Here is a 51,379-nt window from a genome sequence, read left to right on the forward strand (position 1 = left end):
CGTCGGCCAGCGGAACCGAAGACTCACGCATGTCGTGCGCGACCACGATCGACTCGGCCCCTGTCACTTCGACGAAGGCCGCTCCCACGGCCTCGGCGGCCGGCTCGTCGAGCTCGTCGGGCACCACTCCGCGAACGTCGTACGCTTTGAAGATCTTGGCGAGGTCGCCCACTCTCCAGCTCCGCCCTTGGGTCGCTTCTCCGGCGTAATCGAGCCTACCGGTCGCGGTGCTGCTGAGCCGACCTCAGAACGCGCAGGTGCCCCCTGCGACCGACCTCCACGCCCTGGCCCACCGGCTCGCCGCTGCCGGGCGGCGTGGGTCGGGCGGCCTCCCTGACCGCGTTGGCCAGCGCTTCGAGGTCGTCGGAACTCGGGGAGGCGCCGTCCGTCGGCAGCCGTACCACCTCCCAGCCTCGGGGAGCGGTAAGCCGCTCGGCGTGTTCGGCGCACAGGTCGTAACAGTGTGGCTCCGCGTACGTTGCCAGGGGGCCCAGAACAGCGGTCGAGTCGGCGTATACGTACGTGAGCGTGAAGACGGCAGGCTGACTGCAGGCGGTGCGGGAACAGCGGCGGACGGGGCTCACGGAGGGACCGTATCTGGTAAGTGTGCGAGGCGCCACTATCTGAGCGCTCTTAACGAGCGTGTCGCCACAATTCGGACACCTGTCGCAGCCTTTCCACCCACATGCCCCGAAGGCACCGGCCCTGCGGACCTTGGGGGATCACGCAGAGGTGGTGAGCGGTGACGCCGACTCAGAGCCTAAGGGGATCAACGCGCGGTGGGGAGCGGCAACGCCGGTCCTGAGCGCCCTCGGATCACCCGAACCGCCCCGTGACTCCGGACGCCCCTCGGGCCATCACCCAGAGGCGTGGAGAGGTGACTCCATTCCTCAGAATCGGCAGGCCCTCCCCGTACACTTGCTTGCGTGACACAGAAGCGCGGTCCCAGACGGCGCGATCGCCACGGTCGCGGCATGCGCGGCCCGCTCGCTCCCTCCCACGTCCCCATGGCCAAGTCCCGGAGCGAGCGTTTCGACGACCTCGTGCTGGACGCGGTCGACCGCCTCCGCCCCCGCTGGGAACGCCAGCTGTCGGCGGTGGAGTTCGCGGTGGAGGAGGTCCCGCCGCTGAGCGACCTGGGCGACGGGCCGAGCCTGGGCACCGACCCGATCCCCTTCGGCCGCGCCGACGCCGCGACCGGCCAGAGCCCGGCGTCGATCGTGGTCTACCGCCGCCCGCTGGAAGCCCGGGCCAGAGACCGCGACACCCTGGGCGCCATGGTCCACGACACGGTGGTCGAGCAGGTGGCCACCCTCCTGGGCCTCTCCCCCGAAACCGTCGACCCCGGCTACGACGACCGCCGCTGACCCGGCCCCTCGCGCTCCCCGGCCACTTCCACCATGGATGATCGTCGGCCAGGACCACTCCCGCCTGGTGTTGGCGTCCGGTCCCGGCCTGCCGGTGCTGGACGAGCCCGCGGCGGCGATGGGCCTGACGGGGCTCGTCCGCCGTGCGTCACTCCGTGATGGTCGCGTGCGCGCCCAGGAACGGCCGCACTTCGAGCCACTCGTGGATCGGCTTCCCACCCGCGCCCGGAGCCGCGGACAACTCGCCGGCCAGTTCGAGCGCCCGCTCGTAGGTCTCGACGTCGATCACCATCCAGCCGGCGATCAGGTCCTTGGTCTCCACGAACGGGCCGTCGGTGACCGGCGGGCGCCCCTCACCGTCGTAGCGGACGAACGTGCCCTCCGGGGAGAGCGCCTGGCTGTCGACGAACTCTCCGGTGCCCTCAAGCCGAGCGGCGAAATCACGCATGTACTGCACGTGGTCCGAAACCTCCTCCGGCGTCCACTGGTCCATCGGCACGTCGTTGACCGCCGCCGGCGCGCCCCGGTAGTGCTTGAGCAGCAGGTATTTGGCCATCTTGTTCTCCTAGATGCGGTGCGGCCCGTGGTGGCCGTGTTCACTCCGGGGACGAAGCCACGCGCGGGTTCTCGACATCCCGCCGCGACATTTTCTGGCGGATTTCAGAGACTTCACGCCTGCCGAGGCGCGATCCACCCAACCTGACGCGGGGCTCACGCGCGCTGACGCTCGATCCGCTGCTGGAGGAGTTCCTCGACCGCGCTCGGCAGGGTCGTCTCGAAGTCGATCAGCTTCGCCCACGTCGGGGTCACGACGATCCGGACCATGCCGTCGTGATAGAGCGAACGCACCTCCGCCTCCCACCCGACCCGTTGCTCGGGCGTCATCTCGTAGGTGCTGGTCTGCTGGAGATACTCGTCCGGGATGCCGTCGACGTAGTCCAGCTCGGCCCGGCCGCGGATGAGCAAGATCTTGGGCGGGTGCACCTCGGTGTCGATCGTCAGGGCGACCGCCGGGTTCTCGCGCAGGCCCGGGAGCTTCGGAGAGTTCTTCGCCGTGCACATGACGATCTCCGAGCCGTTCCAGGCAAAGATGATCGGGACATTGCGGGGTGTGCCGTCCTTGGCGACGTAGGCCAGGCGGGTCACGTCACGGGCCAGCAGTTCCTGGCTGATCGGTCGGTTCAGAACCTCGATGACCTCGTTCGATTCCACGGTTTCGCTCCCATTGTCGTTTTCCTGGTCCGCCCAGCGGACCCATCGGGGGTCCGGGCTCGTTGACGAGCGGCGGGTCTGCCGCGCGTGCCCGGATGACGCTCTGTGGACGCCTTTCGGCGGCCTTCAGCTGAGCTGCTCGGACAGTGCGACGACGGCGTCCTCGATGGCATCGACCGCGAACATGATGCGACGAATGCCCGGCGCGTTCACCGGTGCGCTTTCCGGTCCGGCGCTGACCGCCGTCGGCGTGTGGAACCTCATCGGCTCAAGCCGGCTGTGTCATGGCGATGCCGACCCGGACCCCGTCGAGCCCGACGACCCTGGCCGCCCGAGGTTCCTCGACCAGCCCCTCGCCTCCCCGGTTCGACCAAGTGCGCGGTGACGGCCTCAAGGTCTTCGACGACGATGCCGACGTTGCCCATCCTTTCGATCACGGTGGTTCTCCTTCTCCGTCGCGCGGCCCATCGTGGCCGCTGGTATCCCTGGGACGGAGCCGGGGCGACATTCTCGACACCCGGAATTCGTCTGGATCGTCCGTCTCCGTAGGTCACGGGGAAATCCGTGTTTGCCGGACGCGCAAGGGCCGGGGAGCGCGAGGGGCTGGAAGCCCTCACCGCCGAAGCCGGTGGAGCGCGGCAGGGAGATCAGGTTGCCGCGGCCGAACGCCTGGGCGAGCAGGTCGGCCGAGCCGTCCCTGCTGCTGTTGTCGACGCCGGCCACGCGGTCCGCTGGTTCACCAGGGCGCGCAGCGTCTCCCCCAGCCGGCGCGCGCCGTCGTGAGCGACGACGATCGCGGTGACGTAGGGACGTGACATGGGCGGATGCTCCTGAGGGGGGTTGAGCAGGCGCGCCCACCATACCTGTGAAAGGGGGACAGGAGATGCGAAAAGGGTCACGCGATCGACCGCGTGACCCTTCCGCCCATATACCTAAACGGCCTGGCGCTTGATCCGTCTGCGCTCCCGCTCGGACAGCCCACCCCAGATGCCGAACCGCTCATCGTGCTCGAGTGCGTATTCAAGACACTCGGCACGGACCTCGCACGATCGGCAGACCTTCTTGGCCTCTCTGGTGGAGCCGCCCTTCTCCGGGAAGAACGCCTCCGGATCCGTCTGCGCGCACAACGCGCGCTCCTGCCAGCCGAGTTCTTCAGCGTCAAGCTGATCCTGTGCGATGACCGGATCGGTCACTGCACACCTCCCTGCCGCCCGCCCGCAATGGAGCCCCCCATGGACGCCTTCCTTATTACCCACCCATCGGAAGGCGTAACAACATGGTTGTAATTACACGCGTGTGCTGTAGCTGACGTCAAGCGGCATGCAGCTATCCGGGGAAAGACCAGAGCTCGCCCCGGTGTGCTTGGCATGTGATGTTCACGCCCGGCCGACACCCTTTTGCACGCGGCGTCAGAAGGCTCGTTCAACCTGTCAGCGGTCCGAACCGTACCAGGGCGGGATAGACACCCGCCCAGGGCCCACCTTCTCTCTAGTCGTTCATTACCGGTCCGTTACCTGCGGGGCTCGTTGGGGGTGTATATGGCCGTCGGGTCGATGGGGTCGTCTCCCGGGCGGGCGCCGTAGCCGCTGCCGAAGGGAGCGGAGTCGAGCCTCATCGTCGCGTCGCCGACGGCCTCCGCCTGCTGGTGCGGCCAAGGCTGCTGCTGCTGTTGCGGCGCCTGGTGGGTCGGCCGGTACTGGCCCTGCTGAGGCTCGTATCCGCCCGGCTGCGGCTGCTGGGGCGCCTGGGGCTGCTGCGGGTGGCCGAACGGGTCGTCGTACGACCGGGACGGCTGGGACGGCTGGCCGGAGTAGTCGGGCACGCGCAGCTCGGGCTGGGTGCCGACGGTGGAGTGCTGAGCCGTGGAGTGCTGGGGCGCCGAGTGCTGGGCCGTGGAGTACGTCTCCGCCTGCTGGTAGGCGTCCATGAGCTGCTGGGACCGCGGGTCCACGGGCGGGTCCGGCTCCTGGTACGCGGCCGGGGTGGCGTACTCGCGGCCCGAGTAACCCGTGAACGGCTGGCCGCCCTGCTGGTCGAAGGCGCTCTGGCCGAAGTACGACTGCTGCTGCTGTTCGGGGGCCGGCGGATAGGGGACGCTCGGGGCGGTGTCGCCCGCCGGCGTCGGGAACGCCTGGTCGGCGAACGCGTTGGGCGCGGCCTCCTGGGGCGCGTACGGGTTCGGGCGGTCCGCGGGCGGGGCGTACGGACTGTGCTGCTGGTCCGCGGGCGGCGCGTACGGGCTGGGCTGGTCGGTCCCGGGCGGCGCGTAGGGGTTGGGGCTGGGCTGGCCGTAGAGGCTCGGCTGGCTGTCGGCGGGGACGTACGGGGCCGGCTGGTACTCGACGGCCGGCGGGGTGGAGTACTCCTGGCCCGAGGGGGCCGTGTCTGCGGGGGCGTAGGCCGACGGGGCGAAGCCCTGCGGGGAGTGGGCCTGGTCCGGCCGGCCCTGCTCCGGCGAGCCGAAGCTCTGGGGGGCGTAAGCCTGATCGGGCTGACCCTGGTCTCCCAAGCCGAAGCTCTGGGGAGCATAGGCCTGGTCCGGCCGGCCCTGGTCTCCCGAACCGAAGCTCTGCGGGGCATAAGCCTGGTCAGGCTGACTCTGCTCCGGCAGACCGAAGCTCTGCGGGGCGTAGGGCTGCTCCTGCTGGCCCTGGTCCCCTGACCCGAAGCTCTGGGGGACGTAAGCCTGGTCAGGCTGACCCTGGTCCGCCGAACCGAAGCTCTGCGGGGCATAAGCCTGGTCGGGCTGACCCTGGTCCGGCGAGCCGAAGCCCGGCGGGGTGTAGGGCTGGTCGGGCTGGCTCCGGTCCGAGGGGGCTGCGGGCAGGGCGCCTCTGATCACGGGCTGCTGGTATGTCTCGGGCTGCTGCTGCGCGGCGGCCTGGTAGTCCGGTTGCGCGGCCTGGGGCTCGGGCTGGCCGCCGAAGCTCGGGGGCTGCTGGCCGTACTGGCCCGAAGGGGGTTGCTGGCCGTACTGCCCGGAAGGAGGCTGCTGGCCGTAGCCGGGCTGCTGGCCGGACGGCGGCTGCTGGGCGTAGCCCGGTTGCGTGCCGGGCTGCGGGTCGTACGCGCCCGAGGGCGGCTGCTGGCCGTAAGGGGACTGGCCGAAGCCGGGAGCCTGCTCCTGCTGACCGAAACCGGAGCCCGCCTGCGACTGGTCAGGCTGGCCGAACTGCTGCGGCTGCTCGGGTTGCCCGAACTGCTGAGCCTGCTCAGGCTGGCCGAACTGCTGGGGCTGCTGCCAGGGCGCCTGCTGGCCGAACTGGGGCTGGTAGACCTGCGCGACGGGCCGCTCCGGCAGGATCTGCGGGAGCAGGTACACCAGCGCGACGGCGGTCAAGGCGATGGCGGGCACGCCGAGGAGCACCAGCCGTACCGTCGGCCAGCCCCCGAGCCCGGCGAGCAGGCCGAGGAGCAGCGACAGCATGCCGAACACCGTGGCCAGCACCAGCCCGACCGCCGACCCGTACATGATCGGCTTGGCCTTGGGCGACGGTTCGCCGACCTTGGTGACCAGCAGCACGGCTCCGAGCAGCAGCGCCGTCACGACGGGGTTCGTCAGGTCCAGGACGTTCGCCGCCGCGCGCCTGGTCAGGGACAGCGCGGGCGAGCCGACCAGGACGTCGCCGATCGTCAGCAGCACGGTCAGCAAGCCGAGGACGAGCATGATCCATGCGCCCGGCTCCTTCAGCCGGGCGACGTCAAATTTGCTCACAAGTACCCCCATCGGACCCTTTGGCCCGAAGGGAGTTTGCCACATGACCGACTCGGGTGGCGGGAGTCCCAGGAACCTCCTACGTCCCGATTCGGCCACTACCTGGCACTTCTCTCATAACAAGTGGGGTAAAACCACTCCCGAGATGGGGTTGTCAGGGCCCGGTGGAAGACTGGCGGCATGCACATCGTGTCACTCGCGGGCGGCATCGGCGGCGCCCGTTTCCTGCGCGGCCTGCGCACGGCCGCGCCAGACGCAACCATCACCGTCATCGGCAACACGGGTGACGACATCACCCTGTTCGGCCTGCGGGTCTGCCCCGACCTCGACACCGTGATGTACACCCTGGGCAACGGCATCGACGAGGAGCAGGGCTGGGGGCGCGCCAAGGAGTCCCACGTCGTCAAGGAGGAGCTGGCCGCGTACGGCGTGGAGCCGCAGTGGTTCGGGCTCGGCGACCGCGACTTCGCCACCCACATCGTGCGCTCGCAGATGCTGGAGGCCGGCTACCCGCTGTCCCAGATCACGCAGGCGCTGTGCGCGCGGTGGCAGCCCGGCGTGCGGCTGCTGCCGATGACCGACGACCGCTGCGAGACCCACGTGGTGATCGAGGACGAGAACGGCAAGCGCGCCATCCACTTCCAGGAGTGGTGGGTGCGCCTGCGCGCCTCGGTCCCGGCGCAGTCGTTCGCGCTGGTGGGGGCCGACACGGCCAAGCCCGCGCCGGGCGTGCTCGACGCGATCGAGCAGGCCGACGTGGTGATCCTGCCGCCGTCCAACCCGGTCGTCAGCATCGGCACGATCCTGCAGATCCCCGGCATCCGCGACGCCCTGCTGGCCAAGACGGTGGTCGGGGTCTCGCCCATCATCGGCGGCGCGCCCGTCAGGGGCATGGCCGACGCGTGCCTGACCGCCATCGGGGTGGAGACGACCGCGCAGGCCGTGCTGGAGCTGTACGGCCCGGAGCTGATCGACGGGTGGCTGGTGGCGGAGGAGGACGAAGGGGTCGTGCTCGACGGCGTGCGCGTGATCGCCCGGCCGATCCTCATGCACGACGCCGACGCCGCCGCCGGCATCGCCCGCACCGCGCTCGACCTGGCCCAGGAGCTCGCCCGATGACCGCCGCTCCGCCGCGCTTCGAGGTGATCGCCGTCGAGGGCATCGGCGAGGTGCGGTCCGGGGACGACGTCGCGGCGCTGCTCAAGCACGCGGACCTGCGCGACGGCGACATCGTGGTCGTCACGTCCAAGATCGTGAGCAAGGCCGAGGGCCGCGTCCGCCGGGCGCCCGACCGCTCCCAGGCCATCCAGGACGAGACCGAGCGCGTGGTGGCCAGGCGGGGCGACACCGTGATCTCCCAGACCCGCCACGGCTTCGTCATGGCCGCCGCCGGGGTCGACGCCTCCAACACCGAGCCGGGCACCGTGCTCCTGCTCCCCGAAGACTCCGACGCCTCGGCCAGGCGCATCAGGAAGGGCCTGGCCGTGCGCGCGGGCGTGATCGTCTCCGACACGTTCGGCCGGCCGTGGCGCCACGGGCTCACCGACGTGGCCATCGGCGTGGCGGGCGTGCGTCCGCTCGACGACTTCCGCGGCGCCTCCGACGGCTACGGCAACGAGCTCAGCGCCACCGTCACCGCGCTGGCCGACGAGATCGCGGGCGCGGCCGAGCTGGTCAAGGGCAAGCTCGCCGGAGTCCCGGTGGCGATCGTGCGCGGGCTGTCCCACCTGGTCACCGAGGACGACGGGCCCGGGGTCAGGCCGCTGGTGCGGGGGGCCGACGACGACCTGTTCCGCTACGGGTCGCGGGACGTCGTGTTCGCCCGCCGTACCATCAGGGAGTTCTCGGACCGGCCGGTCGACCCGGAGAAGGTCCGCAGGGCGGTGGCGGCGGGCATCGCCGCGCCCGCGCCGCACCACACGACTCCGTGGCGGTTCGTGCTGGTCGAGTCGGCGCAGACGCGCACCAAGCTGCTCGACGCCATGCGCGACGCGTGGATCGAGGATCTGCGCGGCGACGGGTTCACCGAGCAGTCGATCGCCAAGCGGATCAAGCGGGGCGACGTGCTGCGCAACGCGCCCTATCTGATCGTGCCGTGCCTGGTGATGGAGGGCTCCCACACGTACCGGGACGATCGGCGCAACGCGTCGGAGCGGGAGATGTTCGTCGTGGCGACCGGCGCGGGGGTGGAGAACCTCCTCATCCAGCTCGCCGTCGAGGGGCTGGGCTCGGCGTGGGTGTCGTCCACGATGTTCTGCCGCCCGGTCGTCCGCGAGGTGCTCGACCTGCCCGGATCCTGGGACCCGATGGGCTGCGTGGCCGTCGGGCACGCGGCCGCCCCGCCGCGTGACCGCGCGCCCCGCGACCCGGACGACTTCATCGTCACTCGCTGACCGCCTGACCGCGACCGGAACCGCTGGTCAGGCAGGCGTTTACCGTTAGGAAAGTTTCCTTTACATTTGGAGCATCCCCCCATGTAAAGGAGCCCACTTCATGAGAAGGATGCTCACGTTAGTCGCCGTGGTGGTGATCGCCGTCGCCACCACGGTGTTCAACACGGCGCCGGCGTTCGCGCACGGCTACGTCAACTCCCCACCCAGCCGCCAGGCCAACTGCGCCCAGGGCAAGGTGCCCAACTGCGGCAACATCATCTACGAGCCGCAGAGCGTCGAAGGTCCGAAGGGCCTGCGCAACTGCCACGCCAACCTGTCGCAGTTCGCGCAGCTCAGCGACGAGAGCAAGCCGTGGCCGGTCGCCCAGGTGGGCACCACGGTGACCTTCAACTGGACGTTCACCGCCAGGCACGCCACGCTCAACTACGAGTACTACATCGGCAACACGCGGGTGGCCGTCTTCAACGGCAACGGCCAGCAGCCGCCCGCGACGGTCTCGCACACGGTCAACCTGTCCGGCTACTCGGGCCGGCAGAAGGTCCTGGCGATCTGGAACATCTCCGACACCGTCAACGCCTTCTACTCCTGCATCGACCTGCAGATCGGCGGTGGCGGCGGCAACCCGACGCCCACGCCCACCCCGACCGTCACGCCGACCCCCACCCCGACCCCGACGCCGACCCCCACGACGCCTTCGGGCACGTGGAAGGCCGGCACCGCGTACGCGGTCGGCAACACCGTCACCTACAACGGCGTCACCTACCGCTGCATCCAGGCCCACACGGCGCTGGCCGGCTGGGAGCCGCCCAACGTCCCGGCGCTCTGGCAGCGCGTCTAACCGGAAAGGGGGCGCCCGGAGCGCCCCCTTTCTCATGGGTTCGGCTTGCAGGTGGGGTGGCAGAGGCGGCGGGCCAGGGCGGAGAGGAAGACGTCGATGATCTCCCCCGGCTCCTGGGCCTCGTGCAGCGAGCCGTTGGTGGCGGCCGTGATCTGCGACAGGCTGTCGTGATCGACGCCCTTGCCGAAGGCGATGATGATGATCTGTACGGGCTTGTCGGGGTTCCACTCGTGCCGCAGCTTGTCGAGGAGCTCCGGCAGCTTCGTGCCCTTGCCGTCGTCCTTGCCGGCCGTGATCACCAGGAGCGAGTTGTTCATCTCCTCGCGGTACTCGCTGGTGACCTTGCGGAAGCCGCCGAGTATCGCGTCGTAGAGCGAGCTGTCCAGGCTGGGATGGGCGGTGATCGTGCCGGTCAGCTCGGCGAGGCGGCTCTTGCGGACCACCTGCCCGGTCTGGGGCTCGTTGATCGGGCCGAGCCCGACCCGCTCCCGGTACGACTTGACCCCGCCCACCTTCCCGGCGAACTCCCACAGGCCCATGTGCGTCGACTCGGGGAAGAGCTGCAGCCCGATCTTGGCCGCGTCCAGCGCGATCCTGATCCTGGTGCTGCCGTTCAGCGGCTCGGCCATGTGCTTGGAGGTGTCGGCCAGGACGAGGATGTTCGTCGGCGGGGCCAGCCGGCTCCAGGCCCGCAGCGCCTCGTCGATGTCCTGCGGCGACACCGACGACCTGGTCTTCGGGGTCGACGAGGGGATCTGCGGCCCCGGCGAGATCGGGCCCTGGGTGCCGTCGCCCGACCTGAACCCGGCCCGCCGGACGATCTCCTGCGCCTGCGGGCCCTTCAGCCAGTCGGCAAAGACCGTGGACGCCTCGGCCACCGTAGGGTCGCCGGCGGTGACGACGTACGGGTAGTCGAGGTTGATCGTGCCCTCGCGCGGGTGCAGCGCGACGACCGGGTCGGAGGAGGGGCGCAGGTTGTGGTTCCAGACCGACTGCTCGGGGACGATGACGACCGGGCGCTGCCAGAACGTGTGGTCGTCGACCGCCGCCAGCATGCTGCGGTAGTCGGGGGCGGAGCCGGCCTGCGCCCACCGTACGAACGCGGTCAGCGCCCTGTCCGCCGTCGGACCCGTGCCGACGACGTCCCTGGCGGCGGCCACCGTCGCGATGCCCGCCCCCGCCAGCGACGGGTCGGGGACGCGCACGACGTCCGGTTCGTTCGCGTTGGGCGTCAGCCGCCCGCGCACGGTCGCGGGGAAGACCATCCGCCAGTTCATCTCGGTCTTGCCCACGGAGAAGCGCTGGGCCAGCGACGAGCGGGTCGCGAACACCAGCGGTGACGTCGCCACCACGCTCTCACCGGCGGGCAGCGCGTTCGCGCCCTGCTGGCGGGCCAGCCTGATCCAGGCCGACGAGTCCGCGATCCACCCGTCGGGCCGCTCGCGTAGGACGCCCGCGCGGTCGCCGATCAGCGTGCGCAGGACGGTGGCCGGCGGCTGCTCGGTCACCTGGACCAGCACGCACCGGCCGCCCACGGAGGTCTTCGTCTCGTTGAAGCGCCCAGCGGCCTCCATGACCGCCGGGGCCACGTCGACCGCGGCCGCGACGCTGACCAGAACAGGCTCTCGTGTGCTGCACAGCACGCCGCCACTGCCGAACACCACGACGAGACCGGCGGCCACGATGGCCACGGCGGTGAGGCCCGCCAGCATGCCTCGCTGGAAAGCCTTCCTGCGTCGCTGCTCGGCGGGCAGCGCAGCGCGGTGCCGACCCAACCGCACGGTGAACCTCTCTCCCAGGGGAGTGACGATTCTCCCAGCGCCTCCCATAGCGGGCGCAAGCCTTGTTAGAACATGTTATAACTACGCCATCGGCAGGACCCGCCTGACGCTCTTGCACACGCCGTCGCTGGCCGCGGACGCCGCGAGCCGCTCGTCCGCGGGGGCGCCGTACTCGGTGGTGCGCTGCCTGACCGGCCTGCCGGTGACCTCGACCATCTCGCGCACCTCGCTGATCGTCTTGTACGAGCCGTTCTCCGAGCCCGCCATGCGGCTGATGGTCTCCTCCATGAGGGTGCCGCCGAGGTCGTTCACGCCGCCCTGGAGCACCTGGCGGCACAGGTCGTCGCGGAGCTTCACCCAGGAGCACTGGATGTTCTTGATCGCGCCGTGCAGGAGGATCCTGGCGAGCGCGTGCACGGCCCGGTTCTCCTGCGCCGTGGGGCCCGGACGGGCGATCCCCGCCAGGTAGATGGGGGCGCTGGTGTGCACGAACGGCAGCAGCACGAACTCGGAGAACCCGCCGGTCCGCTCCTGGAGGCTGCGGATCAGCTTGATGTGCCTGACCCAGTGCAGGTGGTTGTCGACGTGCCCGTACATCATGGTGGACGTGGTCGGGATGCCCACTTCGTGGGCCGTCGTGATGACCTCCACCCACTCCTGCGCGGGCAGCTTCCCCTTGGTCAGCACCCACCTGACGTCGTCGTCCAGGATCTCGGCCGCCGTCCCGGGCAGCGAGTCGACCCCGGCCTCCTTGGCCGCCTCCAGCCACGCCCGGATGGACATGTCGGTGCGGCTCGCCCCGTTGATGACCTCCATGGGGGAGAACGCGTGCACGTGCATCCCGGGCGTCCGCTCCTTGACCGCCCTGGCCAGGTCGAAGTACGCGGTGCCGGGGAGGTCGGGGTGGATGCCGCCCTGCATGCACACCTCGGTCGCGCCCGCGTCCCACGCCTCCTGCGCCCGGTCCGCCACCTGGTCGAGGCTCAGGGTGTACGCGTCGGCGTCCGTCCTGCGCTGGGCGAAGGCGCAGAAGCGGCAGCCGGTGTAGCACACGTTGGTGAAGTTGATGTTCCTGTTGACGACGTAGGTGACCTCGTCGCCCACGGCCTGGCGCCGGAGGTCGTCGGCGATGGCGGCCAGTTCGTCGAGCGCCTCCCCTTCGGCTGCCAGCAACGCCACGGCCTCGGCGTCGCTCAGACCCGCCGGGTCGGCCGCCGCCCGCCGCAACGCCTGACGCACCTCACCCGGCGTCCCCGCCCCGGACGACACCACACCCGCCAGCCCCGTTTCGGGGCGTGGGGTGGGCGGCGGCGCGTCGGTCGGTGTGGTGTCGTCGGGTGAGGTGGGGGTGAGGCGGTCGCGGAGGGCGGTCCAGTCGCCGTAGACGTGGTCGAAGTCGTCCCGCCGATCGTGCGTGCGTCCCGACGTGTCCACCTCCACGTGCAGGTCCACCCGCCCCGACGACGCGAACCCGCCGTCCGGCTCCTGCCACGGCAATCCGCGCAGGGCCGCGTCCGGCCGGGCGAGCCCCGTGGCGGGGTCCGCCAGGGCGGCCACGTGGGCGAACAGCCGGGGGTCCAGCCACGGCTCCCCGGCCACCACGTACTCGGGATAGATCGTCAGCCGCTCGCGGAGCTCGAACCCGGACTCGGCGGTGCGGGCCTCCAGGAGGGAGATCTGCGGCCACGGCCGCTCGGGGTTCACGTGGTCGGGGGTGAGCGGCGAGACCCCGCCCCAGTCGTCGATGCCCGCCCGGATCATCAGCGCGTACTCGGAGTCCACCAGGTTGGGCGGCGCCTGGATGCGGACCCGGGGCCCGAGCACGAGGCGCGCGACCGCGATGGTGGCCGCCAGTTCCTCCAGGGAGGCGTCGGGCAGCCCGCGCATCGCCGTGTCGGGCTTGGCGCGGAAGTTCTGGACGATGACTTCCTGGATCCCGCCGTACTCGCGCGCCACCCGCCGGATCGCAAAGATCGACTCGGCGCGGTCCTCGACGGTCTCGCCGATGCCGATCAGGATGCCGGTGGTGAAGGGCACGTTCGTCCGTCCGGCGTCCTCCAGGACGCGCAGGCGTACCGCCGGATCCTTGTCCGGCGAGCCGTAATGGGCCTGCCCCTTCTCCTCGAAGAGCCGCTGCGACGTCGTCTCCAGCATCATCCCCATGGACGGCGCGACGGGCTTGAGGCGCTGCAGGTCACGCCAGGTCAGCACCCCCGGGTTGAGGTGCGGCAGCAGCCCGGTCTCCTCCAGCACCCTGATCGCCATGGCCCGCACGTAAGACAAGGTGTCGTCGTAGCCGTGCGCGTCGAGCCAGGAGCGCGCCTGGTGCCAGCGGTCCTCCGGCCGGTCCCCCAGCGTGAACAGCGCCTCCTTGCACCCCATGGCCGCCCCCTGCCGGGCGATCTCCAGCACCTCGTCAGGGCTCAGGAACGGCGCGGGCAGCTTGTTCGGCGCGGTCGCAAAGGTGCAGTAACCACATCGGTCCCGGCAGAGCCGGGTCAACGGGATGAACACCTTCTTGCTGTAGGTGATGATCCCCTCACGGCCGACCGCCCGCAGACCGGCGTCGCGTACGCGGGAGGCGTGTTCGAGCAGGGTGTCGAGGTGCTCGCCCCGGGCGTGCAGGAGGACGGTCACCTCCGTGACGTCGAGGGCCTTGCCGTCCCGGGCACGCGCGAGTGCCCGGCGGAGCGCGGAATCACTGACGAGACTCATACGGGCACAGTACCGACGGCTGAGTTCGCCGCCCGCACCCAGGGGGCGGCCCGCAGGTCAGAAGGCCCGGTAGTCGCGTACGGACATCCGGGGCCCGCGGGCGGGCGGGCGCAGGCCGGTGAGCCAGACCAGCACCGTGGCGCGGTGCCGATGCCCCCGGTACGGCTCCAGCAGCCGCAACATCCCCGGATCGTCGGTCTTCTCCCCGGTCAGGGCGTACCCGACGAGCTTGGCCAGATGGAAGTCGCCGACGCTCACCGCGTCCGGGTCGCCCAGCGCGCGCTGGCGCACCTCGGCCGACGTCCACACCCCGATCCCGGGCAGCGCCCGCAGCAGCCGGTCGAGCTCCTCGGTGGTCGCGGCGGCCTCCAGCTTGTCGGCGTGCCAGGCGGCGTTCGCGATCGTCCGGGCGCGTACGGCCTCCGCGCCCGCGCGGTGCCAGTGCCAGCTGGGGATCTGCCGCCACACCACGGTCTCGGGCACGACCCGCATCCCCTCGGGCGCGGGCCCGGGCGCGGGCTCGCCGTACCGGTTGAGCAGCCACCGCCAGGCCCGCCACGCCTCCTGCCCGACCACCTTCTGCTCCAGCACGGCCGGTACGAGGGCCTCCATGACCCGCCCGGTACGCCCGATCCGCAAGCCCGGATTTTTCCGGACAACCTCCGCCAAAACATCATGCTTGGCAACAAAGCCGGAAGTGTCGTCGAAAGCCCCCAGCAACCCCGGCAGCGCCTCCAGGGCCCAGTCCGCCCCCGGCCCCCACGCCTGCCCGTGCACGCACCCGGCCTTGACGCCCACCCGCAGCGTGCACGGCCCGTCGGGAGTCCTGGTCGTGCGCCACACGGCCCCGTCACCGCTCCGGCGCCAGGTGGGATCCCCGCCGCCGCGCTTGTGCGGCTGCAACGCCAGCCCCACGTCCAGCGGCCCCTCGGGCACCCACCTGCGCTCCATCACCCGTCCAGTCTGCCGCCACCGCCCGGCTGTCCCGACCGGGGCCGCGGCGGCGCGGGCAGAGGCTCAGACGTCGCTGGAATAACGCACCGCGCGCTCGGGCAGCTCCACCCCCGGCCAGATGCGCACGCCGTTCTGCAGCTCGTTGCCCGGCCCCACGATGGCTCCGTCGCCGATCACCGCGTCGCCCACGACCGTGCCCGCGCAGACCCGCGCGCCCCGGCCCACCACGGAGTCCGTCACGACGGCGCCCGCCTCGATGACGCAGTCGTCCGTCAGCACCGAGCCGGCCACCGTCGCCCCGGCCTCGACCACGACCCGCGCGCCGACCGCCGTGCCGCCCTGCACCTTGGCCTCGGACGAGATCCGAGCGCCCTCCAGCGCGAGGAACTCCCCGGTCGGGCCGGGCAGCGCGGGCGACGCCAGCCGCCCCAGCACCAGGTCGCGCGACCCCCGCACGTAAGCCGTGGGCGTGCCCACGTCGAGCCAGTAGGTGCGGTCGGCATAGCCCAGCACCAGCTCGCCCGCCTCGATCAGCCCGGGGAACGTCTCGCGCTCCACCGACACGACCTCGTCCCGGGGGATCGAGTCGATCACCGACCGGGTGAACACGTAGCAGCCGGCGTTGATCCGGTTGGTGACCGGGTTGGGCGTCTTCTCCAGGAAGGCCGTCACCCGCCCCGTCTCGTCGGTCGGCACGCACCCGAAGCGGGAGGGATCGTCGACTTCTGTCAAATGGAGCGTTACAGCCGCATGTCGTGCCAGGTGAGCGCGTACCTGATCGCCGATGTCGTGGCCGGAGAGGATGTCCCCGTTGAGGATGAGCACCGGGTCGGAGGGGCCCGCCGTGAGCGCTTCCGCGGCGTTGCGGATCGCGCCGCCGGTGCCCAGCGGCGTTTCCTCGGTGATGTATTCGAGTGAGAGCCCGAACGCCGCCCCGTCGCCGAAGGCGGGCTCGAACATGGAGGCCTTGTAGGAGGTGGCGAACACGATCCGGCGGACGCCGAAAGATCGCGCACGGGCGAGTTGGTGGGCCAGGAACGGCACCCCAGCGGTCGGCAGCAGCGGTTTCGGCGTGCCCAGTGTCAGCGGACGCAGGCGCGTGCCCTGCCCCCCGACCAGGAGGATCGCCTCGAGGTCTGGCAAAGAGCTCTCCATCACTCCGTGAGGTTACCGAACTATTCGATCGCGCGTTGATAAGAGCTGAGATGCGCCTCGGCCGAGGCGCCCCAGGTGAACTCGCGTGCTCTCGCCAGCCCCGCCTCCTGCAGCTGCCGCCTCCTGGCGGAGGAGCCCAGGAGGTGTCCGAGCGCCGCGGCGATGCTGTCGGCGTCGGGCTCAGTGTAGGCCACGGCGTCGCCGCCGACCTCTGGCAGAGACGTGCGATGCGTCGTCAGGACCGGCGCGCCGCAGGCCATGGCCTCCAGCACCGGCAGCCCGAACCCCTCGCCGCGCGACGGGAAGGCCACCACGAGCGCGCCGCCCAAGAACCCGGGCAGGTCGGGCACGCGAAGATAGCCGGGCCGGACGACCCTGACCGTGGCCTCGACCTCCCGGCAGGCGGCGTCGACGTCGTCCTCGTGGACGCCGCCGCCGATCACCAGCGCGGGCGGCTCCTCCAGGATTTTCGCTGCGGCGGCGAAGCCGCGGATGAGGTTGGGAACGTTCTTACGGGGGTCGAGCGCGCCCAGGAACGCCACATAGGGCTGGCCGTGCAGCCCGCACCGCAGGGCGACCCGGCGGATCTCGTCCTCGGTCGGCGGGTGGAACTGCCCCAGGTCGACCCCGTGGTAGGCGACGTCGATGCGGGTGGGGTCGGCGGCGAGCACGCGGACGAGCTCGTCCCTGGTCGCCTTGGAGGGCACGATCACCCGCTTGGCGTGGCGCACCGCCGTACGGGTGGCGGAGCGGAAGAACGAGGCCCGCGCACCGTGCTGGTCGGGCTCGGTGAACCAGGTGGCGTCGTGGACCGTCACCACGGTCGGCAGGCCCGAGCCGAGCGGGATGGAGTAGTAGGGGGCGTGGATGACGTCCGCCCCCGCCTGACGGGCGAGCAGCGGGAGGCCGGTCTGCTCCCAGGCGAGCCGGGCGGCCCTGTTGGAGATCGCCACGGGCCCCGGGAGGACCAGGGCCGAGGGCGCGAGGCGCCGGTATCGCTCGGCTTCGGAGCGCTGGCAGACCACCGCGAGGTCCGCTCCGGCCCGGTCGAGCGCGGCCACGAGCCCGTCCACGTATCTGATCAACGCGCCGCGGTCCGCGGGGACCGCCGCCGCGTCGACGAGCACTCGAGGCATTACGTGATCTTCTCCCCTCAAGATCAACGTGGGACCTGTCGTCCCCCTCTGAAGTTCAGCTTATGACCAGCCTCCCCTAAATCGCGGGCCAAATCACTCCGAGTCGCGACGGGCTGCGATTCCCGCGAAACCCGCGCAGATCAGATCCCCCAAAATGATGACAATGCGGGACGAAAGCGCCACAGCAATCGCCGCGCCGCCGTCCACGTGAGGCGCCAGCACCGCGACCATCGCGACCTCCCGCACGCCCGCGCCCGCCGGGACGACGAAGGTCAGAATGCCCAGGCACCACGACAGCGCGAAGGCCCCGACGGCGAAGAGCAGGCCGCCCTCGGGGGCGACGAAGTAGAGGTGCACGCCGTAGCAGAGCCAGCCGGCCAGCGCCCAGCCGAGGGCGGTGAGCATGCCGCGCCGGGTGAGCGGGCGATCGAGCGGCTCCCGCTTGAGCCTGCGCAGGGCGTACCCGATCACGGCGTTGATGACCTTGGGCTCCAGCAGGACCAGCAGCAGCGGGATGAACAGCAGCAGCCAGCCGTAGCGGTCCCAGCCGAGCGTGACCAGCGTGACGAGCAGGCCGGTGGCCAGCTGGATGGGCATCATCAGGAAGAACGCCGCCGCGCTGCGCGAGCGCGGCACGCCGAGGTCGCGGCCCATCTCCATCTGGGCGAGCACCGGCCAGACGGCGCCCGGGATGTACTTGCCGAGCTGGCCCACGAAGAAGACCTTGGCGGCGGGCCGCAGCGGCAGCGGGGAGCCGAGGTCGGCCAGGATGGTGCGCCAGGTGAGCATGGCGCCGAGCAGCGCGGCGACCACGGCGACCAGCGACCCGGCCAGCGCCGCCCACGACAGCCTGGCGAACCCGGCCACCACGGCGTCCCACTGCTTCGCCACGGCGTAGGCGCCGAACCCGAGCGCGACGGCCAGGAAGCCGTACCGGACGAGCCTGCGGACCGGCGACCGCCGCGGCGCGGCCTCTTCTTTCACCGCCGTCACCGGCCCTCCTTCGCCGGTCCGGCGACCAGGTCCCCGCCCCTGACGGTTCGTTCCCTGCGCTCACTCACAGCGGGCGGACCCGCTCGGGCGGCTGCGGCAGCGGCGCGCCCGCCGGCCGCCGCGGCGTCTTGGTGGCCACCCACAGGTACGTGGGCACCAGGGGCAGCAGCAGCCTGAGCACCTCGCGGGGGGTGCGGGCCAGTACGCCCTGCGCGATCCGCCCCAGAGCGCCGGGGAACAGCTCGCCCCCCGCGAACCGGCCCGGCGTGGCCAGCACGGGGAAGGTGTAGTCCCACACGTGGAAGGCCCGCAACATCCTGCGCAGCCCGCGCCGCGTCCTGAACCGCTCGTAGTAGTGGTCGGCCCGCCCGGACGCCCGCACGTAGCGGTCGGCCAGCGCGGGCGGCAGGTAGGACAGGAACGGCAGCTTGTAGTGGGGCTCCATGACGCCGAGCCGGTTGCCCAGCCCCAGGTAGAGGACGCCGTCGTCGGACAGCACCCGGTGCATCTCGGCCACCACGGCGTCGGGGTCGACCACGTGCTCGTAGATGTGGTTGAAGACCAGCACGTCGATCGACCCGTCGGGGAACGGCAGCGCGGTGCCGTCGCCGCACACGAACGCCACCCGCTCGCCGAACCTGTCGGCGGCCTTGCGCAGCCCCGGCACGTCGATGTCGATGCCCAGCGTGTGCGCCGCCCCGGCCTGCGCGAGCTCGTCGGCGATGAACCCCGCGGAGCAGCCCACGTCACCCACCGTCAGCCCGCCGAGCGGCCCGCGGAAGTGCTCGAGCACCGCGATGATCTTCGCAGCCTTCCGCCGCCGTTTGCCCTCGTCGAGCATGGCGGACTGGAACTCCGAGTATTCGAGCTGCGCGACTCGTTGCTTACCCACGAGGACCCACAGTACCCAAATGGGCTTTGGTACGTTGCCGACCTGGCAGGACCCACACGGACCGGGACCAAGCGGCGCTGTTCGACAAGATCCGCGGCGCGTTCGTCGACGTCGTCTGGCTTTACCCGGCGAACCGCGCGTAGCCTGAGCGAATGCTCCGTCGCCTGCTGCGCGTGGTCCTCGCCCTGCTCGCCATCGGCTTCCTGGGATACGGGCTGGCCAGGAACTGGGACGAGACCACCGGCGCGGTGGCGGCGATGTCGCCGTGGGCGGTGCTCGGGGCGTTCGCGGCGGTGCTGCTCGGCCAGTTCTTCATGCTGGTGGCCTGGCGGGAGATCCTGGCGGGGCTCGGCACGCGGGTGCCGCTGCGGATCGCCGGGCGGATCATGTTCGTGGGCCAGCTGGGCAAGTACATCCCCGGCGCCGTGTGGGCGTACGCGGCGATGATGGACCTCGGGCGCGACCACGGCAGCCCGCCGCGGCGCACGTTCGCGACGATCTCGCTGGGGCTGGTGATCAACCTCGGGGTCGGCATCTCGATCGCCGCCGCCACGCTGGGCTCGCTGGACGCGGTGCGCCAGGCGTGGTACCTCGTGCTGCTCGTGCCGGTGATCATCGTGTGCCTGCACCCCAAGGTGCTCACCTGGGGCCTCAACCTGGCGCTGCGGATCGCGCGCAAGGAGCCGCTGGAGAGCGTGCTGCCCGGCCGCACCGTGGTCGTCGCGGTGGCGTGGACCGCGCTCGGCTGGTTCGTGTACGGCCTGCACATCTGGCTGCTCTCCGGCCGCTCCGACCTCTACCTCATCGCCACCGGGGCGTACGCGTTCGCGTGGGCCACCGGGATCCTCACCGTCGTCGTGCCTGCGGGGGTCGGCGTCAGGGAGGGCGCGCTGGTGCTGGTGCTCGGGCCGATCATCGGCACCCCGGCGGCGCTCGCGGTGGCGATCGTGTCGCGGCTGGCGTTCACGCTGGCGGACGCGGCGGCCGCGGGCATCTCGTTCGTGCTCGGCCGTCAGGCGGCGAGCAGGGCCCCCGCGTACGCCGACCAGAACGGCTCGGGATCGACGGCCTTGACGCCGGATCGCAACCTCTCGGGCTCGCCCGAGGCGTAGAAGCGCTCGATCGCCGCGCGCAGCGCCCCGGCGTCGCCCGGCTCGACCAGCAGCCCGTCCACGCCGTCGGTGACGTGGTCGGCGAGCGCGCCCACGCGGGTGGCGATCACCGGCACGCCGTGCTCGTGGCCCAGCCAGACGTTCTGGCTGGCGGTCGCGCTCCGGTACGGCAGCACGAGCGCGTCGGCCCGCGCGAACAGCCCCGGCACGTCCTCGGCGGCCACGTAGCCGGGGCGCAGCTCGACCCGGTCACCGAGACCCAGCTCGTCGATCAGCGCCCGCGTCTCCTCGATCCCGCCCCAGAACTCCCCCGCGACCGTCAGCGAGATCCCGTCGGGCAGCGCCCTGAGCAGCAGATCCAGCCCCTTGTACGGTCGCACGATGCCGAAGAACAGCAGCCGGCGGTGGACCTGGGTGGACTTCTCGGCGGTCGTTGAGGGCAGGTGCGGCGGCAGCGCCGCCACGCTGACCGAACTGCCCGTCAGCCCCCTAGCCAGCCCGGCCTGCTGCTCGGAGTGGGTCAGCACGCCGTCGACCCGCTTGAGCAGCGCTTTCATGAGCGGTTCGTCGTACGGCTTGCGCTCGTGGGGCAGCACGTTGTGGCAGAGGGCAATAGTCCTGACTTTTCGCCCTATCCCGTACAAAATCCCCAAATATGCGGGAACCTGCACCGGGCTCAGCACGGCCAGCACCACCAGGTCCGCCGACCTCAGCCGCCTCCCGGCGGAGACCCACCCGTCGGGACGCCGCCAGTCGAGCTTGCGCAGGGTCCTCGGAAAAGGCGTGCCCTCCGGCGAGGAGATCGTCTGCTGCCCCGGATAGAGGAACGACGGATACTGCGCCCGCCACGACTCGATCACCACGTCGTGGCCCTGGGCCGCGAGGCGATGCGCCAGCTCGGTGGTGTGCTGGGCCCCGCCCCCCTTGTACGGGTAGGTCGGGCCGACGATCGCGATCCGCACCGGCTATTCCCCCCGCGACCGCACGATCAGGTCGGCGAGCAGCGCCACCGACCCGATCAGCAGCCCGGACAGGAAGATCATCACGGTGTTGGCCGGGAAGTAGAACGGGTGCTGGACCATGTCCCACAGGCCTTTCACGAACCCGATGCCCACCAGCCACAGCGCGGGCGGCATGAGCACCTTGAGCGGGTTGAAGTACATGATCATCCGCAGCACCTGCAGGATGTAGCGGTACGCGTCGGACACGAAGCTGAACTTCGACTTCCCGGCCCGCTTGGCGTAGTCGATCGGCAGGTAGTAGATGTCGTGCTGGTTGGACAGGAACGACAGCGTGATCGTCGTCACACACGAGAACCCGGGCGGGAGCAGCCGCAGGTAGGGCTTGGCCACCGTCCTGCGGAAGGCCCGCAGCCCCGAGTTGAGGTCGGGGATCTTCTGCCCGGCCAGCTGCTCCGCCACCTTGCGGATCACCCACTTGGCGGGGACCCGCAGCAGCTTGTGCGAGCCCTCCTCGCTGGTGCGCGCGCCGACCACCTGGTCGACCATCGGATCCTTCTCCAGGATCTGCACCAGCTCGGGGATGCGGTCGTTGGGGTAGGTCATGTCGGCGTCGGTCCAGACGACGATCTCGCCCTTGGCCTCCTGCGTCCCGATGCGCCGCACCGTGCCCGCGCCGCCGTTGCGGTGGAAGGCGCGGACGCGCAGGTGGGGATATTCGGGGGCGGCCTGCTTCAGCTTGGCCAGCGTGTCGTCGGTCGAGCAGTCGTCCACGGCCACGAGCTCGTAGGTGTAGCCGCTTGAGTCCATGGCCCTCGTGATGCGCTTGACTTCATCGATGACGTGATCCTGCTCGTTGTAGCAGGGCAGGACGATGGTGACGTACGGCGCTTCTTCCACGGCAGGTCCACTCTTCGGGGTCTCTAGCGTGCTCACGGGCCTTGAGGGTACTCTGCCCAACTCAAAGCCGAGTCCACGCGCGCCCAGCGGGAGCCCCCACTTCCAAGATCACCTAACCTCTTGGGGGATGGCCATCCAGGCGGTGATCCGCAGGGACCAGGTGCCGTTCGGGGCGTCCACGAGAGAGCGTTCGTCCTGGCGGGAGACCAGGGCCATGGCCTGAGACGGACGTCCGTACGGCGCGACCTGCGCGGCGTCGGCGGCCAGCACGACGGGCACTCGGCCCGCGGCGCGCACCCGCGCGATCAGGCGGCGCACCTGCGCCTCGGGGGCGGTGTCCCCCCGGTCCTCGCGATCCACCACCGCCGCCGGGCGGTCGCACATGCCGCGCACGAGCTGGGTGAAGCGATCACCGGTGACCCGCTCCACGATCAGCACCGACGCGTCAGGCGGGAACTTCGCGCACATCGCCGCCACCGCCGCCGCCTCGCCCCGCTCGACCGGCGTGAACGCCGTCCCGATCGAGGTGACGGCCGGCGGCACGAGGACGATCAGGACGGCGAGCGCCGTCCCCCACCTCCCCGCCCTGGGCCCTCGCGGCCAGGACGGCGGGCGGGCCCGGATCAGGTCGCGCAGCCAGGCCAGGCCGTACATGGCGAGCAGGATCAGGCCCGGGATCACGATGGGGACCAGGCGGCGGGCGGCCCACGGGTGGTCGGGGGTGATCTCGGGGCGCAGGAGCGTGGTGACGGTGGTCCAGCCGACGACCGCGAGGGGCAGCAGCCATTCGAACGGTCGGCCGTCCCGCAGCAGCCGCCGTACCAGGACCGCCGCCGCGACCGTGGCCAGCACGACCACGGGGAGCCCGACGTACCAGATCACCCAGTGCAGGGAGTTCTCGAAGTAGAGCCGGGTGTCGTCCACGGGCAGGCCGTTGGCCTGCTGGGTCTGCGCGATCATCAGGGCCGTGCGCCGGTCGTCGTCCGTCACGGGCGTCCGGGTCACGGTCTGGAACCACGGGCGCGCGTACAGGCCGATCATGAGCAGCACGACCAGCCCGGCCCCGGCCGTGGGGACCCACGTGGGCGGCCGGATCCTGGCCAGCAGCGGGGCGGCGGCCGTGCCCAGCGCGGTGAGCACGAGGACGGCGGCGCAGATGAGCAGCAGCGGCCTGACCGAGCCCGACAGGTACGACAGGTAGGGCCGCGACAGCAGGTACGCCGCGAGCATCCCGGCCCCGGCTCCCGCCACCAGCCCGGCCGACAGCGGCACGCCCAGCGCCCCCTGCGGCCTGGCGAAGCGGCGCATCGCGATCAGCAGCCCCGCGAACGCCAGCACCGGCAGCACGTCGCGCAGCCCGTCCACCCTGACCAGCACGGCCAGCCCGAACGCCAGCCCGGCCAGCAGCCCACGCGGCCATCCCGGCCGGGCGAGCGCGTCGTGCACCAGCGCCAGCCCTCCGAACAGCAGGATCAGGGACGGGATCTCGCTGAACGTGCTGCGCGAGGTGTAGAGGATCGGCAGGCTCACCGCGAACACCGCGGCCCCCAGCACCGCCCACCGCGCCCCGGCCAGCCGCGCCACCACCCCGGCCACCGTGAGCACGGCCAGCCCGCCCAGCACCGCCGGGATCGCGAAGGGAATCCCCAGCCAGTCGCCGACCGCGAAGAGGATCGGCGGCCCCGGCATGAACTGCGGCACCACCGCCCCGTTCACCTCGTAGAACCCGACGCTCTTGAAGATCAGCGACGGGTCCGGGCCGCCGAACGCCTCCGCCTGCGTGCTGACGGGCAGCGAGCCGTGGCCCGCGATCCAGGCCGCGTACTGCGCGTACGTGGCCGGGTCGCGCCTGACGACGATCTGCTCGGTGTGCATGACCACGTTGACCGCGACGGACGCCACGGCCACCGCCACGACGCCCGCGACCTGCCGGGACGTGGCCTCGACCACCTTGCCCAGCCGCCGCGTGCCGGCCCGGCAGAGCAGGGCGGCGGCGGGCAGCCCGAACAGCGCCGCGGGCAGCGGCGCGAAGTGGCCGAGCAGCAGCAGCGGCAGCCCCGCCAGCAGCCAGCCCGCCACGGCGAGCGCGGGCGCCACCGAGAGCACGGCGAGCATCCGCCCGGGTCGGTCGAGTCCCATCGGTGTGCGAGCGTATCCAACCAGGCGGTCCCGGTGGGCGCCGCCACACGGCGAGCGATCTTGAGGTGCGTTTCACTCAACCGGGAAGACCCGGCGTGCGTACCCTCTATCGGCCGTTGCACGGGGTTCACTGAATGGCGGGTAGCGTACGTGGGCACTACGGGACATGCCGGTAAGACAGCGGGAGGACGTGCGGGTGATGGCGGAGACTCGCGCCGACGAGCCCGCGAAGGCCGCTCGCGGCCGCCTGGCGTGGGTCGCGGATCCGTCCCGGTGGAGACGGCACGGGTGGTTCCTGGCGGTCCTCGCCCTCGGCACGGCCCTGCGCGCCCTGGCGATGCTGGGCTACCGGCCGGCCCTGTGGTTCCCCGACTCCTACACCTACATCGTCACCGTCTTCAAACCCCGGCCCGACCTGGTCCGCCCGGCGGGCTACTCGATGTTCCTGAAGCTGCTGGAGCCGTTCCACGGCTTCTGGGCGGTCACGGCCGCGCAGCACCTGCTCGGCCTGGCCACCGGCGTGCTGATCTACCGGGTCGCGAGAAGGGCGCCGAGGTGGGTGGCGACGCTGGCCGCGGTGCCGGTGCTGCTCGACGCGTACCAGATCGAGCTGGAGCACCTGCTCGTCTCGGACACGCTCTTCACGTTCCTGGTCGTGGCGGCGGTGGCGCTGTGCGTGTCGGAGCGGCGGGCCCGAGCGGCGGGCGGGGTCGCCGCCATCGGCCTGCTGCTGGCCGCCGCCACCCTCACCAGGACCGTCGGCCAGCCCCTCATCGTGCTGCTGGCCGGCTGGTACGTGCTGCGCGGACGGGTGCGGCTCGCCGGGCTGCTGCTGGCCACCGCCCTCGTGCCGATCCTCGCGTACGGCGCCTGGTTCTACGCCACGTACCAGCGGGTCGGGCTCGTGGGCGCGAACGGCGCCTTCCTGTACGCCCGGACGATGTCGTTCGCCGACTGCGCCCGCATGGACCCGCCGGCGGACCTGCGCGTCCTGTGCGACCCGCGTCCGCCGGAGCGGCGCCCGCCGTCGCAGGAGTACATCTGGGCGCGCGACTCCCCCCTCGTGCGGTTGCCCGGGATCACGTTCACCAAGGAAACGGACGATCTGGCGGGCAGGTTCGCGACGCTGGCGATCACCAGGCAGCCGCTCGACTACGCCGCCTCGGTGCTGACCGAACTTGGCCGCACGTTCACCTGGGGCCGCCCGGTGTATCCGGATCCGGAGATCTATGCCTACTACCAGTTCCCGGTGACCGTGCCGGGCCCACCTGGCCGCTATCCCGCGCAGGTCGGCGCCGATTATGCCAAGCTCTACGAGCGAGGTGCGATCGGCACGGAGATCGCCGAGCCTTACGCCGGCTGGCTGAGGGCCTACCAGAGCATGGTGCGGCTGCCCGGCCCGGTGCTCCTGGGGGTGCTGCTGGTGCCCCCGGTGGTGGCCGTCACGCGCAGGCGTGGGCGCGGGCGTCCCGCGGCCTGGCCGGTGCCCTGGTCGGCGGCCGTGGTGCTGCTGGTCACACCGGCCGCGGCGGCGGAGTTCGACTACCGATACGTGTTGCCGGCCGTCCCCCTGGCCTGTTTGGCTGCGGCCCTGAGCATCAGGCCTGACGTGCGAAGACCGGGCGGAGGCAAGAAAGAGTTTGGCAATGATATTCCACGTAATGTCCAGCTCTGAGTATGCTTTGCCGCGGAAACATCACGCCCGGGTCACGGTCGTTCCCCGCGGTCATGGCACCTGGCACGCCGTACGTGACCTCGTCTCGTGGCGCGAGGCGACGAAGCCAGCGCGTCAGGCGCGAGAAGTGAGGCTAGGGGACGTATGACTGACTACAGGAGCGTGCCCGTAGTCACCTCCGGGCAGGACTACCGGGCTGCACCCACCCAGCCCGGCAGCAGGATGGCGCGCAGAGCGGCGGCCGCGGCGCCCCCGCCCCCGCCCGACGACCGGCCGCCGCGCGGTCACCGCGGCGGCGGTGGTGGCGGTGGCCAGAACAAGATGCGCATCCTGGCCTGGGTCAGCATCGGTGTCACCACGCTCATGGTGGCGGGCGCGCTGACCGGCTACACCGTCTACCGCGACGCCTTCGGCAACATCAAGAAGAAGAGCGTCAACAGCGACATCATCAACCCCCGACCCGTGGACACCGGCGCGCTCAACGTGCTGCTCGTCGGCTCCGACACCCGCGCGGGCAAGGGCAACGCGCAGTACGGCCAGAAGCTCGCCAGGGAAGCCGACGCGGGCGGCAAGCGCACCGACACGATCATCCTCATGCACATCTCGCCCAACCGGGACAAGGCGCGGCTGATCAGCTTCCCGCGTGACTCGATGGTGCAGATCCCCAGGTGCAAGAACGAGACCACCAAGCAGGAGATGCCACCGCGCCGGGACATGATCAACTCGGCGTACAGCTCCGGCGGCATCGCCTGCACGATCTCCACGATCGAGACCCTCACCGGCATCCGCGTCAACCACTTCGCCGAGGTCGACTTCAGCGGCTTCAAGAACATCGTGGACGCGCTCGGCGGCATCGAGATCTGTCTGAAGTCCGGCGTCAACGACAAGGCGTCCAAGCTGGTCCTGCCGCCCGGCAAGAGCCTGCTCAACGGCGAGAAGGCCCTGGGGTACGTGCGCCTGCGCCACTACGGCGACGGCAGTGACATCCAGCGCATCAAGCGGCAGCAGATCTTCCTGAGCAAGGTCGTCGCCAAGGCCACCAGCAGCGAGCTGCTCACCGACGTCGGCAAGCTCAGGGACTTCATCGCGGCCGCGGCCGGGTCGGTCACCATGGACCCCGAGCTGGCCAACGACACCGAGCAGCTCATCGACATCGCGTTGAGCGCCAAGCAGCTGACTGCCGGAGGCGTCAAGTTCACGACGATCCCGTGGGGGCCCGACCCCGAGAACGAGAACCGCGTGGTCTGGAAGCAGCCCGACGCCAACGAGCTGTTCACCTCGATCAAGACCGACACCGAGGTCGCCACGCCGTCGCCGTCCGCGAGCACCGGCACGAGCACCGGCACCAAGCCCAAGGTCACGCTCAAGCCCGAGCAGGTGAAGGTCCAGGTGCTCAACGGCACCAAGACCGTGGGCAAGGCCCGCGAGGTCGCCGACCAGCTCGCCAAGGAGGGCTTCAACGTCGTCGGCCTGGGCAACTACGAGGCCGCCGACGGCAAGAGCCTGCCGAAGACCGAGGTCCACTACGCCAAGGCCGTCGAGTCGGCGCCCGACCACGCCGGCACGCTGGCCGGGGCCGTCGTGCCCAAGCCCGCCCCGGCCGAGGGCAAGGTCGCGGTCACCAACCCGGCGACGTACACGTCGGCGACGCCCCCCACGAGCACCCCGCCGAAGGGCACGCCGGTGATCCAGCTGGTGGTGGGCGAGGACTTCGACTCGGTCAAGGTGACGAAGCTGCCCGACAGCGTCAACAACAGCACGATCACCGCTTCCGAGCAGAAGAACGCCTGCACCTGACGACGCTCCAAGTTCCCTGTGGAATCGGGCATTCTCGCCTCGCTCGAAGGACAGGAGGCGCGTGAGCGGGATAGTCTGTTGCGGGTCGGCGACGCAGCGCGACCCGGAGCCGAGAGGCCATCCGTTGGTCGTGCTGTCGTCGTGTTCCCCGGCCCCGAGCGAAGCTGAGCGACTCCCCTGTGTCTGACACCAGATTCTCCCCACCGGTCACGACTCCTCGGAGCTCCGAGGAGGAGACCGGCGGCCCCGCCCAGACGGGAGCCCGCTGGCCGCTGCCGGAGGAGGCGTTCTGGAGCGAGGAGGCCGATCCGCACTGGATGGCGCCGGGAGAGCTGACCCAGCCGCAGCCCGCCGTGAAGGACGGCGAGCCCCCGGCCGAGCCGAGCAAGCCCGCCAAGCCGGCCAAACCGGACGAGGACGCGCCGGCCGCCGCCCAGCCCTCGCAACCGCAGCCGCAACCGAAGGCGGTGGAGGAGCGGAAGCCCCGGAAACGGGCGAAGGCCACGGCGGACGGCACGGCCCAGCAGAAGCCGGAGCCGAAGCAGGAGCCCCAGCCGCCCAAGCGCAAGCGTGACCCGTATCTCGACAACGTCAAGTTCGTGCTGATCGCGCTGGTGGTCGTCGGCCACTCGCTGGTGCCGACGCTGTCCGCCGACTCCTCCAGGGCCCTGTACATCTTCATCTACACGTTCCACATGCCGCTGTTCGTGCTGATCAGTGGCTATTTGTCCAGAAATTTCTGGAACTCGAACGCCAAGACCAACAAACTGGTCGACACGTTCCTGGTCCCGTACGTGATCGTCGAGGTCGGCTACGCCCTGCTCCGCGTCTCGGTGGGCCAGAAGTGGAGCCTGACGATCATCGACCCGGCGTGGCTCAACTGGTACCTGCTGGCGCTGCTGTTCTGGCGGCTGTCCACGCCGGTGTGGAAGCGGATGAAGTACCCCGTTCCCGTGGCCGTCGCCGTCTACCTGCTCTCCGGGTTCTCGCAGATCGAGGGCGACTTCAGCATGGACCGCTTCTTCGGTCTCATGCCGTTCTTCGTGATCGGCCTGGTGATGCAGCCCGAGCACTTCGAGATGCTCAACCGGCGGTGGATCAAGATCCTGTCGGCGCTCACGGTCCTCGGCGCGGCGGCGGTCGCGATCTACGTCGCGCCGAAGGCGCCGCTCGACCCGTTCTACTTCAAGGCCAGCTTCCAGGACCTCGACCTGTCGTGGTACATGGGCCTCGCCCTGCGGGCCGGGCTGCTGGTGTGCGCGCTGGCCATGTGCTTCGCCGTCCTGGCGCTGGTGCCCCGGGGCGAGACGTGGTTCTCCGACCTCGGCACCCGCACGCTCTACTGCTACCTGCTCCACGGCATCCCCGTCCTGGTCGCCAAGGAGATGGGCTGGCTGGAGTTCCCGTGGCTGTTCGGGCCGCTCGGCGTGCTCGCGATCGCCTCCAGCGCCTTCGCGCTGGCCATCGTGCTGTGCCTGCCGGAGACCCGCACGGTTTTCAAGTGGGTCCTCGAACCTCGCCTGACCTGGCTCTATCGCCGCCCCTCACGAAGTTAAGCGACCGTTCTACCCACATTTACGCCTTTGACCTGGTAAGCGCGGAGCATCGACACATGCGCGCATGTGTCGCCACGACCGTCCATCATCCCGAGGACGCCCGGATCATGCACCGGCAGATCAGGGCGCTGCTCGACGCGGGCCACGAGGTCACGTACGTCGCGCCGTTCACGTACTTCAACGTGACCCCCGCCATGGGGATCACCGCGATCGACGTGGCGCGGCACGCGACGTTCGGCAGGGCGCGCGCGGCGCTGAGACGCGGCGTGAGGGACGCGGACCTGTTGATCGTGCACGAGCACCGGCTGCTGCGCGCGCTTCCCTACAGGCGTCCTCCGGTCGTCTGGGACCTACGCGAAGAGGTCTCCCCCAGGCGGCTCGCCCGCGCGGGGAGACGCCACCGCGTGATCTCGCCCGCGGTGGTTCCCGAGGCGACCCTGGTGTCGCCCAGCCCGCCTCCTCCCGGCGACACCAGGGTCGTCCACATCGGCCGCCTCTCGGCCGAGCGCGGCGTGTCGGAGCTGATCGGGCTGGCCGAGCGGCTGGTCCCGCACGGCGTCCGGCTCGACCTCATCGGCGCGGCGGCCCGGGACGTGCGCCCGCTGCTGCGTGACGCGCAGCGGGTCGGGCTGCTCGACTGGTTCGGGTACGTGCCCAACCGGCACGCGCTGCGCATGGCCGAGGGCGCTCTGGCCGGTCTCTCGCTGGCCGACGACACGGTGCGGACGGCGCCGACGAAGATCATGGACTACATGGGGCGCGGGCTGCCCGTCATCACGACGCCCCAGGGCTCCGCGCTGGTCGAGCGGACCGGGTGCGGGCTCGTGGTCCCGCTGGACGTGGACGCCGTGCTGAACGCCGTGCTGGACCTGAAGGAGGACCCGGCGCGGCGGGTCCGGCTGGGCGCCCTGGGGCACGCGGAGGCGCGCCTGCACCACCACTGGCCGGACCACGCGGCGGCCTTCGTCAACCGCGCCGAGTCCTGGGCCGGCCTCCCCACCCACGCCCTCGCCGTCTAGCCCCCGGCGGCGGCGCGCCGGACGGGGGCGAACGGGAGGCGGTGGGCGCGGCACGACAGAAGGACATCCGGGGCGGGAATGGCGGCACGACCGAGGGGTTGATGTACTGGAGCCATGGCATCGCATCTGATCCAGGGCCGAACGGTGGCCATGCCGGTGCGGGTGCGGGACGCGGCGGTGTGCAGCGCCTTCTACGCGGTGCGCGCCGACGCCGCCAGGGCGGTGATCGCGTACTCCGGACTCGACGTGGCCGAAATCCTGCCGGGCAAGGCCGTCTGCATGCTGCTGTTCGTGGACTACCGCGACGGCGACCTCGATCCCTACCACGAGTTCGGCATGGCGTTCCTGGTGCGTCCCCCGGGCGTGTCCGGGTCCGGGGGGCTGTGGGACCTGCGCCAGACCGGGGTGTTCGTGCACTGGCTGCCGGTGGACCAGCCGTTCACGCTGGAGGCCGGGCGGACGCTGTGGGGGTTCCCGAAGGAGCTGGCGGACATCGAGCTGCGGCTCGGCACGCCGTACAAACGGTGCGTCCTGCGCAAGGACGGCAGGCTCGTGCTGGACATCCTGATCAGGCCGGGGGCGCCCGCGCCGGGCGCGACGGCGATGGCGCCGCTCGACGCCTACACGCACCGGGACGGGATCACGCGGCGCGTGCCGTGGTCCGTACACGCCCGCGGTGCCCGGATCCGCCCCGGCGGCGCGCTGATCCGCCTGGGCAACCATCCCATCGCCAAGGAGCTGAGCGAGCTGGGGCTGCCCAAGCGGGCGATGTTCACCAGCACGATCTCGCGGGCCGCGATGTCCTTCGGCGAGGCCGTCGAGGTCTGAGCGGCCGCGCGGGTCAGACGATCGGCGGGCGGCCCAGCTTGACCATGCGCCACGCCGTTCGCCAGGCCATGGGCCGCCGCTCCCCCGCCGGGGTGCGCAGCCCCTCGAAGAACCCGCTGAACCACGCCTTGAGCGCCGGCCCGGCACTGCGTTCGCGCACGAGCGTGAGCACGACCCAGTTGGTGAGGTAGAGGAACGCCAGCGGCCACGGCAGGTTGCGCCGCGCCAGCCAGACCCGGTTGCGCGCGTTGAGCCGGTAGAACTGCGTGTGCCGCGTCGGCGGGACCTGCGGGTGGTACATCACCGTCTCGGCGTCGTACTCGATCCGGTAGCCCTCGCCCAGGAGCCGCCAGGCCAGGTCGGTCTCCTCATGGGCGTAGAAGAACCGCTCGGGCAGCCCGCCCACCTGGAGGAAGGCCGAGCGCCTGATGGCCGAGGCGCCGCCGAGGAACGTCGTGACGGGCGAGGAGCGCTGCGGGTCGCCGGCGCGCAGCCGGGGCACGTGGCGCCGCTGGCCGATGCCGCCGTCGGGGTCCATCACGCGGAAGGAGATCACCGCGAGGTCCGGCTCGGTGGCGAACCGGTCGCGTACGTGCGCGACGACCTTCTGGTTGGCATACCAGCCGTCGTCGTCGAGGAACAGCACGACATCTCCCGAGCACTCCTCCACGCCGCGGTTACGGCCTGCGGGAATGCCGGTGTTCTGGTCGAGCCGGATCGCTTTCACGACCGCGGCCGACCCTTCGGGTGGCGTCGCCGACAATTCGGGCACGTCTGCGCCGTTGCCGACGATCACCACCTCGACGTCGCCGTCGACCTGGTTGAGCGCGGACTCGACCGCCCGGTTCAGCTCCGCGACCCGGTTTCCCATGGTGAGGATGACGCACGAGATCTTCAACGAATCACTGTCCTGACGCGTTGAGAACACGGGCGGAGCATTCTTTCATGATCACCGAGTCTGCTGGTCTGCATGTTTTGGAAAGGCTGGGGCTAAGCGTATCGGAACCGAGGATGAACCCCCACCGAACGGCGGACGTCCGATCAATACGACGGACGGGGAGCTCCTCTGGTTCCGACATCAGATCACGCCAGTCTCTTCGAGGCGATGATGCTTACCAAATGCAGGACAACCTGTAGGCATGCCGCTACGGAACAGGCCACGATCAGGATCCGCGAGGCCGTCAGGTCACCGAGGAGCAGATCGACGACGGCGGCCGCCAGCGCGAGCAGCGACAGCTCGATCGGCTGCACGATCCGGTGGAACTTCGTCGCCGAGAGCACCCGCCGGCCCAGGCCCAGCAGCCCGGAGCGGAACTGCACCGCGGCCGCCTCCGTCGCCGACGCCAGGCCGCCCTTGGCCCGCGCCACCTCCACCAGGTCCGTCTCGGCCTTGATGAGGATCGCGCCGAGCGCGGCGGCGAAGCCCAGCACGGTGTACCAGTCGGGCAGCACGGCCGACGCCCGCCAGCCCAGCCCGGCCAGCACCGCGGCCTCGCAGAAGTAGGCCCCGACCCGGTCGAGGTAGACCCCGACCGGCGAGGTCTTGCCCGTCCAGCGGGCCAGCTCGCCGTCGGAGCAGTCGAGCAGCAGGTAGACCTGCACCAGCAGGGCGGCGGCCACGGCCGCCCACAGGCCCGGCAGGGCGAGCACGACCCCCGCCAGGACCCCGGCCACGGTCATCACCCAGGTCAGCTGGTTGGGCGTGACGGACGTCTTGGCGAACAGCCACGTGACGTAGATGGACAACTGGCGCATGTAGAGCACGCCGGCCCAGTGTTCGCCGTTCCTGCGCTCGAGGTGACCGGCGGGCTGGGCGACCCGCCGTATCTCAGCTACCGAAGGCCCGGACATAGTCCCCCACCCGATCGTGGATCTCGGAGTCCTGCATGCGCAGGTGCTCCAGGATCGTGTAGCGGCCGGGACGGGTGGCCGGTGCCAGCGCGACGGCCTCGGCGAACTGCTGGCCGCTCAGCCCGATGTCGGCGGGCACGACGGGCAGCTTGTGCCGGCGCAGGCAGTCGACGACCTGCGCGACCCGGGCCTCGTCCTCCCTCAGGAAGAAGCAGAAGGCGGCACCGATCCCGGCGAGCTCGCCGTGGTTGGAGGTGCCGGGGAAGAGCTGATCCACAGCATGAAGGATCTCATGATCCCCGCCGCTCGCGGGCCGGGAGGACCCAGCGATCACCATGGACATGCCGGACAGGATGAGGGACTCGGCCAGCACGGTCAGGAACGCGTCGGACTCGATGGAGTCGGCGCGGCCGATGAGCGCCTCGGCGGCGGTGCGGGCCATCGAGCAGGCCAGCCCGTCGATGGGCTCGCCGCGCTCGACGTTGCCGAGCTGCCAGTCCTCGATGGCCGACAGGTTGCTCACCACGTCGCCCACACCCGCCCTGACCAGCGACTCCGGCGCGTTGTGCACGAAGTCGAGGTCGACCAGGATGGCCAGCGGCATCGGCACCCCGAACGTGCCCTTGCCCCCCTCGTAGACCAGGGAGGCCGTGGGCGAGCAGATGCCGTCGTGGGAGAGGTTGGTGGCCACCGCGACCATCGGGATGCCGGCGAGCGAGGCGGCGTACTTGGTGGCGTCGATCGTCTTGCCGCCGCCGACGCCCACCACCACCTCGTAGGCACCCTTGCGCAGGTCGGCGCCGAGGGAGACGGCCGCGTCGACCGAGCCGTCGGCGACCCTGAACACCTCGGCCTCGTCGAGCTGGGGGGTGATCAAGCTCTCGATGTGGTCGCCCTGCCCCCGGCCGACGGCCACCGCGACCCTGCCGGAGGTGGCCACGCGGCTGTCGGCCAGCAGGGCGCCGAGCTCCGCCACCGCGCCCCGCCTGACCTGCATGGTCAGCGGCGCCGGCAGCATCCTCGCAAGAAGCGGCATGCGCGCCCCCTCAGTAGCGGACGGCTATGGTACGAGCCTTCGCCAGGTCGTCGTGGTTGTCCACCTCGACCCAGTCGACCTCGCCGATGGGCGCGGCGTGGATGACCTCGCCGCGCTCGACCATCTCCTGGTAGCCGTCCTCGTAGTAGAGCTGGGGGTCGCGCTCGAAGGTCGTCTTGAGCGCGTCGGCCAGCAGGTCGGCCGCGCCGGGCCGGATGAGGGTGGCGCCGATGTACTCGCCGTACGCCTCGGCCGGGTCCATCAGCTTGGTGATGCGCCGCAGCGAGCCCTCCGGCGAGAGCGTGACCTTCATCTCCTCGTCGGCGAGCTTCTTGACGTCGTCGACGGCCAGCAGGATGTCGCTCGTCTCAGGAGCGGCCAGCAGCGTCTTCTCGACCGAGACCGGGTGCACGGTGTCGCCGTTGACCAGCAGCACGCCCTGGGAGAAGTAGTCGCGGGCGCACCAGAGGGAGTAGGCGTTGTTCCACTCCTCGGCCTTGTCGTTGTGGACGAGGGTCAGCTTGACGCCGTGCCGCTGCTCCAGGGCCTCCTTGCGGTCGTGGACGGCCTGCGCCGCGTAGCCGACGACGACCACGACCTCCCGCAGGTCCACCTCGGCGAGGTTGCGCAGCGAGATGTCCATGATCGTGGTTTCGCCGTCGACCGGCACGAGCGCCTTCGGCAGCGTGTCGGTGTACGGCCGCAGACGTCGTCCGGCTCCAGCGGCCAGAACCATTCCCAGCAACGTGCACTCCTCAGTCGAGCATGTCTTCGTGAGCCCAAAGAGTATTCGTCTTTGGGCCCTGCGCGGGTAATCCGGCGTTAGTCTTGCGTTCCCATATCGGCTGCTTCCACCCCGGAGCGGGGCGCGGCGAGCCAGCACGTGAGACTCTCCCACCCGAAGAACGCCCACAGGTAGAGCGCGAGCAGCAGATAGCCGCCGGTCAGCCAGCCCGTGAGGGCGACCAGCGAGACCACCATCATCCGGCCGTCCCAGCCGAGCCCGAACGTGGACAGCCACGCCGGCGCGTAAACGCGCTGCCGCAGCCGGTAAACAAGATCATAGTGGTGGAACGCCAGCGCGCCGAGCAGCAGGAAGATCAGCACCGGGTGCACCTGGTGCGCGAACCCGCACGCCGCGACGAAGCTGTACTCGATGAGCCGCAGGATCGGCGGGACGAGCCAGTCGAACCTGCCGTCGTGCGCGTGCGTGCTGCCCGGCCCGGCCAGCAGCAGCGTCACGGCAGGCGCGAACACCGCGAGCCCGTCCGTCCCCGCCACGCCGAGCACCAGCAGCACGCCCGTGACGAACGTGCCCGCGATCACCGGCGGCAGGGGCGGGAGCTGCCCCGCCACGAGCAGGCCCATCGCGCGCGAGAGCGGGCCGTCGTCGCGGTAGGCCACGACCGTGCTGCTGGGAACGGGAGTCATGTGTACCGAAATCACCGTGCCGACCTCGCGATCCGTCCGGCGAGCTGATAGAGGGCCGCCACGCCGCCCCAGCAGAGCAGGGACAGGAACGTCACCCTGGCGTTCCAGCCCGCGGCGGTGATGGCGATCAACGCGGTGCGCTCCCCGACGGGCAGCACGACGATCTTCTTGATCCAGCGGGCGATCACGTCGCGCTCCATGCGCTGGGCGAGCCCGAGCACGCCCCGGGGCCGGGTGCCGTCCGCCGACTCCAGGAGGGAGCGCGCGGGGCGCCCCCACTGCGCGCCGACGCGGGCGGCGTCGGTGAGCGCTCCCGCGTACGTCTGGTCGATGGCGTGCCGGACGACCTGGAGGACCATGGCGGCCACGGCGAGGTGCCAGACGTCGCCGGCGAAGCCCAGGGCCAGGCCGACGTAGACGGCGTACTCCTTCAGCCGGTCGGCCATGCCGTCGGCCCACGCCCCCAGCGGCGAGAACGTGCGCGTGTAGCGGGCCAGCTGCCCGTCGAGGCAGTCGAGCGCGAAGGACAGGGAGAACAGCAACGCCCCCGCCAGCCGCCCGCCCTGGGTGCCCGCCGAGAACCACACGGCCGCCAGCGCGGCCAGCCCGATCGAGACGCCGGTGACGGTGTTGGGGGCGAGCCCGAGCCGGACCGCCGGTTTGATCAGGTGGCGCGTCCAGGTGGAGACGAAGAAGGTGGCGAAGAAGCCGTCGCTCGCCTTGATGGACAGGTCGAGCCGGACCTTGGCCTCGTCCACCTCGGCCAGCCTGGTGACGGCGGTGTCGGCGGCGTGCCGGCCGGTCACCCGGTCGGCGTGCAGCGGCCCGATCCCGGCCGCCCGCACCGAGACCCCGGATCTGACCAAGCCGACCAGCAGCAGGTCGACGGCCTCGACGGGGGTGACCGGGCCCAGCTTGCCGGTGTCGGCCAGCTCCGCCAGCTCCTCCGCGATGTCCGCCAGCGCGCCCAGGTCGGCCTCGCCCGCCTTCAGCACGCCCCTGAAGGTGGCGTTGGCCTCGGGGACCACGTGGAACGAGCTGCCGGCGGCGACGATCTTGCCGCCTTCGACGCGTACGGGCGGCCGCATGGGCGCCGCGGCGGCGTCGTAGGAGACCAGGGCCCCGCTGCCGCGCGCGGGGTGGTCGAGCAGCAGCGCCAGCGCCTCGGTGTGGGCCACCAGGTCGGCGGGGAGCACGGCGACCGCGCCCGACGAGATCCGGGCGATCTTGGCGACGCCTCTGAGGTCGGCTCCGAGCCCGCCGCCCGGGCTCACCACCTGGATCTCGCGCACGGGCAGCGTGGCGAGCTGGTCGGTGACGCGGTCGAGCAGGGTGCCGTCGGAGCCGGAGAGTTTGCATGCCGGGGTCGTGGCGAGGAGAACGACCGAGGTGGTCGTGGTCTCGCGGGTCAATGAGTCGGGCAAAGCGCAGGTCTCCTCCCGATGGGGCGGGAGCCACTTGGCTTGGGGGTGCGTAGCCACAGCGTAGCGACAGGTCAAGGCGTAATCACGGAACCGGACCGTTACGCTGCCGATATGGATTCACGGTTGCGGTCGGTCGGGGTGCTGCTCGCGGGCGGCGTGGGGCAGCGGATCGGGATGAACACGCCCAAGCAGCTCATCGAGGTCGCCGGAAAGACGATCATCGAGCATTCGCTGGCGGTGTTCCAGAACGCGCCGGAGATCGACGAGATCGTGGTGCTGATGACGCCCGGTTACACCGACCAGGTCCGCGAGATCGTGGACAAGGGCGGCTACGACAAGGTCAGCAAGGTCGTGGAGGGCGGCGCGAGCCGCACCGAGAGCACGTGGCTGGCCCTGCGGGCGCTGGGCACCGAGGAGTGCGACGTGCTGCTGCACGACGCCGTACGCCCGCTCGTGGAGCCCCGCATCATCACCGAGTGCGTCAAGGCGCTGGAGACCCATTCGGCCGTCGACGTGGCGATCCCGAGCTCCGACACGGTCTTCGTGGCCGTGCCGGGCCCCGGCGGCGAGGTGATCGGCGAGGTGCTCGACAGGTCGGTGCTGCGGCGCAGCCAGACGCCGCAGTGCTTCCGGCTCTCGGTGATCCGCGAGGCGTACGAGCGGGCGCTGGCCGACCCCGGGTTCGCCGGCCGCCCGGCCACCGACGACTGCGGCGTGGTGCTGCGTTACCTGCCCGACGTGCCGATCCACCTCGTGCCGGGCAGCGAGCACAACATCAAGGTCACCCACCCCACCGACCTGCGGATCGCCGAGCTGCTCTTCCAGCTCGCCGCACCCCCGGCGATCTCCGACTTGCCCGGATAGGTCGCAGACGTTTGACCTGAGAGTTGTTACTGTGCGATCACATGAGGAGACTCATCGTGATCGCCGCCCTGCTCGGCTGCTACCCCGTGCTGCTGTGGTCGGCTCTCTGGCCCGCGCCGGCGGTGTTCGGGGCGGTCGCAGTGCTCTCCTACGCGGTGGAGTACGCGGCCTCACGCGCCGCCAGACCGCTGCCCGAGCTGCTCGGCAGGGTGCACCTCGGGGTCACGCTGCGCTTCGCCGCCAGGGAGACCATGGCGCTGCTGCTGGTGGCGCGGATGGCGGGGGTGGACTCGCCGTGGTTCGTGGCGCTGGCGTCGGGGATCTTCGCGATCCACGTGGTGCGGGCCGGGCACACGGCGCTGGCGCTGCGCCTCAAGGGGACGCTCAGCCGCATGCCGGTGACCACCCGCAACCTCGACGTCTCGGCGCTGCGCATCCCGAAGATGCCGCCCGTGTTCCTGCGTGACAGCCGCAGCATGCGCTTCCTCTACCTGGACGCGCTGCCGGTGGCCGGCGCGGCCGTCGGCGCCGTGCCCGCCGCGGCCGGCGCCGGTCTGGCGGTCCTGCTGGGCGTCGCCGGGGCGCTCGCGCTCATCCCGTACGTGCGCCGCGCCACGCCGCTCACCGACAAGGCCAGGGTGCTGGCGGTCGTGGGCGAGCAGGTGGAGAAGTACCGGCCCGAGGTCATCCTGTACTTCTCCGGCGCCACCGCGGCCGCCTACCAGGCCAGGATGTGGCTGCCCACGCTGGAGCGCATCGGCCGGCGCGCCATCGTCGTGCTGCGCGAGCGCGGCATGGCCAACCACCTCGACTCGACGACGCTGCCGATGTTGTGCATCCCGTCGTCGGCCGACCTGATGAGCTTCCGCGCCCTGTCCGGCGCCAAGCTCTGCCTGTACGTCTCCAACGTCGGCAGGAACGTCCACATGCTGCGCATCCCGACTCTGCGCAGCGCGTTCCTCAACCACGGCGACAGCGACAAGGAGGCGTCGTTCAACCCGTTCTCCCGGGTGTACGACGAGGTGTGGGTGGCCGGTCCGGCCGGCCGCGACCGCTACCGCCGGGCCAGGGTGGGCGTCAGGGACGAGAACATCCACGAGGTCGGCCGGCCGCAGCTCGAAGGCATCTCGACGGAGGGGCCGGGGCTGCCGTACCGCACCGTCCTGTACGCCCCCACCTGGGAGGGCTGGAACGACGACCTGTTCCACACGTCGCTGATCACCATGGGCCCGCGCATCGTGCGGGCGCTGCTCGACCACCGGCCGCGGTTGCGCGTGATCTACAAGCCGCACCCGCTGACCGGCCACCGCGACCGCGGCGCCACCCGCGCGCACCGGAAGATCGTGGCCATGATCGAGGCGGCCGAGCTGGCCAAGTCGAAGGCCCGGCACCCGTCGCGGGCGACCGGGGAGACGCCGCGGATCGAGCATCAGATCGTCATCGGCCCCGAGCCGCACCTCTACGAATGCTTCAACCAGTGCGACCTGCTGATCAGCGACATCTCCAGCGTCGTGGCCGACTTCCTGGCCGGCGAGAAGCCGTACGCGGTGACGAACGTCGCGGGCCTGCCCGAGCGCGCCTTCCACGAGCGCTATCCGAGCGCCGAGGCGGGCGTGCTGATCGGGCGTGACCTGGCCGGGCTCGCGGAGTTCCTCGACGGGGAGGACACGCTGGCCCGGGCCAGGATCAAGCTCAGGAGCCACTTGTTCGGGGCGGAGTATCCGGACGCGCTGACCCGCTTCGACGCCGCCGTCGAGCGGGTCTTCGCCGAGTCATGACCGGGGCGGCCTGGCCAGCTTCTTCGGGCTGGTGAGGAAGCCCCAGCCCCAGGAGCAGTGCATGGTGGCGTACACGATCGGCAGCCGCAGCAGCGCCGCCGCGGGCAGCCCGCCTCCTGTCAGCACGGAGCCCGCCGCGATGGCGACCGCGTAGCCGCCGGGGACGATGAGCGTCCACGGGAGGAACGGCGAGACGACCAGCCCCAGCACCATGGCCAGCACCGCGGCGGGCGGCGCCAGATAGCGCAGGTTGATCGTGCCCTCGTGGGTGCGCGCGACCACGCGCCGCCAGCGGCCGTAGTGGAAGTACTGCTTGCCCAGGGCCTTGACGTTGGGGCGGGGGCGGTAGGAGACCCGCATGCGCGGCTGGAACCAGACCAGGCCGCCGCTCTCGCGGATGCGGTGGTTCATCTCCCAGTCCTGCGCCCGCTGGAAGTGCTCGTCGTAGCCGCCCACCCGGTCGAGCGCCGAGCGGCGGAAGACGCCCAGGTAGACGGTGTCGGCGGGGCCCGCGGTGCCGCCCACGTGGAAGGCGGCGGCGCCCACGCCGATCTTGGAGGTCATGGCGCAGGCCACGGCCTGCTCGAACGGCGTGATGCCCTCGGCCGCCATGATGCCGCCCACGTTGTCGGCACCGGTCTCGGCGAGCGTCTCGACGGCTACGCGCAGGTAGTCGGGGGGCAGCATGGCGTGCCCGTCGACCCGGGCGATGATGCCGTTGCGCGAGGCGGCGATGGCGGCGTTGAGCGCGTTGGGGGTGCGGCCCGTCGGATTGGGCACGACCGTCACCCGCGGGTCGGCCGCCGCTATGGCGTCGGCGACCTCCTGGGTGCGGTCCTGGGACGGACCCACGGCGAGCACGACTTCGATCTCACCTGGGTAGCTCTGGGCGAGGACCTGGTCGACGGCCTCGCGAAGGTGCCGCTCCTCGTTGAGGACCGGCATGATGACGGAAATGGGGGGCCAGGCGCGCGTCTCCGCGGGGGCCTGCGGCGAGTCGGGGAACTGCTTCATGGCGGGGCTCACGCTACTGTACGAGCAGGGGAGGAGGGCAATCGAACGTCTGATCCTCCGGGTGACAAAAGGGGGACGGGATGCGCGACCCGGGCGAGGAGGACGGCGGTGTGCTCGTGGGCGGCGACGCCTACGGCGGCGTCAAGCTCACGCCGACGCGCCCCCGCAAGCCGCTCAGGAGCGCCAAGGCCCGCCGCCGCAACGTGTTCGTCGCCGGGTTCCTGTCCACCGGGGTTCTGGTCGCCACGGGCGTGGTGTGGGCGACCCCGCGCCAGATCGGCACCGTCGACGCCGGGGTGACCGCGCCCGCCGCCCGCGGCGCCGAGAACATCCTGCTGGTCGGCGTCGACAAGCGCGACGACCTCACCCGCCAGCAGCAGAACAGGCTCAAGCTGGGCCGCGAGGCCGGCCAGCGCACCGACACCATGATGGTCGTCCACCTGTCGGAGGACCACCGGCGGGTCACGGTGGTGAGCCTGCCGCGCGACACCTGGACGACGATCCCCGGCAAGGGCGAGCACAAGATCAATTCGGCGTACCAGTTCGGCGGGCCCAGGCTCACCAAGGAGGCCGTCGAGGCCGCCACCGGGCTGCAGATCAACCGCTACATCGAGGTGAACATCCTCGGCTTCATCGACGTCGTCGACTCCCTCGGCGGCGTCACCGTCTGCACGCCCGTGCCGATCAGCGACCCCAAGACCGGGCTCAACCTGCCCGCGGGCACCCACCAGCTCCAGGGCGTGCAGGCGCTCGGCTACGCCCGCACCCGCGCCACCGCGCGCTCCGACCTCGACCGCATCGACCGGCAGCAGCAGGTCATCTCGGCCCTGCTCAACCGGGCGCTCAGCGCCGACACGCTGGCCAACCCGGCCAAGCTGGCCTCGTTCGTCAACTCCACGCTGAGCACGGTCAAGGTCGATCCCGACGACGGGCTGCTCGGCCTGGCCACCCAGCTGCGGGACGTCTCGCTCGACGACGTGCGGTTCGCCGAGGTGCCCCTGTCCAACGTCAACTTCAAGGCCCCCACGGGCGAGTCGGCGGTCCTGTGGGACAAGCCGGCGGCCCGCGACATGTTCGCGCGGATCAACGCGGACCAGGACCTGACCAAGCCCGTCGCCTCCCCGTCGCCCACCCCTTCGGTGAAGCCGTCGGCGATCCCGCCCGGCAGCATCACCGTCAAGGTCAAGAACGGCACGCTCATCACGGGTCTCGGCGCCCGCACCAAGACGGGGCTGGCCGAGTACGGCTTCAAGGTCCCCGGCCAGCCCGGCAACACGACCAAGAAGGACTACAAGAAGACCGTGGTCCGCTACGCCGCGGGCCGCGAGGACGAGGCGAAGATCGTGGCCGCCGCCATCCCGGGGGCCGAGCTCGACAAGGCGGACGTCGAGGGCATCGAGGTGATCGTCGGCAGCGACCAGCCGAAGATCGCGAAGTCCAAGCCGACTTCCATGCCGTCGGCGAAACCCGGTGTTACTCCGACCACCAAAACGGCAATGCAGAATATATGTAAGAAACAGTAATAACGGTCGGCTGTTCGGCAGGTGAAGCCCTCATGGTGGTCAGGTCGTGGCGGGAGGACCCCTGTACGGTGCTGCACGTCGCAGGCGACCTCGACGTGGCAGGCGCGCCCCGGCTGCGGGCCGAGCTCGAACAGGCCATCGCCGCCGCCGACCCGCTCAACCTCGTCGTCGACCTGACCGAGGTCCCCTTCTGCGACTCGGTGGGCCTCGGCGTGCTGGTGGCCACCCTGAACCACGTCCGGCGCGTGAAAGGCCGCCTGATCCTGGTGCTCGCCCCCGGCATGATCCGCCACCTGCTGACGATCACCAACCTCGACCGGCACTTCGAGACGCGCGAATCCCTCGGCGAGGCGCGCTCGGCTTTCGGCAGCGCCGCCTGAACTGGAGGACATTGTGAGACTCGGAGTCATGTTCGACCGGGACCTTCCTCCCGAGCAGTTGATCCCGTTCGCCAGGGCGCTCGACGAGACGTCCGTGGACGACCTGTGGGTGGTGGAGGACCTGGGCTGGACCGGGGGCGTCTCGTCGGCCGCCACCGCGCTCGCCGTCACGTCCCGGCTGCGGGTCGGCATCGGCATCACGCCCGCTCCCCTGCGCAACCCGATGCTGCTGGCGATGGAGCTGGCCAACCTGGCCAGGGTGCACCCCGGACGGCTGGCCGCCGGCATCGGGCACGGCGTGGGCGACTGGATGCGCCAGGTGGGCGCCGCACCGCCGTCGCCGCTGGCGCTCCTGGAGGAGACGATCACGTCCGTACGCGCGCTGCTGCGCGGTGAGACGGTCACCCTGCACGGCAGGTCCGTCCAGCTGGACGGGGTGTCCCTCGTGCACCCGCCCGCCTCGCCCCCTCCCGTGCTGGCCGGGGTGAAGGGGCCGCGCTCGCTGGCCCTGTCGGGCCGGGTCTCGCAGGGGACGATCATCCCCGAGGGCGTCGGGCCCGAGCAGTTGGCCGGGATCCTCGACCAGATCGGCGGCTCCGCGGATCACGAGCTCGTGGTCTTCTCCTTCCTCAACACCGGCGGCGACGTCCCGGAGAGCGCCCGAGCCCTGGTGGCGGGGCAGGCCGGGTTCCTCGGGGTCGCGCCCGAGGAGGTGGCGATGGCGTCGGGGTCCCCCGAGGCCGCGGCCGCGCACGTCAAGGAGCTGTGGGCGGCCGGGGCCGGGACGGTGGCGGTGCGGCCGTTGGGCGCGGACCCGCTGCGGCAGGTCACGGCGCTGCTGTCGGCCCTCTGACGCTCGTTCTTCGGCCGAAAGGCCGATGGCGGGCCGCCCGGGTTCGGTCGGATGGTCGATGGCGGGCGGGGAGCGCTCGACCACCATGGCGGCATGAGCATCTCCATGAGGCAAGTCATGGTGGCGGGGGCGACGCTGGTGGCGGCGCTGGCGTTGACCGGGTGCAAGGTGGACCTGGACGCCGAGGAGGTCCGCACCGCGCAGTCGTTCCCGTTCACGGGCACCGCGCTGAAGATCAACACCTCGCTGGGCGGCGTGCGCGTCCTCCCGGGCACCGGCGGGCGCGTCGAGGTGGAGCGGTGGGTGCGCGGCAAGGCCGCCGACGACGGCAACGCCACCTGGTCCCTGCGGGACGGCACCCTGCGCCTGAGCGCGAACTGCAACATGGTCTTCGGCGACTGCGGCGCCCGCTACCACGTCAAGGTCCCGCCCGGCGTGCCGCTGTCGATCGAGGCCGACGACGGCGTCATCCTGAACGGCCTCGCCCAGGACGTGGACGTGGTCAGCCGGGACCGCATCCAGGTGTCGGGCGCCACCGGGAAGCTGCGGCTGCGGAGCGAGGGCCCGATCACGGGCGAGGGGCTGAAGTCGCCGAGCGTCCGGTGCCGGACGGCGGACGGCGCGATCGACGTGTCGTTCACCAGCCCGCCCACCGCCCTCGACCTGCGCTCCAGCGACGGCCGGGTGACCGCCACCGTGCCCAGGGCGGCGTACGCGATCACCGCCCGCAGCACGGACGGCACCGAACGCTCGGAGCTCAAGCACGACGCCAAGAGCCCCAACACCATCAAGGCCGTGAGCGGCTCCGGCGACGTCCGCATCCTCCGGGCCGGGTGACCCGGCGCCGGTCACTGCCAGATGGCGGCGTACAACCCGTTCTCGGCGTTCACCTGGACGGGGGCCAGCCCCTTGGTCCTGAGGTCGTCGAAGCGCTTCTGGAAGCTGGAGGAGGTCATGTCGATGTAGTGGGCCCAGGACTTGACGCCGTCCTTGCGCCACACCGCCGTGTACGTCCCGTCGGGCGCCACGGCCACCTTGACCGGCCGGAACCCCTGCTTCTTCTTGGCGTAGAACGCGGCCTCGTGCTGCCGCCTGGACTTCCCGTACGTGTAGTACCAGGCCCCGCCCGTGTTGGCCGTCCACACGCCCACGTACCGCAGGTCGTCCGGGGTGCCGTACACGTCGACCGAGGTCAGCGCGAGGCCCCGGGCGGTGGCCCGCTTGTTGGCGGCGCCGAACTGGGCGGGGGTGAGGTTCGACCTGGCGAAGAACCTCCCGCGCCGCCTCTCGAAGACGGCCGTGAACACCGGCGCGTCGCCGGGCCCGGTGGCGGAGACGGAGACCGGCTGCGCCCCCTCCTTCAGCCCCTGGTCGAACCGCTCCTGGTACTCCTCGGCGGACATGCCCTGCCAGATGCCCCAGTTGGCCGGCGACCCGCCCTTGACCCACACGGCCGCGTACCGCTCGCCGTCGGAGACGTTCACCGTGACCGGGTGGAAGCCCTGGTCCCTGAGCTGCTTGACCCGCGCCACGCTCTGCTCGGCGGTGAGGCCGTGGTAGGCGACCCAGGCCGGACGCGCCTGCGCGCCGGCCGCCGGCGCCACCACGGCCACCGGAGCCGTGATTCCGATCAGTAAGGCCGCGATCTTACTGGTGGTCCGCATGACCCTCCCATGCAGGATTCTTGCGTGTTTGTGGGATTCGGACCGACCATAACAGCCTTTACTGACCACCCGCTGGCGGCTCCGGTCAACCGACCTTCTCGAACGGGGTCGGCGTCCGGCCCGTCCAGCGGAAGAGCTGGGCGTGAGCGGTGTACTTGCTGACCCCGCCCTCCGTGACGGTCCCGGACTTGGACACGTAGTAGCGTCCCCCGCCCAGCGAGATCAGGCCGTACTCGCCGCCGAACTCCCAGCCCCGGACCCCGGAGGCCTCGTGCTGGAGGCCGCCCGGCGCCAGCGCTAGCAGCCGGCCCCGCTCGGCCTGCGGCTGCCCGACGACGTCGCCCTCCCTGGGCCGCTCGCGGCCGTCCACCATGAAGAAGGAGTAGTTGGGGAACTGCGGCTTCTTGCCCTTGTACACGGCCATCATCCAGTTGCCCGTGTAGTCGTCGTACTCGAGGTTCTGCACGCCGTACGTGGTGTTGCCGGTGTAGGCGAAGTACTTGCCGTCGACCCGCTCGGGGCCGCTCTTGTGCGGGTCGCTCTCGGTGAGCGGCTTCTCGTACCTCTTCCACCGCTCGATGTCGTACTGGAGGAGGACCTGGTGGTCGTTGTCGTTGCGGGTGGTGTTGGAGTAGATCCCGTACGCCACGGTCAGCAGCTGCTTGCCGTGCCTCTTGCCGAACTCGGGCCCGAAGGACACGCCGTCGATGCCGCTGCACCCGTACCGGTGATCGGCGGTGTTCCCCACGTTGCCGTCGAACTTGCCGTCGCCGTCCATGTCGGCGGTGTAGTCGGCGACGACCTCCTTGAGGTAGACGGTCTTGACGACGTCACTGGTCTGGGCGTCCATGCCCATGCTGGTGATGCGGTCGACGTCGAAGATCGCGATGTAGAACGACTCCTGCTCCTTGTACTCGAGGGAGCCGTACACCCGGCCGTCCTTGGCGTTGAAGTCCAGATCGCCGAGGTGCCCGGTGAAGCCCGTCACCGAGCCCACGGGGTTGCCCTTGAGGTCGGTCTTGACGAGGACGTTGGTGAAGGAGAAGTACATGTACCCCTTGCGCTCGTCCATGGCGATCCCCTGGACGTGCCCCTCGGTCCAGGCGCCGCCGTAGATCTCGTTCGGCAACTCCCGCGGGCGGTTGTCGGCGGCGGCGGGGGCGGCGAGCAGGCCGAGCGATGCGGTGGCGGCCACGGCGAGCGTCAGAGCTTTGCGCATGTTGCGGTACCCGTCTTCAGTTAAGGATCAGACCGAAACCTGACGGTATACCGGGCGAATGCCACTGTCTGACATATGACTGAACTAGCGGTGAAGTCACCTCAAACTACCCATTCAGCCCCCTAAGGGCGATACAACCGCTCCAGCCCCACCAGAGCCACCCGAGGATCCTCGCCCGCCGCCACGCTCAGCTCGTCGCTGAATCCCGATCCCCCGTAGCAGGTGAGCACGGTCTCGCGCGTGTCGTACCCTTTCTCCCCCAGCAACTCGCGCGCCCTCGCAAGTCGCTGGAGGTGGCGGCGGCTCATCACCTCGCCCCACTTGGCTTCACCGAGCGACAGGATCCGCCGCGGTTTCCCGGGCTCCTGCGCGGCCAGCGCCACCACGTCGACCTCGATCTGACCCCTGTTGGCCGGATCAGACACGACGCCCGCTCCGATCTCGGCCGGAAACTCGCCAAAAACGGACTCTCCCGCGTCCAGCGCGAAATCACGGCACAACGCCTCGAAGTGCGGCCCGACGACCTGGGCGAGAAACGTCTGCCTGACCGCCTGCCATACGGTCTCGGCCCGATGGATCTCCAGTTCCGACCAGCGGCGCCGCATGATCGCCTCATAGAAGGTGATCAACGGCTCCACGATGCGGTAGCGGGCGCGTCCCGAGCGGAACAGGTCCGGCTCCCGCCTGACCAGCGCACAGTTCTCCAGCACCGTGAGCGGATGTGTGATCTGATCTGACCTGCGCCCCACATAGTTGGCGATCCCACCGTTGGTGGAGTTCCCACCGGCGATCGCCGCCAGCACAGAGTGGTAGAGCGCCGGATCGCGGATATCCGACTCTTCCGCCAGCAGATACCGGGCCTCGCGAAAAAGCGGCATCTGCGGGCTGAGCACCGTACGGACGACCCAGGGGTCGAAGTCATCGAGGCTCTCCGGCACGTCGCCCTGCGTGAACTCGTAACGGTAGGCGGGTGTTCCGCCCACGATCGCGTGTACCAGCACGGCCAACCGGGAATCCCTGATCCCCCAGAACTCCGCCGCGTCCCGATATCGAAACGGATGAATCATGAGTTCCAGGCCGGCCCGCCCGCGCAGCGGTGCCTGCCCAGAAAGAAGCCCGCCCATCACGGACATGGCCGATCCGCAGAGAACCAGCCGCGCGGCGCTCTCCCGGCCGCTTCCGCCGGGACCGAGCTCGCGTTGAATGATGGACGGCAGCGCGGGCGAGACCCTGAACAGGAACGGAAACTCGTCGATGATCAGCGGCACGGGCCGATCGCGAAAAGCGCGAAACGTGTAGGGAACGGCGTCGTTCCAGTCCCGGAAAGGGATCTCCACGACCTGCCGGGTAAATCGCGTGAGAGCTTCGGTGAAGAGCCGCAACGATTCGGCCTCCGTCGCCTCGGTGGCAGCGAAATACATCCCGCCGGTCGCCTCGGCCAACGCCTGCAGGAGAAAGCTCTTTCCCTGCCGGCGCCGCCCACTGACCACACCGAGCGACGCACCGGGCATCGCGGCCATCGGGCGGCGCGGCCCCACAAACCCTGCCAGCCCTTGCCACTCCCGCACGCGATCAAAGACGTGTTCCGGCTTCCGGATCAAGGCCCCCTCCAACGGCACTACATACAGAAGTATACTTCCCAGAAATATACCTCTGCATTTGCGCCTCAAGGGGTCGACAGTTGCCCTGGGGTGTCGAGAGCGACCAGCTCGACCTCGAAGCCGTCCCCGTCCTCCAGGTAGGCGGCGTAGTGCTGCTCCCCGCCCGCGTAGGGGTGGCGATCGGGGAACATCAACGTCCAGCCGTTCGCGGGCGCCCGCTCGGCCAGCGCATCCACCTCGGCGCGGCTTCCCACGTGGAAGGCCAGATGGTTCAGCCCGGGGCGGCGGCGGTCATGCCGGTCCGCGCTGAGCGCGGGCGACTGCTCCAGCACCAGGTACGTGGCCCCCAGCCGCCAGCTGCGGCCGCGCTCCCAGTCCTGGTGGAGGGTGTAGCCGAGCGCCTCCAGCAGCCACCGCCAGCTCGCGACGGCCCGCGGCAGATCGGGCACCCAGATCTCGACGTGATGCAGCAGCCCGGTCGCAGGCTCTCCGCTCATCCCGTACCCCCCTTCGACCCGGCCCTCCGCCCGCGTCACCTCAAAGCTTGGAGATGAAGTACATGTTGCCGCCCGGCTGGAGGATCTCGGCCAGGACGGAGGCCTTGATGGTGTGCGTGCCGCCGGTCGGCTTCCACGGGTCGTACACGGTGATGCTGCCTGCCGTCCTGTCGTAACCGTAGGCGATGATCGCGTGGCCGACCTTGGTGCCCTTGATCTTGCCCTTGTTCCAGGGCAGCTGCTCCATCCACACCGCGAGCACCGGCGCCCGGTGCAGGTCCCCGATGTTCCCCGAGACCCGGTTCATGAGCACGAGCGCGTTGCCGTCCGCGTCGGTGGGGCTCGAGAACTTGTACCCGCGCGACTTGACGTAGGCGTTGACCACCGGCAGGGCGTTCGCCCCCTTGGTACCTGCGGCGGCCGTGGTCTTCATCTTCTTGGCGAGGGTCGACTGGCTGACCTTGACGCCGAAGGTCGACAGGCTCATCGACGACGAGGCGGGGACGCAGAAGTAGTTGGTCTCCTGCCGCTGGCCCTTGAGGCTGAGCTGGTATTTCAGGGGCGTGAAGAGGCCCTTGGGCGACGCGGTGGCGGTCGAGGTCGGGGCGGCGGAGGGGGACGGGGTGGGGGTCGGGGTGCTGGGGGACGCGTAGGCCGGCGAGGCGGCGGTGAAGGCCAGTACGCCCACGGTCACGGCTGCGGTGAGGGCGGCGCCGGTCCCCGCGCTGCGGTTCTTCACTTGATCACTCCACATGTACACACAGAGGGATGACAGTAGTCAGGGACCGTAGTTGATATGCCAATAGTGTGCAAATAGTGGCGCATGGTGACATAGGGATATAAGGGACGATGACGGTGCCCTAAGTGTCGGTCTCCCGGGGAAGCGTCTCCATGTCGGCGCCGCCGCCTGGCGACGGGGCGTTCCTGCGACGCAGATAGTGCAGGAAGTCGATCTCACTGCCGATGCCGAGCCGAGCACGGCTCTGCCGCAACACCTCCGACACCCGAGCCTTGCTCAGGCCGAGCCGGGCGGCTATCTCGTCCCGGCTCAAGCCGTTGGTCCGCAGGTCCAGCACCTCCCGCTCCAACGAGCTGAGCTCGGTCTCGGACAACAGGCGCAGGCCACCGAGCCGCTCGGCCTCCAGCGTGAGCCGCCGTACGAGTTCCTCACGCTGCCCGGGGCTCACAGTTTCCGCGGCGGCCTGCTCGGCGAGGCGCTCGACCTGCTGTTCCTGTTCGACGGTGAGGTCGGCCAGGTCGACCTGACCGCCGGGATAGCTGACGCTGCGCACGCGGTCGATGAGGCGCTCGAAGGCGTCCCTGTGGCGGCGCATGACCATGCGCACGCCCAGAACGATCGCCATCGGCCAGGCGATGGCGCCCACTAATTGCGCGACCGCCTCGATCAGCTTCGCCCACTCCTCCATTCGCCCATGATGTCGTGCGAGCGGCGGGCCAGGCCGTGCCTGGCGTGCCCGACGCCGCGAAGTGGCCGAATGCGGACACCGGTGATCGCCAACCCCGCGATGGCAGCGACCGTCCCATCGATGTCACGTTCCATCACGAGTCAAGTGGAGCCCGCAGTGCTCAAGCGTCTCCTCGCGGCGATCGGCGCCACCGCCGTGGTCCTGCCGTCGGCCACCGCGGCGGCGGACCCGCCGTGCGAGTTAGCCTGACAAGGTGAGCATTTCCGCTGGTAGCTACACATTCGGCCCCGATTCCGGCCGGATCCTCGTCCATACGACCCGTACCGGACTGGGCGCCAAGGCGGGCCATGATCTCACCATCGAGGTCACCCGCTGGCACGGCGACGCCACGATCGACACCGCCGCCCCGGCCGGCTCCTCGGTCACCGTCGAGGTCGACGCGGGGTCGCTCGAAGTCCGGACCGGGACCGGCGGCGTCAAGCCGCTCACGGGCTCCGACCGCGAGGAGATCGAGCGGATCATCCGGGGGAAGATCCTGCACACCGACCGCCACCCGACGATCACGTTCCGGTCGTCACGGGTCGACGGGACCGCTGAGTCGTTCCACATCGAGGGCGACCTCACCATCGCCGGGACCTCCCGGCTGGTGACGGTCCAGGGCCTGGTCGCCGATGACCGCGTACGGGGCTCGGCGGTCATCGTGCAGTCCCGATGGGGGATTCGGCCCTACTCGGCGTTGTTCGGCGCGCTCAAGCTGAGCGACGAGGTCGAGGTACGGCTCGACCTCGGCCTCGTGGCGAGGGGTTGAGCGCCGGCCGGGCTCATCTCCCGAGTTCGCGCTCCACGTCCGCCTGCACTCTTCCGGCCTCGCGTCGCAGGTCCCTCACCGCGACAGAGCCGATCATGGGATGCCCCGCACACCACTCGTCGTGCAGGCTGCGTCCACCGTCGCCGGTCGAGAAGTGATCCGAGGTGGTCCAGCTTGCGTTTCCCCCTGAGACCCCCAGGGCTCCTACTTGAGGAGTTGCCTGGCCATGACCATGCGCTGGATCTGGTTGGTGCCCTCGTAGATCTGGGTGATCTTGGCGTCGCGCATCATGCGCTCCACCGGGAAGTCCTTGGTGTAGCCGTAGCCGCCCAGCAACTGCACCGCGTCGGTGGTGATCTCCATGGCGGCGTCCGAGGCGGCGCACTTCGCCGCGCTGGACAGGAAGGTCAGGTCCTTCTGGGGCTCGCCGTTCATGGCGCGCTCCGACTTCGCGGCCGCGTGGTAGGTGAGCTGGCGGGCCGCCTCCAGTTTCATGGCCATGTCGGCGATCATGAACTGCAGGCCCTGGAAGTCGGCGATCGGGCGGCCGAACTGGCGGCGTTCCTTGACATAGCCGATGGCGTAGTCGAGGGCGCCCTGGGCGATGCCCAGAGCCTGGGCGGCGATGGTGACGCGGGTGTGGTCGAGGGTGGCCAGGGCGGTCTTGAAGCCGGTGCCCGGCGCGCCGACCATACGATCGGCCGGGACGCGGACGTCCTCCAAGATCACCTGGCGGGTGGGTGAGCCCTTGATGCCGAGCTTCTTCTCCTTCGGGCCGAGTCGGGTCGGGAGCAGGCGAGGTGAATGATGCTCGACGGTAGGGCCCAGGGCCTTTCTTCCGCCGGTTTCCCGGTCGGCTGTGCCACTCCTGGC

49 protein-coding genes (1 of these 49 only partly in view) are annotated in these 51,379 nt (G+C 70.6%); 17 read left to right on the plus strand and 32 right to left on the minus strand.

The window, feature by feature from the left end; genetic code table 11:
- Both ACIBQ1_RS53495 and ACIBQ1_RS53500 read right to left on the minus strand, forming a co-directional pair.
- Window positions 1-172, minus strand: the beginning of a protein-coding gene (locus tag ACIBQ1_RS53495) for a phosphomannomutase/phosphoglucomutase (protein ID WP_397290288.1). Its footprint begins 1,178 nt before the window's first position; only the first 172 of its 1,350 coding nucleotides appear in the window; it begins with the start codon at window positions 170-172; its stop codon lies off the left edge, out of view.
- A 43-nt stretch (window positions 173-215) separates the two neighbouring features.
- Window positions 216-584, minus strand: coding sequence for a DUF3499 domain-containing protein (locus tag ACIBQ1_RS53500; protein ID WP_397290290.1), 369 nt, complete (start codon window positions 582-584; stop codon window positions 216-218).
- Window positions 585-974: 390 nt separating this feature from the next.
- Between ACIBQ1_RS53500 and ACIBQ1_RS53505 the strand changes: the two genes are divergently transcribed.
- Window positions 975-1,367 (plus strand): metallopeptidase family protein, encoded by a 393-nt coding sequence (locus tag ACIBQ1_RS53505; protein ID WP_397290292.1) that lies wholly within the window; start codon window positions 975-977, stop codon window positions 1,365-1,367.
- Window positions 1,368-1,515: 148 nt separating this feature from the next.
- Here the strand turns inward: ACIBQ1_RS53505 and ACIBQ1_RS53510 are convergent, their stop codons facing one another.
- The 6 genes from ACIBQ1_RS53510 to ACIBQ1_RS53535 all read right to left on the minus strand — a co-directional run bounded on the left by ACIBQ1_RS53510 (window position 1,516) and on the right by ACIBQ1_RS53535 (window position 6,294).
- The gene (locus ACIBQ1_RS53510) at window positions 1,516-1,923 is read right to left on the minus strand and encodes a YciI family protein (RefSeq protein WP_397290294.1); all 408 of its coding nucleotides are present in this window, start codon (window positions 1,921-1,923) and stop codon (window positions 1,516-1,518) included.
- A 155-nt stretch (window positions 1,924-2,078) separates the two neighbouring features.
- Window positions 2,079-2,579, minus strand: a complete 501-nt coding sequence (locus ACIBQ1_RS53515; protein WP_397290296.1) for a pyridoxamine 5'-phosphate oxidase family protein — start codon at window positions 2,577-2,579, stop codon at window positions 2,079-2,081.
- Between the two features lie 126 nt (window positions 2,580-2,705).
- On the minus strand, window positions 2,706-2,843 hold the full coding sequence (locus tag ACIBQ1_RS53520) for a hypothetical protein (RefSeq protein WP_397290297.1): 138 nt from the start codon (window positions 2,841-2,843) through the stop codon (window positions 2,706-2,708).
- Between the two features lie 383 nt (window positions 2,844-3,226).
- Window positions 3,227-3,397 (minus strand): hypothetical protein, encoded by a 171-nt coding sequence (locus ACIBQ1_RS53525; RefSeq protein ID WP_397290299.1) that lies wholly within the window; start codon window positions 3,395-3,397, stop codon window positions 3,227-3,229.
- A gap of 114 nt (window positions 3,398-3,511) precedes the next feature.
- Window positions 3,512-3,772 carry a WhiB family transcriptional regulator gene (locus ACIBQ1_RS53530; RefSeq protein WP_020546325.1) on the minus strand — a complete coding sequence of 87 codons (261 nt, stop codon included), beginning with the start codon at window positions 3,770-3,772 and terminating at the stop codon, window positions 3,512-3,514.
- 317 nt (window positions 3,773-4,089) lie between these two features.
- Window positions 4,090-6,294 (minus strand): hypothetical protein, encoded by a 2,205-nt coding sequence (locus ACIBQ1_RS53535; protein ID WP_397290301.1) that lies wholly within the window; start codon window positions 6,292-6,294, stop codon window positions 4,090-4,092.
- A gap of 180 nt (window positions 6,295-6,474) precedes the next feature.
- Between ACIBQ1_RS53535 and cofD the strand changes: the two genes are divergently transcribed.
- The 3 genes from cofD to ACIBQ1_RS53550 all read left to right on the plus strand — a co-directional run bounded on the left by cofD (window position 6,475) and on the right by ACIBQ1_RS53550 (window position 9,525).
- Window positions 6,475-7,413, plus strand: a complete 939-nt coding sequence (gene cofD / locus ACIBQ1_RS53540) for a 2-phospho-L-lactate transferase (protein WP_397290303.1) — start codon at window positions 6,475-6,477, stop codon at window positions 7,411-7,413.
- The gene (locus ACIBQ1_RS53545) at window positions 7,410-8,687 is read left to right on the plus strand and encodes a coenzyme F420-0:L-glutamate ligase (RefSeq protein WP_397290305.1); all 1,278 of its coding nucleotides are present in this window, start codon (window positions 7,410-7,412) and stop codon (window positions 8,685-8,687) included. Before cofD ends, ACIBQ1_RS53545 begins: the two co-directional genes overlap by 4 nt.
- A 100-nt stretch (window positions 8,688-8,787) precedes the next feature.
- Window positions 8,788-9,525: a lytic polysaccharide monooxygenase gene (locus ACIBQ1_RS53550; RefSeq protein ID WP_355370955.1), complete on the plus strand. Its 738-nt coding sequence runs from the start codon at window positions 8,788-8,790 to the stop codon at window positions 9,523-9,525.
- A gap of 32 nt (window positions 9,526-9,557) precedes the next feature.
- Here ACIBQ1_RS53550 and ACIBQ1_RS53555 read toward each other — a convergent pair whose 3' ends face one another.
- The 7 genes from ACIBQ1_RS53555 to ACIBQ1_RS53585 form a co-directional block, all read right to left on the minus strand.
- The gene (locus tag ACIBQ1_RS53555) at window positions 9,558-11,306 is read right to left on the minus strand and encodes a substrate-binding and VWA domain-containing protein (protein WP_397290307.1); all 1,749 of its coding nucleotides are present in this window, start codon (window positions 11,304-11,306) and stop codon (window positions 9,558-9,560) included.
- 81 nt (window positions 11,307-11,387) lie between these two features.
- Window positions 11,388-14,021: a bifunctional FO biosynthesis protein CofGH gene (locus ACIBQ1_RS53560; RefSeq protein WP_397290309.1), complete on the minus strand. Its 2,634-nt coding sequence runs from the start codon at window positions 14,019-14,021 to the stop codon at window positions 11,388-11,390.
- Window positions 14,022-14,078: 57 nt separating this feature from the next.
- Window positions 14,079-14,972, minus strand: coding sequence for a DNA-3-methyladenine glycosylase family protein (locus ACIBQ1_RS53565; protein ID WP_397290372.1), 894 nt, complete (start codon window positions 14,970-14,972; stop codon window positions 14,079-14,081).
- 66 nt (window positions 14,973-15,038) lie between these two features.
- A complete protein-coding gene (locus tag ACIBQ1_RS53570; RefSeq protein ID WP_397290311.1) occupies window positions 15,039-16,130 on the minus strand; it encodes a sugar phosphate nucleotidyltransferase in 1,092 nt (363 codons plus the stop codon).
- A gap of 20 nt (window positions 16,131-16,150) precedes the next feature.
- Window positions 16,151-17,266 carry a glycosyltransferase family 4 protein gene (locus ACIBQ1_RS53575; protein ID WP_397290313.1) on the minus strand — a complete coding sequence of 372 codons (1,116 nt, stop codon included), beginning with the start codon at window positions 17,264-17,266 and terminating at the stop codon, window positions 16,151-16,153.
- Window positions 17,267-17,359: 93 nt separating this feature from the next.
- Window positions 17,360-18,259, minus strand: a complete 900-nt coding sequence (locus tag ACIBQ1_RS53580) for a YbhN family protein (protein ID WP_397290315.1) — start codon at window positions 18,257-18,259, stop codon at window positions 17,360-17,362.
- A 64-nt stretch (window positions 18,260-18,323) separates the two neighbouring features.
- A complete protein-coding gene (locus ACIBQ1_RS53585; protein ID WP_397290316.1) occupies window positions 18,324-19,151 on the minus strand; it encodes a methyltransferase domain-containing protein in 828 nt (275 codons plus the stop codon).
- A gap of 152 nt (window positions 19,152-19,303) precedes the next feature.
- Here ACIBQ1_RS53585 and ACIBQ1_RS53590 point away from each other — a divergent pair, with 152 nt between their 5' ends.
- Window positions 19,304-20,263 (plus strand): YbhN family protein, encoded by a 960-nt coding sequence (locus tag ACIBQ1_RS53590; protein ID WP_397290318.1) that lies wholly within the window; start codon window positions 19,304-19,306, stop codon window positions 20,261-20,263.
- Here ACIBQ1_RS53590 and ACIBQ1_RS53595 read toward each other — a convergent pair.
- From ACIBQ1_RS53595 to ACIBQ1_RS53605, 3 genes are all read right to left on the minus strand, one after another.
- Window positions 20,164-21,225 (minus strand): glycosyltransferase family 4 protein, encoded by a 1,062-nt coding sequence (locus ACIBQ1_RS53595; protein WP_397290320.1) that lies wholly within the window; start codon window positions 21,223-21,225, stop codon window positions 20,164-20,166. The two genes, ACIBQ1_RS53590 and ACIBQ1_RS53595, sit on opposite strands and share 100 nt — an antisense overlap.
- Window positions 21,226-21,228: 3 nt before the next feature.
- On the minus strand, window positions 21,229-22,158 hold the full coding sequence (locus ACIBQ1_RS53600) for a glycosyltransferase family 2 protein (RefSeq protein ID WP_397290322.1): 930 nt from the start codon (window positions 22,156-22,158) through the stop codon (window positions 21,229-21,231).
- Between the two features lie 72 nt (window positions 22,159-22,230).
- Entirely contained in the window at window positions 22,231-24,261 is a 2,031-nt protein-coding gene (locus ACIBQ1_RS53605; protein WP_397290324.1) for an ArnT family glycosyltransferase, read from the minus strand.
- Between the two features lie 166 nt (window positions 24,262-24,427).
- Here ACIBQ1_RS53605 and ACIBQ1_RS53610 point away from each other — a divergent pair, with 166 nt between their 5' ends.
- From ACIBQ1_RS53610 to ACIBQ1_RS53630, 5 genes are all read left to right on the plus strand, one after another.
- Window positions 24,428-25,936: a hypothetical protein gene (locus tag ACIBQ1_RS53610; protein WP_397290326.1), complete on the plus strand. Its 1,509-nt coding sequence runs from the start codon at window positions 24,428-24,430 to the stop codon at window positions 25,934-25,936.
- 144 nt (window positions 25,937-26,080) lie between these two features.
- Window positions 26,081-27,733, plus strand: a complete 1,653-nt coding sequence (locus ACIBQ1_RS53615) for an LCP family protein (protein ID WP_397290327.1) — start codon at window positions 26,081-26,083, stop codon at window positions 27,731-27,733.
- Window positions 27,734-27,912: 179 nt separating this feature from the next.
- On the plus strand, window positions 27,913-29,289 hold the full coding sequence (locus tag ACIBQ1_RS53620) for an acyltransferase family protein (protein WP_397290329.1): 1,377 nt from the start codon (window positions 27,913-27,915) through the stop codon (window positions 29,287-29,289).
- A 56-nt stretch (window positions 29,290-29,345) separates the two neighbouring features.
- Complete coding sequence (locus ACIBQ1_RS53625; protein ID WP_397290331.1) at window positions 29,346-30,308, plus strand: glycosyltransferase; 963 nt, start codon at window positions 29,346-29,348, stop codon at window positions 30,306-30,308.
- Window positions 30,309-30,422: 114 nt separating this feature from the next.
- Complete coding sequence (locus ACIBQ1_RS53630) at window positions 30,423-31,136, plus strand: acetoacetate decarboxylase family protein (protein WP_397290333.1); 714 nt, start codon at window positions 30,423-30,425, stop codon at window positions 31,134-31,136.
- A gap of 13 nt (window positions 31,137-31,149) precedes the next feature.
- On the opposite strand, the gene ACIBQ1_RS53635 is transcribed toward ACIBQ1_RS53630, so the two are convergent.
- The 6 genes from ACIBQ1_RS53635 to ACIBQ1_RS53660 all read right to left on the minus strand — a co-directional run bounded on the left by ACIBQ1_RS53635 (window position 31,150) and on the right by ACIBQ1_RS53660 (window position 36,878).
- Complete coding sequence (locus ACIBQ1_RS53635) at window positions 31,150-32,034, minus strand: glycosyltransferase family 2 protein (RefSeq protein ID WP_397290334.1); 885 nt, start codon at window positions 32,032-32,034, stop codon at window positions 31,150-31,152.
- Between the two features lie 185 nt (window positions 32,035-32,219).
- On the minus strand, window positions 32,220-32,987 hold the full coding sequence (locus tag ACIBQ1_RS53640) for a CDP-alcohol phosphatidyltransferase family protein (protein ID WP_397290336.1): 768 nt from the start codon (window positions 32,985-32,987) through the stop codon (window positions 32,220-32,222).
- Window positions 32,965-34,005 (minus strand): iron-containing alcohol dehydrogenase family protein, encoded by a 1,041-nt coding sequence (locus ACIBQ1_RS53645; RefSeq protein WP_397290374.1) that lies wholly within the window; start codon window positions 34,003-34,005, stop codon window positions 32,965-32,967. Before ACIBQ1_RS53645 ends, ACIBQ1_RS53640 begins: the two co-directional genes overlap by 23 nt.
- A gap of 28 nt (window positions 34,006-34,033) precedes the next feature.
- Window positions 34,034-34,768, minus strand: a complete 735-nt coding sequence (locus tag ACIBQ1_RS53650) for a phosphocholine cytidylyltransferase family protein (RefSeq protein WP_355370903.1) — start codon at window positions 34,766-34,768, stop codon at window positions 34,034-34,036.
- 77 nt (window positions 34,769-34,845) lie between these two features.
- Window positions 34,846-35,454 carry a DUF5941 domain-containing protein gene (locus tag ACIBQ1_RS53655; RefSeq protein WP_397290338.1) on the minus strand — a complete coding sequence of 203 codons (609 nt, stop codon included), beginning with the start codon at window positions 35,452-35,454 and terminating at the stop codon, window positions 34,846-34,848.
- Between the two features lie 11 nt (window positions 35,455-35,465).
- The gene (locus tag ACIBQ1_RS53660; RefSeq protein WP_397290340.1) at window positions 35,466-36,878 is read right to left on the minus strand and encodes a CDP-alcohol phosphatidyltransferase family protein; all 1,413 of its coding nucleotides are present in this window, start codon (window positions 36,876-36,878) and stop codon (window positions 35,466-35,468) included.
- Window positions 36,879-36,989: 111 nt separating this feature from the next.
- Between ACIBQ1_RS53660 and ACIBQ1_RS53665 the strand changes: the two genes are divergently transcribed.
- Window positions 36,990-37,742, plus strand: a complete 753-nt coding sequence (locus ACIBQ1_RS53665; protein ID WP_397290342.1) for a 2-C-methyl-D-erythritol 4-phosphate cytidylyltransferase — start codon at window positions 36,990-36,992, stop codon at window positions 37,740-37,742.
- Between the two features lie 41 nt (window positions 37,743-37,783).
- A complete protein-coding gene (locus ACIBQ1_RS53670; protein WP_397290344.1) occupies window positions 37,784-39,520 on the plus strand; it encodes a CDP-glycerol glycerophosphotransferase family protein in 1,737 nt (578 codons plus the stop codon).
- Here ACIBQ1_RS53670 and ACIBQ1_RS53675 read toward each other — a convergent pair.
- On the minus strand, window positions 39,515-40,534 hold the full coding sequence (locus tag ACIBQ1_RS53675) for a glycosyltransferase family 2 protein (protein ID WP_397290346.1): 1,020 nt from the start codon (window positions 40,532-40,534) through the stop codon (window positions 39,515-39,517). The genes ACIBQ1_RS53670 and ACIBQ1_RS53675 overlap by 6 nt on opposite strands.
- Before the next feature lie 80 nt (window positions 40,535-40,614).
- Between ACIBQ1_RS53675 and ACIBQ1_RS53680 the strand changes: the two genes are divergently transcribed.
- The 4 genes from ACIBQ1_RS53680 to ACIBQ1_RS53695 all read left to right on the plus strand — a co-directional run bounded on the left by ACIBQ1_RS53680 (window position 40,615) and on the right by ACIBQ1_RS53695 (window position 44,127).
- A complete protein-coding gene (locus ACIBQ1_RS53680) occupies window positions 40,615-42,057 on the plus strand; it encodes an LCP family protein (protein ID WP_397290348.1) in 1,443 nt (480 codons plus the stop codon).
- A gap of 32 nt (window positions 42,058-42,089) precedes the next feature.
- Window positions 42,090-42,437 carry an STAS domain-containing protein gene (locus ACIBQ1_RS53685; RefSeq protein ID WP_397290350.1) on the plus strand — a complete coding sequence of 116 codons (348 nt, stop codon included), beginning with the start codon at window positions 42,090-42,092 and terminating at the stop codon, window positions 42,435-42,437.
- Between the two features lie 13 nt (window positions 42,438-42,450).
- Entirely contained in the window at window positions 42,451-43,290 is an 840-nt protein-coding gene (locus ACIBQ1_RS53690; RefSeq protein WP_397290352.1) for an LLM class flavin-dependent oxidoreductase, read from the plus strand.
- Between the two features lie 93 nt (window positions 43,291-43,383).
- Window positions 43,384-44,127: a hypothetical protein gene (locus ACIBQ1_RS53695; RefSeq protein WP_397290354.1), complete on the plus strand. Its 744-nt coding sequence runs from the start codon at window positions 43,384-43,386 to the stop codon at window positions 44,125-44,127.
- 11 nt (window positions 44,128-44,138) lie between these two features.
- Here the strand turns inward: ACIBQ1_RS53695 and ACIBQ1_RS53700 are convergent, their stop codons facing one another.
- The 6 genes from ACIBQ1_RS53700 to ACIBQ1_RS53725 form a co-directional block, all read right to left on the minus strand.
- Complete coding sequence (locus tag ACIBQ1_RS53700; RefSeq protein ID WP_397290356.1) at window positions 44,139-44,954, minus strand: hypothetical protein; 816 nt, start codon at window positions 44,952-44,954, stop codon at window positions 44,139-44,141.
- Window positions 44,955-45,039: 85 nt separating this feature from the next.
- Entirely contained in the window at window positions 45,040-46,173 is a 1,134-nt protein-coding gene (locus tag ACIBQ1_RS53705; RefSeq protein WP_397290358.1) for a hypothetical protein, read from the minus strand.
- Between the two features lie 122 nt (window positions 46,174-46,295).
- Entirely contained in the window at window positions 46,296-47,774 is a 1,479-nt protein-coding gene (locus ACIBQ1_RS53710) for an ATP-binding protein (RefSeq protein ID WP_397290360.1), read from the minus strand.
- A 65-nt stretch (window positions 47,775-47,839) separates the two neighbouring features.
- Entirely contained in the window at window positions 47,840-48,271 is a 432-nt protein-coding gene (locus ACIBQ1_RS53715) for a VOC family protein (RefSeq protein WP_397290362.1), read from the minus strand.
- A gap of 40 nt (window positions 48,272-48,311) precedes the next feature.
- Window positions 48,312-49,010 (minus strand): C39 family peptidase, encoded by a 699-nt coding sequence (locus ACIBQ1_RS53720; RefSeq protein ID WP_397290364.1) that lies wholly within the window; start codon window positions 49,008-49,010, stop codon window positions 48,312-48,314.
- Window positions 49,011-49,131: 121 nt separating this feature from the next.
- A complete protein-coding gene (locus ACIBQ1_RS53725) occupies window positions 49,132-49,698 on the minus strand; it encodes a LuxR C-terminal-related transcriptional regulator (protein ID WP_397290366.1) in 567 nt (188 codons plus the stop codon).
- 253 nt (window positions 49,699-49,951) lie between these two features.
- On the opposite strand from ACIBQ1_RS53725, the gene ACIBQ1_RS53730 reads away from it, so the two are divergent.
- Window positions 49,952-50,506, plus strand: coding sequence for a YceI family protein (locus ACIBQ1_RS53730; RefSeq protein ID WP_397290368.1), 555 nt, complete (start codon window positions 49,952-49,954; stop codon window positions 50,504-50,506).
- 204 nt (window positions 50,507-50,710) lie between these two features.
- On the opposite strand, the gene ACIBQ1_RS53735 is transcribed toward ACIBQ1_RS53730, so the two are convergent.
- On the minus strand, window positions 50,711-51,379 hold a 669-nt coding region (locus ACIBQ1_RS53735), incomplete at its 5' end, for an acyl-CoA dehydrogenase family protein (RefSeq protein ID WP_397290370.1).

The organism is Nonomuraea sp. NPDC050153 (assembly GCF_044460125.1).
Taxonomy (GTDB): domain Bacteria; phylum Actinomycetota; class Actinomycetes; order Streptosporangiales; family Streptosporangiaceae; genus Nonomuraea.

Excerpts from the sequence above, each read along its gene's own strand:
- ACIBQ1_RS53700 (WP_397290356.1), bottom strand. The coding sequence starts at position 44,954 with ATGCGGACCACCAGTAAGATCGCGGCCTTACTGATCGGAATCACGGCT.
- ACIBQ1_RS53715 (WP_397290362.1), bottom strand. The coding sequence starts at position 48,271 with ATGAGCGGAGAGCCTGCGACCGGGCTGCTGCATCACGTCGAGATCTGG.
- ACIBQ1_RS53725 (WP_397290366.1), bottom strand. The coding sequence starts at position 49,698 with ATGGAGGAGTGGGCGAAGCTGATCGAGGCGGTCGCGCAATTAGTGGGC.
- ACIBQ1_RS53705 (WP_397290358.1), bottom strand. The coding sequence starts at position 46,173 with ATGCGCAAAGCTCTGACGCTCGCCGTGGCCGCCACCGCATCGCTCGGC.
- ACIBQ1_RS53610 (WP_397290326.1), top strand. The coding sequence starts at position 24,428 with ATGCCGGTAAGACAGCGGGAGGACGTGCGGGTGATGGCGGAGACTCGC.
- ACIBQ1_RS53625 (WP_397290331.1), top strand. The coding sequence starts at position 29,346 with ATGCGCGCATGTGTCGCCACGACCGTCCATCATCCCGAGGACGCCCGG.
- ACIBQ1_RS53670 (WP_397290344.1), top strand. The coding sequence starts at position 37,784 with ATGAGGAGACTCATCGTGATCGCCGCCCTGCTCGGCTGCTACCCCGTG.
- ACIBQ1_RS53685 (WP_397290350.1), top strand. The coding sequence starts at position 42,090 with ATGGTGGTCAGGTCGTGGCGGGAGGACCCCTGTACGGTGCTGCACGTC.
- ACIBQ1_RS53605 (WP_397290324.1), bottom strand. The coding sequence starts at position 24,261 with ATGGGACTCGACCGACCCGGGCGGATGCTCGCCGTGCTCTCGGTGGCG.
- ACIBQ1_RS53560 (WP_397290309.1), bottom strand. The coding sequence starts at position 14,021 with ATGAGTCTCGTCAGTGATTCCGCGCTCCGCCGGGCACTCGCGCGTGCC.
- ACIBQ1_RS53510 (WP_397290294.1), bottom strand. The coding sequence starts at position 1,923 with ATGGCCAAATACCTGCTGCTCAAGCACTACCGGGGCGCGCCGGCGGCG.
- ACIBQ1_RS53505 (WP_397290292.1), top strand. The coding sequence starts at position 975 with ATGCGCGGCCCGCTCGCTCCCTCCCACGTCCCCATGGCCAAGTCCCGG.
- ACIBQ1_RS53630 (WP_397290333.1), top strand. The coding sequence starts at position 30,423 with ATGGCATCGCATCTGATCCAGGGCCGAACGGTGGCCATGCCGGTGCGG.
- ACIBQ1_RS53675 (WP_397290346.1), bottom strand. The coding sequence starts at position 40,534 with ATGAAGCAGTTCCCCGACTCGCCGCAGGCCCCCGCGGAGACGCGCGCC.
- ACIBQ1_RS53550 (WP_355370955.1), top strand. The coding sequence starts at position 8,788 with ATGAGAAGGATGCTCACGTTAGTCGCCGTGGTGGTGATCGCCGTCGCC.
- ACIBQ1_RS53665 (WP_397290342.1), top strand. The coding sequence starts at position 36,990 with ATGGATTCACGGTTGCGGTCGGTCGGGGTGCTGCTCGCGGGCGGCGTG.
- ACIBQ1_RS53590 (WP_397290318.1), top strand. The coding sequence starts at position 19,304 with ATGCTCCGTCGCCTGCTGCGCGTGGTCCTCGCCCTGCTCGCCATCGGC.
- ACIBQ1_RS53520 (WP_397290297.1), bottom strand. The coding sequence starts at position 2,843 with ATGAGGTTCCACACGCCGACGGCGGTCAGCGCCGGACCGGAAAGCGCA.
- ACIBQ1_RS53695 (WP_397290354.1), top strand. The coding sequence starts at position 43,384 with ATGAGCATCTCCATGAGGCAAGTCATGGTGGCGGGGGCGACGCTGGTG.
- ACIBQ1_RS53615 (WP_397290327.1), top strand. The coding sequence starts at position 26,081 with ATGACTGACTACAGGAGCGTGCCCGTAGTCACCTCCGGGCAGGACTAC.
- ACIBQ1_RS53565 (WP_397290372.1), bottom strand. The coding sequence starts at position 14,972 with ATGGAGCGCAGGTGGGTGCCCGAGGGGCCGCTGGACGTGGGGCTGGCG.
- ACIBQ1_RS53525 (WP_397290299.1), bottom strand. The coding sequence starts at position 3,397 with ATGTCACGTCCCTACGTCACCGCGATCGTCGTCGCTCACGACGGCGCG.
- ACIBQ1_RS53655 (WP_397290338.1), bottom strand. The coding sequence starts at position 35,454 with ATGACTCCCGTTCCCAGCAGCACGGTCGTGGCCTACCGCGACGACGGC.
- ACIBQ1_RS53645 (WP_397290374.1), bottom strand. The coding sequence starts at position 34,005 with ATGCTGCCGGCGCCGCTGACCATGCAGGTCAGGCGGGGCGCGGTGGCG.
- ACIBQ1_RS53545 (WP_397290305.1), top strand. The coding sequence starts at position 7,410 with ATGACCGCCGCTCCGCCGCGCTTCGAGGTGATCGCCGTCGAGGGCATC.
- ACIBQ1_RS53640 (WP_397290336.1), bottom strand. The coding sequence starts at position 32,987 with ATGTCCGGGCCTTCGGTAGCTGAGATACGGCGGGTCGCCCAGCCCGCC.
- cofD (WP_397290303.1), top strand. The coding sequence starts at position 6,475 with ATGCACATCGTGTCACTCGCGGGCGGCATCGGCGGCGCCCGTTTCCTG.
- ACIBQ1_RS53570 (WP_397290311.1), bottom strand. The coding sequence starts at position 16,130 with ATGGAGAGCTCTTTGCCAGACCTCGAGGCGATCCTCCTGGTCGGGGGG.
- ACIBQ1_RS53680 (WP_397290348.1), top strand. The coding sequence starts at position 40,615 with ATGCGCGACCCGGGCGAGGAGGACGGCGGTGTGCTCGTGGGCGGCGAC.
- ACIBQ1_RS53575 (WP_397290313.1), bottom strand. The coding sequence starts at position 17,266 with ATGCCTCGAGTGCTCGTCGACGCGGCGGCGGTCCCCGCGGACCGCGGC.